The sequence below is a fragment of the Allobaileyella intestinalis genome, assembly GCF_009695865.1.
Taxonomy (GTDB): domain Bacteria; phylum Bacillota; class Clostridia; order Peptostreptococcales; family Anaerovoracaceae; genus Allobaileyella; species Allobaileyella intestinalis.
In genome coordinates, this window is the sequence record NZ_VUNB01000006.1 from 115074 (window position 1) to 172295 (window position 57222).

55 protein-coding genes, 2 pseudogenes and 1 riboswitch (2 of these 58 running past the window's edge) are annotated in these 57222 nt (G+C 47.5%); of the genes and pseudogenes, 42 read left to right on the top strand and 15 right to left on the bottom strand.

Annotated elements, in window-relative coordinates; all coding sequences use genetic code 11:
- Window positions 1-768, top strand: the 3' portion of a protein-coding gene (locus FYJ66_RS08065) for a GGDEF domain-containing protein (RefSeq protein WP_154573002.1). The gene continues 393 nt to the left of window position 1, outside the view; only the last 768 of its 1161 coding nucleotides appear in the window; the start codon falls outside the window, past its left edge; the stop codon is at window positions 766-768.
- 1 nt (window position 769) lies between these two features.
- On the opposite strand, the gene FYJ66_RS08070 is transcribed toward FYJ66_RS08065, so the two are convergent.
- On the bottom strand, window positions 770-1357 hold the full coding sequence (locus tag FYJ66_RS08070; protein ID WP_154573003.1) for an HAD family hydrolase: 588 nt from the start codon (window positions 1355-1357) through the stop codon (window positions 770-772).
- Window positions 1358-1368: 11 nt separating this feature from the next.
- Window positions 1369-2586: a peptidase T gene (gene pepT / locus FYJ66_RS08075; RefSeq protein ID WP_154573004.1), complete on the bottom strand. Its 1218-nt coding sequence runs from the start codon at window positions 2584-2586 to the stop codon at window positions 1369-1371.
- Window positions 2587-2976: 390 nt separating this feature from the next.
- Here pepT and FYJ66_RS08080 point away from each other — a divergent pair, with 390 nt between their 5' ends.
- Entirely contained in the window at window positions 2977-3897 is a 921-nt protein-coding gene (locus FYJ66_RS08080) for a YitT family protein (protein ID WP_154573005.1), read from the top strand.
- Between the two features lie 185 nt (window positions 3898-4082).
- The gene (locus tag FYJ66_RS08085; RefSeq protein WP_154573006.1) at window positions 4083-5750 is read left to right on the top strand and encodes a formate--tetrahydrofolate ligase; all 1668 of its coding nucleotides are present in this window, start codon (window positions 4083-4085) and stop codon (window positions 5748-5750) included.
- Window positions 5751-5890: 140 nt separating this feature from the next.
- Here the strand turns inward: FYJ66_RS08085 and FYJ66_RS08090 are convergent, their stop codons facing one another.
- Window positions 5891-7021, bottom strand: a complete 1131-nt coding sequence (locus FYJ66_RS08090) for an AI-2E family transporter (RefSeq protein ID WP_206157034.1) — start codon at window positions 7019-7021, stop codon at window positions 5891-5893.
- Between the two features lie 317 nt (window positions 7022-7338).
- On the opposite strand from FYJ66_RS08090, the gene FYJ66_RS08095 reads away from it, so the two are divergent.
- Window positions 7339-7989, top strand: a complete 651-nt coding sequence (locus tag FYJ66_RS08095) for a GntR family transcriptional regulator (protein WP_154573008.1) — start codon at window positions 7339-7341, stop codon at window positions 7987-7989.
- 136 nt (window positions 7990-8125) lie between these two features.
- Window positions 8126-8368: a hypothetical protein gene (locus FYJ66_RS08100; RefSeq protein ID WP_154573009.1), complete on the top strand. Its 243-nt coding sequence runs from the start codon at window positions 8126-8128 to the stop codon at window positions 8366-8368.
- A gap of 244 nt (window positions 8369-8612) precedes the next feature.
- Here the strand turns inward: FYJ66_RS08100 and FYJ66_RS08105 are convergent, their stop codons facing one another.
- On the bottom strand, window positions 8613-8846 hold the full coding sequence (locus tag FYJ66_RS08105; protein ID WP_154573010.1) for a hypothetical protein: 234 nt from the start codon (window positions 8844-8846) through the stop codon (window positions 8613-8615).
- 290 nt (window positions 8847-9136) lie between these two features.
- On the opposite strand from FYJ66_RS08105, the gene FYJ66_RS08110 reads away from it, so the two are divergent.
- The 3 genes from FYJ66_RS08110 to FYJ66_RS08120 all read left to right on the top strand — a co-directional run bounded on the left by FYJ66_RS08110 (window position 9137) and on the right by FYJ66_RS08120 (window position 11183).
- Complete coding sequence (locus FYJ66_RS08110; protein ID WP_206157035.1) at window positions 9137-10042, top strand: LysR family transcriptional regulator; 906 nt, start codon at window positions 9137-9139, stop codon at window positions 10040-10042.
- Window positions 10043-10162: 120 nt separating this feature from the next.
- Complete coding sequence (locus FYJ66_RS08115) at window positions 10163-10669, top strand: HD domain-containing protein (protein ID WP_154573012.1); 507 nt, start codon at window positions 10163-10165, stop codon at window positions 10667-10669.
- A gap of 31 nt (window positions 10670-10700) precedes the next feature.
- Window positions 10701-11183, top strand: coding sequence for an NUDIX hydrolase (locus FYJ66_RS08120; protein WP_154573013.1), 483 nt, complete (start codon window positions 10701-10703; stop codon window positions 11181-11183).
- Window positions 11184-11310: 127 nt separating this feature from the next.
- Here the strand turns inward: FYJ66_RS08120 and FYJ66_RS08125 are convergent, their stop codons facing one another.
- The 6 genes from FYJ66_RS08125 to FYJ66_RS08150 form a co-directional block, all read right to left on the bottom strand.
- Window positions 11311-12834 (bottom strand): glycine betaine ABC transporter substrate-binding protein, encoded by a 1524-nt coding sequence (locus tag FYJ66_RS08125; protein ID WP_154573014.1) that lies wholly within the window; start codon window positions 12832-12834, stop codon window positions 11311-11313.
- Window positions 12831-13472 carry an ABC transporter permease gene (locus FYJ66_RS08130; RefSeq protein ID WP_154573015.1) on the bottom strand — a complete coding sequence of 214 codons (642 nt, stop codon included), beginning with the start codon at window positions 13470-13472 and terminating at the stop codon, window positions 12831-12833. Before FYJ66_RS08130 ends, FYJ66_RS08125 begins: the two co-directional genes overlap by 4 nt.
- Window positions 13469-14584, bottom strand: a complete 1116-nt coding sequence (locus FYJ66_RS08135) for an ABC transporter ATP-binding protein (protein ID WP_154573016.1) — start codon at window positions 14582-14584, stop codon at window positions 13469-13471. The genes FYJ66_RS08130 and FYJ66_RS08135 overlap by 4 nt, the downstream gene beginning before the upstream one ends.
- Window positions 14585-14752: 168 nt before the next feature.
- On the bottom strand, window positions 14753-15109 hold the full coding sequence (locus tag FYJ66_RS08140) for a cupin domain-containing protein (protein WP_154573017.1): 357 nt from the start codon (window positions 15107-15109) through the stop codon (window positions 14753-14755).
- Window positions 15110-15214: 105 nt separating this feature from the next.
- Window positions 15215-16453, bottom strand: coding sequence for a class II aldolase/adducin family protein (locus tag FYJ66_RS08145; RefSeq protein ID WP_154573018.1), 1239 nt, complete (start codon window positions 16451-16453; stop codon window positions 15215-15217).
- Window positions 16454-16588: 135 nt separating this feature from the next.
- Entirely contained in the window at window positions 16589-17932 is a 1344-nt protein-coding gene (locus FYJ66_RS08150) for a glycosyltransferase family 4 protein (protein WP_154573019.1), read from the bottom strand.
- A gap of 270 nt (window positions 17933-18202) precedes the next feature.
- Here FYJ66_RS08150 and FYJ66_RS08155 point away from each other — a divergent pair, with 270 nt between their 5' ends.
- The 13 genes and pseudogenes from FYJ66_RS08155 to FYJ66_RS08215 all read left to right on the top strand — a co-directional run bounded on the left by FYJ66_RS08155 (window position 18203) and on the right by FYJ66_RS08215 (window position 28327).
- Window positions 18203-18955 carry an IclR family transcriptional regulator gene (locus FYJ66_RS08155; protein ID WP_206157036.1) on the top strand — a complete coding sequence of 251 codons (753 nt, stop codon included), beginning with the start codon at window positions 18203-18205 and terminating at the stop codon, window positions 18953-18955.
- Window positions 18952-19662 carry a nucleotide-binding protein gene (locus FYJ66_RS08160; protein ID WP_206157037.1) on the top strand — a complete coding sequence of 237 codons (711 nt, stop codon included), beginning with the start codon at window positions 18952-18954 and terminating at the stop codon, window positions 19660-19662. Before FYJ66_RS08155 ends, FYJ66_RS08160 begins: the two co-directional genes overlap by 4 nt.
- 30 nt (window positions 19663-19692) lie before the next feature.
- Entirely contained in the window at window positions 19693-19905 is a 213-nt protein-coding gene (locus FYJ66_RS08165; protein WP_320593316.1) for a 4Fe-4S dicluster domain-containing protein, read from the top strand.
- 21 nt (window positions 19906-19926) lie between these two features.
- Window positions 19927-21006 carry a 3-methyl-2-oxobutanoate dehydrogenase subunit VorB gene (gene vorB / locus FYJ66_RS08170; RefSeq protein WP_154573023.1) on the top strand — a complete coding sequence of 360 codons (1080 nt, stop codon included), beginning with the start codon at window positions 19927-19929 and terminating at the stop codon, window positions 21004-21006.
- Window positions 21006-21743: a thiamine pyrophosphate-dependent enzyme gene (locus FYJ66_RS08175; protein WP_154573024.1), complete on the top strand. Its 738-nt coding sequence runs from the start codon at window positions 21006-21008 to the stop codon at window positions 21741-21743. Before vorB ends, FYJ66_RS08175 begins: the two co-directional genes overlap by 1 nt.
- Before the next feature lie 10 nt (window positions 21744-21753).
- Complete coding sequence (locus FYJ66_RS08180) at window positions 21754-22302, top strand: 2-oxoacid:acceptor oxidoreductase family protein (protein WP_154573025.1); 549 nt, start codon at window positions 21754-21756, stop codon at window positions 22300-22302.
- Window positions 22303-22515: 213 nt separating this feature from the next.
- A complete protein-coding gene (locus FYJ66_RS08185) occupies window positions 22516-22743 on the top strand; it encodes a hypothetical protein (RefSeq protein ID WP_154573026.1) in 228 nt (75 codons plus the stop codon).
- 63 nt (window positions 22744-22806) lie between these two features.
- Window positions 22807-24405, top strand: a complete 1599-nt coding sequence (metG, locus tag FYJ66_RS08190) for a methionine--tRNA ligase (RefSeq protein ID WP_154573027.1) — start codon at window positions 22807-22809, stop codon at window positions 24403-24405.
- Between the two features lie 151 nt (window positions 24406-24556).
- Window positions 24557-25390 carry a TatD family hydrolase gene (locus FYJ66_RS08195; RefSeq protein ID WP_154573028.1) on the top strand — a complete coding sequence of 278 codons (834 nt, stop codon included), beginning with the start codon at window positions 24557-24559 and terminating at the stop codon, window positions 25388-25390.
- A 55-nt stretch (window positions 25391-25445) separates the two neighbouring features.
- Window positions 25446-26990, top strand: coding sequence for a tRNA lysidine(34) synthetase TilS (tilS, locus tag FYJ66_RS08200; RefSeq protein ID WP_154573029.1), 1545 nt, complete (start codon window positions 25446-25448; stop codon window positions 26988-26990).
- 259 nt (window positions 26991-27249) lie between these two features.
- Window positions 27250-27348 (top strand): annotated as a pseudogene (locus FYJ66_RS08205) (transposase); the annotation flags it as partial.
- 86 nt (window positions 27349-27434) lie between these two features.
- Entirely contained in the window at window positions 27435-27977 is a 543-nt protein-coding gene (locus tag FYJ66_RS08210) for a leucine-rich repeat domain-containing protein (RefSeq protein ID WP_206157038.1), read from the top strand.
- Between the two features lie 26 nt (window positions 27978-28003).
- A complete protein-coding gene (locus FYJ66_RS08215; RefSeq protein WP_154573031.1) occupies window positions 28004-28327 on the top strand; it encodes a hypothetical protein in 324 nt (107 codons plus the stop codon).
- Between the two features lie 296 nt (window positions 28328-28623).
- Here the strand turns inward: FYJ66_RS08215 and FYJ66_RS09330 are convergent.
- Both FYJ66_RS09330 and FYJ66_RS08225 read right to left on the bottom strand, forming a co-directional pair.
- Window positions 28624-28881, bottom strand: a pseudogene (locus FYJ66_RS09330) (nucleotidyl transferase AbiEii/AbiGii toxin family protein); the annotation flags it as partial.
- A 206-nt stretch (window positions 28882-29087) separates the two neighbouring features.
- Entirely contained in the window at window positions 29088-29669 is a 582-nt protein-coding gene (locus FYJ66_RS08225; protein WP_235897395.1) for a type IV toxin-antitoxin system AbiEi family antitoxin domain-containing protein, read from the bottom strand.
- A 515-nt stretch (window positions 29670-30184) separates the two neighbouring features.
- Between FYJ66_RS08225 and FYJ66_RS08230 the strand changes: the two genes are divergently transcribed.
- Genes FYJ66_RS08230 through FYJ66_RS08240 form a run of 3 tightly spaced genes read left to right on the top strand, consistent with a single transcriptional unit; the run spans window position 30185 to window position 33253 of the window.
- Window positions 30185-30889 (top strand): 4Fe-4S binding protein, encoded by a 705-nt coding sequence (locus FYJ66_RS08230; RefSeq protein WP_154573032.1) that lies wholly within the window; start codon window positions 30185-30187, stop codon window positions 30887-30889.
- Between the two features lie 4 nt (window positions 30890-30893).
- Complete coding sequence (locus FYJ66_RS08235; protein WP_154573033.1) at window positions 30894-32429, top strand: ABC transporter permease/substrate-binding protein; 1536 nt, start codon at window positions 30894-30896, stop codon at window positions 32427-32429.
- Between the two features lie 11 nt (window positions 32430-32440).
- The gene (locus tag FYJ66_RS08240) at window positions 32441-33253 is read left to right on the top strand and encodes an ABC transporter ATP-binding protein (RefSeq protein WP_154573034.1); all 813 of its coding nucleotides are present in this window, start codon (window positions 32441-32443) and stop codon (window positions 33251-33253) included.
- 198 nt (window positions 33254-33451) lie between these two features.
- On the opposite strand, the gene FYJ66_RS08245 is transcribed toward FYJ66_RS08240, so the two are convergent.
- Window positions 33452-34282 carry a phosphoenolpyruvate hydrolase family protein gene (locus FYJ66_RS08245; RefSeq protein WP_077390432.1) on the bottom strand — a complete coding sequence of 277 codons (831 nt, stop codon included), beginning with the start codon at window positions 34280-34282 and terminating at the stop codon, window positions 33452-33454.
- A 129-nt stretch (window positions 34283-34411) separates the two neighbouring features.
- Complete coding sequence (locus FYJ66_RS08250) at window positions 34412-35611, bottom strand: Tm-1-like ATP-binding domain-containing protein (RefSeq protein ID WP_154573035.1); 1200 nt, start codon at window positions 35609-35611, stop codon at window positions 34412-34414.
- 247 nt (window positions 35612-35858) lie between these two features.
- Between FYJ66_RS08250 and FYJ66_RS08255 the strand changes: the two genes are divergently transcribed.
- The 14 genes from FYJ66_RS08255 (at window position 35859) to FYJ66_RS08320 (ending at window position 52411) form a co-directional block, all read left to right on the top strand.
- Window positions 35859-37079: a phosphoenolpyruvate hydrolase family protein gene (locus tag FYJ66_RS08255; RefSeq protein WP_154573036.1), complete on the top strand. Its 1221-nt coding sequence runs from the start codon at window positions 35859-35861 to the stop codon at window positions 37077-37079.
- A 152-nt stretch (window positions 37080-37231) separates the two neighbouring features.
- Window positions 37232-39358 (top strand): ATP-dependent zinc metalloprotease FtsH, encoded by a 2127-nt coding sequence (gene ftsH / locus FYJ66_RS08260; protein WP_154573037.1) that lies wholly within the window; start codon window positions 37232-37234, stop codon window positions 39356-39358.
- Window positions 39359-39375: 17 nt separating this feature from the next.
- Window positions 39376-40947, top strand: a complete 1572-nt coding sequence (locus FYJ66_RS08265) for a PucR family transcriptional regulator (protein WP_154573038.1) — start codon at window positions 39376-39378, stop codon at window positions 40945-40947.
- Window positions 40947-41774, top strand: a complete 828-nt coding sequence (locus tag FYJ66_RS08270) for a type III pantothenate kinase (protein ID WP_154573039.1) — start codon at window positions 40947-40949, stop codon at window positions 41772-41774. The genes FYJ66_RS08265 and FYJ66_RS08270 overlap by 1 nt, the downstream gene beginning before the upstream one ends.
- Window positions 41771-42733, top strand: a complete 963-nt coding sequence (gene dusB, locus FYJ66_RS08275; protein WP_154573040.1) for a tRNA dihydrouridine synthase DusB — start codon at window positions 41771-41773, stop codon at window positions 42731-42733. Before FYJ66_RS08270 ends, dusB begins: the two co-directional genes overlap by 4 nt.
- Entirely contained in the window at window positions 42723-43991 is a 1269-nt protein-coding gene (locus FYJ66_RS08280; protein ID WP_154573041.1) for an ABC transporter substrate-binding protein, read from the top strand. The genes dusB and FYJ66_RS08280 overlap by 11 nt, the downstream gene beginning before the upstream one ends.
- A 133-nt stretch (window positions 43992-44124) precedes the next feature.
- Window positions 44125-45564, top strand: a complete 1440-nt coding sequence (gene pepV, locus FYJ66_RS08285) for a dipeptidase PepV (RefSeq protein ID WP_154573042.1) — start codon at window positions 44125-44127, stop codon at window positions 45562-45564.
- A gap of 75 nt (window positions 45565-45639) precedes the next feature.
- Window positions 45640-45781, top strand: a riboswitch (FMN riboswitch).
- Between the two features lie 152 nt (window positions 45782-45933).
- Complete coding sequence (locus FYJ66_RS08290) at window positions 45934-46515, top strand: ECF transporter S component (protein WP_154573043.1); 582 nt, start codon at window positions 45934-45936, stop codon at window positions 46513-46515.
- Window positions 46469-46909, top strand: coding sequence for a tRNA (adenosine(37)-N6)-threonylcarbamoyltransferase complex ATPase subunit type 1 TsaE (gene tsaE / locus FYJ66_RS08295; RefSeq protein ID WP_338071193.1), 441 nt, complete (start codon window positions 46469-46471; stop codon window positions 46907-46909). Before FYJ66_RS08290 ends, tsaE begins: the two co-directional genes overlap by 47 nt.
- A complete protein-coding gene (gene tsaB / locus FYJ66_RS08300) occupies window positions 46897-48129 on the top strand; it encodes a tRNA (adenosine(37)-N6)-threonylcarbamoyltransferase complex dimerization subunit type 1 TsaB (RefSeq protein ID WP_154573044.1) in 1233 nt (410 codons plus the stop codon). Before tsaE ends, tsaB begins: the two co-directional genes overlap by 13 nt.
- On the top strand, window positions 48122-49138 hold the full coding sequence (tsaD, locus tag FYJ66_RS08305) for a tRNA (adenosine(37)-N6)-threonylcarbamoyltransferase complex transferase subunit TsaD (RefSeq protein ID WP_154573045.1): 1017 nt from the start codon (window positions 48122-48124) through the stop codon (window positions 49136-49138). Before tsaB ends, tsaD begins: the two co-directional genes overlap by 8 nt.
- Window positions 49139-49224: 86 nt before the next feature.
- Window positions 49225-51201: an ABC-F family ATP-binding cassette domain-containing protein gene (locus FYJ66_RS08310; protein ID WP_154573046.1), complete on the top strand. Its 1977-nt coding sequence runs from the start codon at window positions 49225-49227 to the stop codon at window positions 51199-51201.
- 277 nt (window positions 51202-51478) lie between these two features.
- Window positions 51479-51706 (top strand): acyl carrier protein, encoded by a 228-nt coding sequence (acpP, locus tag FYJ66_RS08315; RefSeq protein WP_154573047.1) that lies wholly within the window; start codon window positions 51479-51481, stop codon window positions 51704-51706.
- 54 nt (window positions 51707-51760) lie between these two features.
- Entirely contained in the window at window positions 51761-52411 is a 651-nt protein-coding gene (locus FYJ66_RS08320) for a redox-sensing transcriptional repressor Rex (RefSeq protein WP_154573048.1), read from the top strand.
- 223 nt (window positions 52412-52634) lie between these two features.
- Here the strand turns inward: FYJ66_RS08320 and FYJ66_RS08325 are convergent, their stop codons facing one another.
- On the bottom strand, window positions 52635-52805 hold the full coding sequence (locus FYJ66_RS08325) for a DUF362 domain-containing protein (RefSeq protein ID WP_154573049.1): 171 nt from the start codon (window positions 52803-52805) through the stop codon (window positions 52635-52637).
- Window positions 52806-52949: 144 nt separating this feature from the next.
- On the opposite strand from FYJ66_RS08325, the gene FYJ66_RS08330 reads away from it, so the two are divergent.
- The 4 genes from FYJ66_RS08330 to FYJ66_RS08345 all read left to right on the top strand — a co-directional run.
- A complete protein-coding gene (locus FYJ66_RS08330) occupies window positions 52950-53882 on the top strand; it encodes a hypothetical protein (protein WP_154573050.1) in 933 nt (310 codons plus the stop codon).
- A gap of 4 nt (window positions 53883-53886) precedes the next feature.
- A complete protein-coding gene (locus FYJ66_RS08335; RefSeq protein ID WP_154573051.1) occupies window positions 53887-54756 on the top strand; it encodes a DNA-3-methyladenine glycosylase family protein in 870 nt (289 codons plus the stop codon).
- Window positions 54757-55250: 494 nt separating this feature from the next.
- Window positions 55251-56033: an acyl-CoA dehydratase activase gene (locus FYJ66_RS08340; RefSeq protein WP_154573052.1), complete on the top strand. Its 783-nt coding sequence runs from the start codon at window positions 55251-55253 to the stop codon at window positions 56031-56033.
- Between the two features lie 77 nt (window positions 56034-56110).
- Window positions 56111-57222: the 5' portion of a 2-hydroxyacyl-CoA dehydratase subunit D gene (locus tag FYJ66_RS08345; protein ID WP_154573053.1), read on the top strand. 148 nt of this gene lie beyond the right edge of the window; the window shows 1112 of its 1260 coding nt (coding positions 1-1112); its start codon is at window positions 56111-56113; its stop codon lies beyond the right edge, outside the window.

The window sequence follows — 57222 nt, forward strand, 5'->3', positions numbered from 1 at the left end:
AAGATTACTGAATTCAACCAGTATATGCCCGGAAAACAGATGGTGATGAAGTTCGTCATGGATTACTTTTACATAATCGCTGCAACAGCCTACGCCCTGATATGCGCTTTTACCACAAAGAGCAAAAACCGCAGGAAGCTGTGCATGACAATAGGAGCGTTTATTTTTGTGCCCATTGGAAGATTTATTTTGCGCCGTCTGTTGCCCCACGAACCTACCACAATGGCGCTGGCATTTTTCATTATTCTCTGGATTTTCCTGAACATGCAGGATCTGAGGATTTACAGCGATGCTCTGACGGGAATGAACAACAGAAGAAGGCTCAACGAATACCTGGGGGACAGGCTCAGCGAAATACAGACAAACGGAGCCTTTTATATTTTCATAGCAGATGTGAATAATTTCAAAGAAATAAACGATGAGTTCGGTCACATCAGCGGAGATCACGCCCTGGTGGTAGTTGCAAATGCTGTAAAAAAAGCAGTAAGCAGCGTCGGAGGGTTTGCGGCCCGGTACGGGGGCGACGAATTCGTCCTTGTGTGTGACGCAAATAAAGTTGACCCGGAAAGGGCGGTGGAATCTATAAACAGGTATCTGGAAGATGAGATAAAAAGAGATGGAAGGGCCGTCAATTGGAACCTTACGGTCAGTATCGGATATACATTAGTAAACGGCGGAGACAGGGACGGTGCGGAAGCCCTTTCAAGAGCTGATAGCATGATGTATAAAGGAAAGATGGACTTCCACAGCCGTAATCCCCAGCCGTAAACTAACGGTATCTGTCGTATTTTTTTACCATGCACCCGGCTTCCGCTGCAGCTTTCAGAGCGTATTCGGAATCGTCGTGGACAATAGTTTCTTCTGGCTTTGCACCCATGTGCCTGCAGACTCTCCGGAAAATATCCGGAGAGTCTTTTCTCATGCCAAGGGTTTCTGAAGTGAAAATCTCATCAATGTAGTCCAGAATCCCCAGACGGCCCATGGCTGCTACCACCTGGTGAGAGCTGCTGTTGGAAAGGATGACGCGGAAACACTTATCTTTTTCAGCCTCCCTGATAATATCCATGGCGTCGGGAAAAAGCTGAAGAACTTCTTCGTACTGATGATCGAGAAAACGGGCAATCTCACGGGATACGGTTTCAGGACTGCCCAGATTCCAGTTTACAGCCAGATAGCTGCAAACTTCCGGGAAGGTCATGGGATCAAGAATAGACGCAAGATTTTCCGGCGGCTCTATCCCCTTGGTCCTCAGGTAGTCGGATGATATGTTGTCCCACATCCTCATGGAATCCAGGAGGGTGCCATCCATGTCAAATATATGAAGCTTGATGGCAGTTTTTTCTGAAGTGTTTCTCATTTGTGTTCCTTTTATTTTGCGTATTCTTTTACAAGCTCAACGATTATTTCTGTTCCTTTGTCCATTGCCTCTGTGGTAATGTGCTCAAAAGGTCCGTGGAATGCGTGGCCACCGGTTCCCAGGTTAGGGCATGGAAGTCCCATAAAGCTCAGCATGGCGCCGTCCGTTCCTCCTCTTACAGGAATTACCTCAGGCTCAAGACCTGCGGCTTTAATGGCAGCCTTGGCTTTTTCTGTAGTTTCCGGATACTGGCAGATAATCTCGGCCATGTTCTTGTACTGTTCTTTTATAGTGAGTTTAACCCTGCCCTCACCATATTTTTCGTTAAGATATTTTGCAGCCTGCTCCATAACTCTGTGACGGTCTGCGAAAACAACGCTGTCGTGGTCTCTCAGAATATATGTGAGCTTTGCCTGACCAACTGTGCCGTTAAAGTGGGTCAGATGGTAGAAACCTTCATGACCTTCTGTTCTTTCAGGTCTCTCGGCAGCTGGCAGCAGGGAATCAAATTCTGCTGCTACAAGGGCGGCGTTGACCATTACATCCTTGGCAGAACCTGGGTGAACATTTTCTCCAGTTACTTCAACAGTGGCTAAAGCAGCGTTGAAGGTCTCGTACTGCAGCTCTCCCTCCGTATCTCCGTCAAGAGTGTAGCCGTATTTTGCACCAAACTTTTCTACATCAAAGCCCCATGTGCCGTTTCCAATCTCTTCATCAGGGGTGAAGGCAACGGAAACAGGACCGTGAGGAATGTTGCTGTTGATTATTTCCTCCAGGGCTGTGATGATCTCGGCAATTCCAGCTTTGTCGTCAGCGCCCAGTACCGTGGTTCCGTCAGATGTTATAAGTGTCTGGCCCTTGAGGGAAGGCAGATGAGGAAAGACTGCAGGGTCCAGCACTCTGCCGGAATCGGAAAGAGGAAGAACTCCGCCGTCATAGTTTTCGTGGATCACCGGCTTAATGTCGTGGTCACAGAAGTCAGAAACAGTATCCATATGGGCTATGAATCCGATGGCTGTCTTGTCCTCTAGACCAGGGGTGGCCGGAAGGTGACCGTAAACGTAGCAGTGCTCGTCTATGGACGCATCTTCGATGCCAATAGCTTTAAGCTCCTGAACCAGCTGGTTTCCCAGGTCGAACTGACACTTGCTGGATGGGTGGGTTTCACTGTTTTCGTCGCTTGGGGTGCGAACTGTTACATAATGCAATAATCTTTCATAAGCTTTCATTGTGCATCTCCTATGGTTAACTGGTTAATAAAAGAATCTTGATCTGCTCATGCCTTATAATAGTAACACAAGGAGGAGAGGGAAAGTACTGTCTTTATCAGACAAACAGAAAACATTTTCAGCAGGAAAAGTGACCGCCGGAGAGAGACTTTTGTTCTTGAAAAAATGCAATCTCCGGTGTGGACTGGAATTTTTAAAATGTTAGAATGATTAAGGAAAAGAATGTTTAAATACTGATAATAATGCGGAGGGGTGCATCTCCGCATAGTAATTGACGCACCGGATCCAGTTTTGGTTCGGTGCCTTTTTCTTGGTAAAAACGCCGGTTCTTCTGGCGGAATGAGACGAATGCAGCAGATACAGAAACAATTAAAGAAAGTGAGGTAAAGAATGAATTCCAATTTCAGAAAGTTCCTGGTTCAGGCCGGGCAGATTACTGTTGGAAATGCAATCAGTGCCTTTTCCATTGCCTGTTTTGCCCTTCCATATGGCATGGTAGTTTCGGGCATTTCCGGTTTTGGAAGAATAGCTAATTATTATTTCGGTTTTAATATTTCAACAACTGTACTCATAATAAACGTTGCTCTGTTCCTCCTGGGATGGGCTATGCTGGGCACAAAGTTTGCCATGTCCATTATAGTAGGATCATTAACATTTCCTGCTTTTCTGGAACTGTTCCAGAGCATTCCCCAGCTTCAGCACCTGGTAGACGATCCCCTGCTGGCAGCAATATGCGCAGGAATTATTGACGGCGTGGGACTGGGAATTGTTATAAGAAGCGGCGGATCCACTGGTGGAATTGACGTTCCGCCTATTATACTTAACAGAAAATTCGGAATGAAGGTGGCACCATTAATGTATGCTCTGGACATGGGGATTTTCCTTATCCAGCTGCCTATTACAAAGACCAACGGAATCATCCTGGGAATCCTTTACGCCTTTCTTTACAGCATTGTGATGAACAAGGTAATCGTAATGGACCAGGGTGGAATGCAGATGTTCATATTCAGCAGCCAGATCACCAAAATCAACGAAAGACTGCTGGAACTGGGCTTCGGTACTACACTGTTTAACGGTACGGGGGGATATCTCAGGGAGCCTCAGGAAATCTGCTACTGCGTAGTCAGCAGCCGTAACCTTAACAGAGTCAAGAGAGAGGTGCTGGCAATAGATAAGAAAGCCTTCATCAGCATCAGCAATGCCAGTGAGGTAAATGGAAACGGATTCACACTTCTCCTGCAGGACGAGGACTACAATCCGGATCCAAGCAGCAGGAGTGACGGCGGCGAAATCACAGAGACGAAGCTGTAGACCAGCGAAAAACTTCCTTTTCCCACAATCTCCGGGGAGAGGAAGTTGTTTTTTTGCAAAAAAATTAACGTAAAAAAGTGGTGCAATTGTACTTGAATTGGTGCATAATAACAAACAGGTGCTGAAATTATCAGCATCAAAGAATGTGAAGTAGCTTGAATGTACTGATAAGGAGAATCGCAGCTATGAAAACAGACGTTCAGATTGCACAGGAAGCAGTTATGAAACCAATCCAGGAGATTGCAGATCAGCTGGGTATCGTGCCTGAGGCAGTGGAGCCTTACGGCAGGTACAAGGCAAAGATCGATCTGAGGAAGCAGCCGGAATCGGGAAAGAAACCGGGCAAGATGGTGCTGGTTACTGCTATCAATCCTACCCCGGCAGGAGAGGGCAAGACAACGACAAACGTCGGACTTTCCATGGCGCTTAATAAAATGGGCAAAAAAGCCATTTGTACTCTCAGGGAGCCTTCTCTTGGACCGTGCTTCGGAATCAAGGGAGGAGCCGCTGGAGGCGGATATTCCCAGGTAGTTCCAATGGACGACATCAACCTGCATTTTACAGGGGATTTCCACGCAATCACCTCGGCTCACAACCTGCTGGCAGCACTGCTGGACAACCACATTCACCAGGGCAACCAGTTGAGGATCGTGACAAAGAGAATCGTGTGGAAGAGAGTCATGGACATGAACGACCGTTCCCTCAGGAACATCGTCATAGGCCTTGGAAAAAAGGGAGACGGCGTTACGAGAGAAAGCGGCTTCGACATAACCGTTGCGTCGGAGATCATGGCAATACTTTGCCTTGCCAATGACATGGATGACCTGAAAGACAGACTTTCGAGGATGGTGGTTGCTTATAATGAAGATGGACAGCCTGTAACTGCAGGAGATCTTCAGGCAACAGGAGCTATGGCCCTTCTTCTGAAAGATGCCATTAAGCCTAACCTGGTTCAGACCCTTGAGAATACTCCGGCAATGATTCACGGAGGACCTTTCGCCAACATCGCTCATGGATGCAACTCAGTTGTTGCAACTAAGACAGCCCTTGCCCTAGGTGACTACGTAGTTACAGAAGCAGGATTCGGCGCTGACCTGGGAGCAGAGAAATTCTTTGATATCAAGTGCAGATATGCGGGACTGAAGCCAGATGCAGTTGTAATCGTGGCAACAGTAAGAGCCCTGAAGATGAACGGAGGAGTTCCGAAGACTGATCTGGCAGAGGAGAACCTTGATGCGCTGAGAAAAGGAAGTGCCAACCTGGAGAGACATATTGAGAACGTGGCAAAGTTCGGTGTGCCTGCTGTTGTGGCAATCAACCAGTTCCCTACAGATACAGAGGCTGAGCTTCAGCTCCTTGAGGAGATTTGCAGAGAGAAGGGCGTTGACTTTGTTCTGTCCCAGGTATTTGCCAAGGGCAGCCAGGGCGGAATGGAGCTGGCTGAAAAGGTTGTGGACATTTGTGAGAACAAGGAGTCCCATTTCAAGCCTCTCTATGATTTGGATCTTTCAATTGAAGAGAAGCTGAACAAGATCGCCAGGGAGATTTACAGGGCAGATGGAGTGGTATTTGAAGGCTCCGCTGCAAAACAGCTTAAGACCCTTACGGATCTTGGTTATGGAAATCTTCCAATCTGCGTTGCAAAGACCCAGTATTCATTTACTGATGATCCAAAGGTCCTGGGTGCGCCAGAGGGCTTCAACATTACTGTCAGAGAGCTGAAGGTTAGTGCCGGTGCAGGATTTATCGTTGCGCTGACTGGAAGCATCATGACTATGCCTGGTCTGCCTAAGGTGCCGGCTGCAAACGGCATGGACATTACAGCCGACGGAACTATTACAGGACTTTCCTGATGGCATGAATGTGACACAACATCAAAACAAGTAAATAAGAGGCATCTGTACTCCCTGAATTTCAATTAACTGAATGAAATTCAGAGCACAGATGCCTCTTTCTTTTATTTCAAGTAAAAAACATACAGCGGGAATCAGAATCATTCCATAAGTTTATTTCCGCTGTTTTCCTGCTTTCTTTTTCTAATTAAAGGCATCAGTCCTTCTTTGATGACGATGTCCAGGATGGCTGCAAATGGAATGGCCAGAAGCATTCCCCACATTCCGAAGATCCGGCCTCCTAGAATGACTGCAATCAGCACCCATATGCCCGGAATACCCAGGGAATTTCCGTAGAGTTTCGGCTTGATGACGTAACCGTCCAGTCCCTGAAGGAGCCCGGTAAACAGCAGGAAGAGCACTGCGTGCATTGGATTTACCATCATTAGGATAAACACACCGGCAGCTGCGCCGATCAGGGGTCCGAAGGTAGGGATAAGGTTAGTTACTCCCACAACGGCAGAAACCAGAGGCACGTATTCCATGCGGAAAATAAGCATGAACACTGCGTTGGCAGCACCTACGATCAATGCGTCAAGAACCTCGCATATCAGGTATTTTATGAAAATTCCATCGCACCTCTTGAGGAAGGCGGAGAATTTTTCGTACATGGTTTCACTCATCAGATCCTGGAAAAGCCTTTTGCCGCCGCCGACGATCTTCTTTTTATAAAGAAGAAAGTATACGGCCAGGACGAAATCAACTGCAAAGGCACCCAGGTGTTTTCCTGTAGAGGCTGATTTTTTCACGATGTTTTCGTGAACGGAGTCGTTGAGCTTCTCCATCATTTTATCAGTTAACTGGAAAGTGCTGTCCATATTTACGTGGTGGCCTGCAATTGAATCAACTGAGTTCTGCAGTGACTGGTGATATGCGCCCGTGTCATTGCTGAATTTTATAATGCTTGTGGTGAACTGTGGAATGACAGCTGCCGCAAGGAGCAGAAGTGAAAATACGATTATCAGAACCACGATGGTTATTGCTTTGCCTCTGGCATGCTTCCGGCCTTTTGCTTTCATGCGCCGTTCCAGGCTTCTCACTGGAGGATCGATTACATAAGCCAGAATGAGTCCCAGTATCAGGGGCAGAATAACTGAAACAATTGCTGTAATAACATTGCCCAGAACATAAAGATGCTTTACGAGAAGGTAAAAAAGTATGGCTACGCAGTAAGGGGCAGAGTCTCTGAGAATTCCCCGGCTTTTTTTGATATTGGGCTTTTTTATTTTCATCATTTTCTCCTGAAAATCCGTTATATGTTTGTTATCAGATGAGGCAGCTCCTATGGCCTGCGACCGCAATTTTACAACTTTTCACTGTGTTTGCCAATTGCTGCAGGGAAAATGTAAGAAACGAAAAAAATTTTTGCATATTGAATGACATGGATTGTGCACGATACATTGATTATTTTCCGTTCTGTTTGTATAATAAAAAACGATAATTGCGGCTGACGGATTTTTCCGGGACTCCCGTGAGAACAGCAAGGAGGCGGGAATCTTTTTTCCGTAAAAGCAGCTGCATATACAGACATTTCAGGAGAAGACATAATATGATTGTTAAACCCGATACCCTAAGAGACCAGGCATACAAGCTGATCAGAAACCAGATAGTGACCAGGGAGCTGCCCCTGGGATCCCATCTCAGTGTTGCCGATCTGTCCAGAGACCTGGGAATAAGCAACAGCCCTATTCGAGAGGCTATTTCAAAGCTTGAGAATGAAGGACTTGTTGTCAGTCATCCTAATTCCGGTTTTCACGTGGTGACCTTTGATGACAAGCTGGTCCAGGAGCTGAACGAAACACTGATCGCATTTATGAGCGGATGCTACGAGCTTTGCTGCATCAGCGGAAGAGAGGTGGAGCTGGCAGAACTCCTTAAGGAAAGACTGGACATTCAGTCACAGCAATATACGGGAGAGCTTACTTTTGAGTATGTTCAGAAAACCATTGAGTTTGACAAGGCTTTTGTTGACGCCTGCCACAACGATATGCTTTCATCCATGCTGGAATCCAGGTTCTATCTCCTGGCACTTTCCACTTTCTACCTTTATCAGGACGAGAAAGAGTCTTATATCCAGAACTACCATGAACATCAGGATCTTCTCGAGAAAGTGAAGAGCGGCAACCATGAGCAGGTGTTCAATGCAATACGTCACCATCTGACGAAGGAGAATCACTATTCCGGCAACAGAGGAAAATAACTGGGTGGTCCGTGGAATCTTAATAGATTTTTAGGCTTTCAATCCCTGGCAATTATGATAGAATATACATCCGGCGAGAACAAAGAGTTACTGCCGAGGTTATGTTTGCTTTAAAGTCAGAAAGGAAGATTCAGTTATGGGCTCAGAGCTGATGGCATTTTTTGAAAGTCGCATTCTGCCATTCGTTTCATATGCTGTTAGCATTTATGTGGCAATTATTGTGGTGCTGTTTTATTTTGTAATAAGAGAGACGAAGGCAGGCAGGCCTGTGGAGAAACAGCTCAGAAGGGTCTTTTCTGTATGGGGCATAGGAATTGCAGTGCTTCTGGTTCTCCACTTGTTTACAGAATTCGGTACCAGCAGTCTCTTCATGTACTAGAGAGGTTGATTTGGCCAAAGCATTTATAATTGGCAGGACTATTTAGTTGTTAATATGTTTGTTCAGAGCTGATCCGGGGTGGGTCAGTTCTTTTTGTGTTTTTTTGAAGCAGTTACCGGATGGAATCTGTGGTGATCAGAACTGAATCAGAATTGAATTAGAGTTGAACTGAAATTGAAAAGGAGATGCCGCAACGACATCTCCTTTTCGAACCTTGGTTAATAATGGTGGTAAGCTGTGATGATTATGCAGCTTTGTTCATGCGAGCCTTTGAAGATCCCGATACGGTTTCACGGTGCTCTTCACTGACTTCTGCGTCGTATCCTCTGCCCACAGTTGCTACGAAAACTGCTCCGAGAACAAGGGAAGCAATCATGAATCCCGTAAACAGAGCCGATGAATTATCGAATACACAAGCAATTACAGCTGAAACAATACCCAGTACAAAAGATGCAATAGACATTCTTAAACTTCTCATGACGAATCCTCCCTTTCTTAAATTGCCTCTATCTGTAAGGAAATTATCTATGAGTAATGGGATACGGAAGTTACCGTAGCCCTTGAGGCCTCTTTCCTTGTTGCAACTATAATATAACAGGGTATAATTGATTTGTTAAACTAATTGATCCAATCGAAGCCATCAGAAATTCTGATTGCTGACTAGATTCGTCTCCCATCTTAAGGTGACAATTATCTCTAAAGATTCAGATGGCAGGGGGTCAGGAGCCATGGAACCGTGGAGAGGGGAACATATCAGAGGGCAGAAAAATGGAAATACGCAACGTCAGAACTTTCATGATGGCAGCGGAGCTTAAGAATTTTACCAAGACTGGAGAAGCTCTGGGTTACTCGCAGGCATCGGTAACAGCTCAGATAAAGCAGCTGGAAAACCAGCTGGGAGTCAGGCTTTTTGACCGCCTCAAAAACGGGGTTATCCTCACTCAGGAAGGCAGGAATTTCATTCCCTACGCCGTGTCTCTAATTAATGCAGTTGAAGAAGCAGAGCACTTCGGTTCAGGGGATCTGGAGCCAGAGGGAACCCTGGTTATAGATACAGGAACTTCCATTTCAGACAACCTGCTTCCAGAGATTATCGCTGATATTTCCAATGATTGGCCAAAGCTTCGCTTCCGGGTTAAGGTCATGGATGATGCGGAGATGTACAACACAGAGCTTGACGACGGCACTGCAGATTTTGCAGTGTCAATTAAGGCATCCACAGAACTTGTACGCCATCAGGTTTTCGGTGAGTTTTCCTGCAAAACAGTGTTTATCTGCCGCAGTGATGATGAGCTGGCATCCAGAAAAAAAGTTCCTCTTAAAGAGATTATCAGCCATCCGTTTGTTACCACTGACCGAGTTGAAAACTACGGCCATGATTTTGAACGGATCCTTCAGTCAAAAGGCCTGTTCATCGATCCGGTGGCGGAATTCAGCTCCACAACTGCAGTCATGAATATCATTTCCCAGCGGGGAGGAGTAACGTTCTTGCCCGAATATGTGGTACGAACAGGGGTGAACAACGGCACCTTTGCCGTAATCGATGCAGAGGAAGACATAGGACTGAATCTGCTCATCAGATTTTACAGAAACAGCGCCCGATGGGTGTCACCTGCCATGAAGGCATTTATGGATCACATTAAATCCATGGCGGACAATGATGTTCAGCTATAGCCCTGTCACGGACAGCCGCAGCCTGTGAGCTGTGAAAAAATTTGTCCATAAATCGAAGGAAAGGGCAATGACTGACTAGCTTGAAAGCCGTCAATATTACGAAAAAATGAAGGAGAGACAATGTCTGATAAAGTGGCAAAAGCCGTAAGTAAAATGGTGACTTTTTATGAGAGGGAGAGCCAGGTGGTGGTTCACGATGTAAATCACTTCATGAAGGTGTGGGGCTTCGCCAGAACTATTGGAATCCTGGAAGGCCTGGATCCAGTTACACAGGAGACTCTGGAGCTGGCTGCCGTGGCCCACGACATTGCGTGTCCACTGTGCCGCAGAAAATACGGCCAGGCTGATGGCCGGCACCAGGAGCTGGAAGGAGAGGGGCTGACCCGGCAGTTTTATGAGGAATTTCATCTTCCGGAGGAGCAGCTGGAACGGATCTGTTATATCGTGGCTCATCACCATAGTTTTTCCGGGGTTCAGGGGATGGACTACCAGATAATGCTGGAAGCGGACTTCCTTGTAAATGCCGGTGAATCGGAGGTGAGCCTGGACGGAATCCTGAATTTTCGTGAGAAGGTTTTCCGGACGGGAACAGGGATTCGCCTGCTGAACCAGATGTACGGCCTGTAACTGTGAGGCTTCAGGGTAAGGAGAGAATGAGATGACAAAAATGAGCACTCTGTGCTACATCAGCCGGGATGATGAAGTCCTGATGCTGCACAGAACAGTAAAGAAAAACGACATCAACCACGACAAATGGATCGGAGTAGGGGGCCACTTTGAGCATGGGGAAAGTCCTGAGGACTGTGTGCTGCGGGAAGTCAGGGAAGAGACGGGCTACACCCTCACTTCTTACAAATTCCGGGGCATCGTGACCTTCGTATACGGCGAAGACACTGTGGAGTACATGCACCTTTACACAGCAGATGGATTCCAGGGCGAACCGGTAGAGTGTGATGAGGGAGTTCTTGAATGGGTGCCACGGAATAAGATAATGGATCTTGAGCTCTGGGAAGGAGACAGGATATTCCTTAAGCTGCTGGAAGATGGGGAAGATTTCTTTTCTTTGAAGTTGGTGTACAACACTGATGATGGACTGGAGCAGGCAGTGCTCAACGGCAGAGACCTTGAACTGCAGCATTAACTGTGCAGCATAAATTGAAAACATTGGGGCCGGGTATTGAGGGGCCTGCGGCTCCTTATCAATCCAGGAGCCGCCAGCCGTTTTTTCATTACCATATTAAGACTATATTAAGCACGAAACTCCAGCATTACGCCCATGCCTCTCCGCTGATCAGACCCTTTTTAATCAGGAAATTCCTTGCCACTGTATCCACAGATTTTCCTTCCACATCCACCTGATACGTCATGTTCACCATGTCCTCGTTGCTGATCTGTCCGTTCAGCTGTCTGAGGACTTTTTTCAATTTCGGGAACCGCCTCAGGGCGTCGTTCCTTACGAAGAAGGTTCCATAGTAATCAGGGAAGAAGTGCCTGTCATCTTCCAGGGTTACCAGGCCTGCTTTTTTGTTCAGACCATCTGTGGCGTAGACTTCTGTGACCTGGAAACTGCCGTTTTCAATGGCATTGTATTTCAGGCTGGTATCTACAGATACGGTGTTCTTGAAGTGCAGTCCGTAGAATTCCACGAATGGCTGGTACTTCATGCTGCCTTCACGGCTGAAAAACTCGGATTCAGCACCGAAGGTGAGCTGAGGAGCCGCCTTTTTCAGGTCGCTGACCTTTTTCAGATTGTATTTGTCAGCAACTTCTCTGGTTACGGCAATAGCATAGGTGTTGTCGAAGCCCAGCTTTCCGATTAGCTGGGAGTCGTAGTGCTTCCTGGAATAATTGTCCACGTACTTCCACATGGTGGTTCCTGATGGCACATCCGAAGTATCCTTGTGCATGAAGGTTGTGAGAACAGTTCCGTCGTAGCTGATCATCATGTCACAAGAAGGATTATTGCCCACCATGCACTTGAAGTTGTTGACCTGTGTCATCTGGTCTTTGATGGTTACATCGTAGTCTGTCTGATCTTCCACCAGATACTTGACCATTCGGTGCATTATCTGGGTTTCGCTGTAGTTGCCGTCGTACAGAGCAATCTGGTTGCTGCTGGAATTCCCCTTAAAGCCCACAGGGATCATGATCAGCACCGCTGCTCCCAGGACGATGGCAGCAGTCATCATCTGCCTGGTGTTTCCGTGAGATTTCTTTACGTGTTTTTCGAAAAATCCCATGGACAGGTCCAGGATGACGGCTATTATCATCAGAGAGGCAGTTCCCTTCATGAGGGTACTCATGTCCTTGTTCCTGATGGCCTGGTTCAGAAGGCCTCCGATGCCACCTCCACCTACATAGGCTGCAAACACTGCAGTTCCAATGGCGTTGACTATGGCTATCCTGATGCCTGTGAACATGGTAGGAAATGCCAGGGGCAGTTCCACCTTGAAAAGCCTTCCTGAAGGACTCATGCCCATGCCCCGGGCAGCGTCCTTAACTCCAGAGTCCACCTGCTGCAAGCCGATGCAGGTGTTCTGCACTATAGGGAGCAGGGAGTAAAGAGTTATGCCCACTATTACGGTGGTCTTTCCTGCTCCGGCAAAAACCATGATGATTCCCAGCAATGCCAGGGCCGGTATTGTCTGGAGAACATCCACAATTTTCAAAATGACTTTTCCAGGGCCAGGCCGCTGATAGGAGATGATTCCCAGGGGAACACCTATCAGAATGGAAAAGAAGCCGGCTACCAGCACCATGAACAGATGCTCAAGAATGATTTGTGCATTCATGACCGTCCTCCTTTCTTAAGCCCCTCAGGGGTGACTTTTTTCTGGAGGAAATCAATCAGACCGGTGAGTACCACGGCAAGAATGGCCGAAGGAACTGCTCCGATCAGAATGAGCAGGTTGTTGTTGGTATAGGTGCCCTGATAGATGAAGTCACCAAGACCGCCGAGACCGATCATAGCTGCAAGAACGGCCCAGGATACAGTGTATACGGTAGCCATGCGGAGACCGGCAATGATTGTAGGCATGGCCAGGGGCAGTTCCACCTGGAAAAGCCTCTGGAAAGGTGTCATGCCACATCCGTTGGCTGTGTCGATGTACTTCGGATCTATTTCCAATATTCCGGTGTAGGTGTTTTTCATAACCGGGAACATGGCATAAATCGAAAGGGCTATTATTACGGTGGCAGGTTTCATCCCTATCCAGATGAAGAGCACACCGATGAACACCAGACCTGGAATGGTCTGGAAAATTGATACTACCGGCAGGACTATGACAGACCAGGCCGGCTTCCGGGAAAGCAGTATTCCCAGCAGAAGTCCGATGGCGAAGCCTATGGCAACAGAAACCAATACATACACCGTATGGATCCCCAGTGCCTTCAGCAGCGCCAGTCCATATGTGTTTATCAGTTCTCTCATTGCTCATCACCCCACAGATTCTCAGCTACACTGCGGGCAACGCTGGTCTTGGTGACGATGCCGGCTATTCTGTCTTTTTCGTCCAGGACTACCACATAGCCTGCGCCGGAGTCTATCAGGTAATCGAAGCTCTCTTTTGCCTCGTCACCGACTCTGGCCGTCCGCTGGGTATCACGGACAATAGGCTCAATAGTCTTCAGGGTTCTGCCATACTTACGCAGATCTCCGATGGAGACGATTCCCATGTATTTTCCGCCCCGGCTTTCTTCAACCAGCAGGGTGTCTACACTGTAGCGGGCCATCATCTCAGCGCATTCGTGTACACCTCTGTTCTGAGTGATTTTCCGTACATTGCGGAGCATGTAATCCTCTACCTTGGTAGGGGCGGCCTGGTCACGAATGTGTTTGCCCAGGAAAGAGCGGACCAGATCGGTGGCCGGATGGTCCAGCATCTCCTCTGGAGATGCAATCTGTACAACTTTTCCGTCAACCATGAAAATAATGGTGTCGGCCAGCTTCAGGGCTTCGTCCATATCGTGGGTCACAAAGACGATGGTCTTGTTCAGCTTCTGCTGGAGATTTTTGAATTCTTCCTGGAGAGATGCCCTGGTCATAGGGTCAAGGGCGGAAAAAGGCTCGTCCATCAGAATGATTTCCGGTGAAGCGGCCAGGGCCCGGAGAACGCCGATGCGCTGCTGCTGTCCGCCGGACATTTCAGATGGGTACTTGTCCCGGAATTCCTCCATGTGGACCATAGCCAGCATGTCATCAACAATCTTCTCGCAGCGGGCCTTGTCGTATTTCAGCAGTCTGGGGACGACGCTGATGTTCTCAGCAACGGTCATATTAGGAAAAAGTCCGATTTGCTGTATGACATAGCCGATGGAGCGGCGAAGTTCCACCTTGTCCCTGTCCATGATGTTCACACCATCGATGCGTACCGAACCCTGGTCAATATCGGTCAGGCGGTTTATTGTCCTGAGAGTGGTGGTTTTTCCGCAGCCGGAGGGACCAATAACTGTGACGAATTTTCCGTCAGGAATGGTGAAATTCAGATCCTTCAAGACCTGCTTTTTGCCGTAATACTTGGAAACGTGATCAAATTCTATCATTTTATCAACTCCTTCCTACCAGTAAAAAAATAAAAGCAGTTTTATGTGTCACATGGACAGTCCGGGCTTTAACGCCAGGAGGAATTTTTAAAAGAGAATTTGCATACAAAGCAGATAGCAAGAATTGCGGGAAACAGATCCCCGGGGCCCAAGGGAGCCTGATGGAGCTTACACGTAAAGAATCAAAGCTATGAATTCAACAGGCTCATCTTTTCTGTTGGTGATTGAGTGGCCTTCGCCATTGCCTGTAAAAGTAACGTCTCCGGGATGAAGAGTGGTAACGGTGCCATTGTCGTTGTATTCCGCTTCGCCCTTGAGCATGATGTAGATTTCTGTATCACCTTCGTGGATGTGCCAGCCTACACCACAGTCTTTTTCCAGGGTATTCCTTGCAAGAAGTCGGCCTTTGTGGTTCAGCTCGCCGTCAGATTCAATCAGACTTCTGGCAATCATGTGGCCAGGGCCGTCCTGAACGGCAATTCTGTCTTTTGTTGTTAAATTTTCACTTCTTCTGATCCAGCTCATGGGAGACCTCCTTTTAGTTCTAATTACATTTTACTCATTAGTTTAGTTATATTTGGTTCTTTGTATTCACCTGCTCAGGCATTACAGTTTTTGCCTTAAGATTTCTCACGCTCCGGTGCTCTCCACATCCAGGGATGGCGCCAGCTTGTCAGAAGCATTGAGCCCCAGGAGATTGCAGGCCTTTGATTCGATGGCGTCTGCCACCTTCAGCACTATATCCAGTTCAGGTCCGCAGAAAATAGCACCGTGGTTTGAAATTATGCATGCGGAGTTTTCCGCCAGCCCTTCGTTGACGGCCTTGCTCAGTTCTCTGGTTCCCGGAAGCTCCGGCCTGGTAGCAATCATGTCACCGATGATGCTGTGAATCAGCGGATTGTCGATTCTGAATCCTGCCCGGGCCGCAGCAAAAACGCTGCATCCGTTAGAGTGGGTATGAATAATGGCGTTGCATCCAGGGTGGCTCTTGTAAATATCGGCGTGGAGCCTTACTTCGCTGGATGGCCGGCGGCTGTCAGAGCTGTACTCGAGGGTGCTTATATTTACTTTTACAATGTCTTCGGTTCTTATTTCAAAATAGTCCATGCCTGATGGGGTGATGAGCATCTCCTGGCTGTTCAGCCTTACGGAAATATTCCCCCAGCTCCCCTGGACAAGATCCTTGTGGCACAGTTCCTTGCCGCATTCAATTATCTTGTTCCTCACGTCAAATTCTTCGCCGCTTATGTTTACGAAGGGAACGTGATTGTTGGTGAGGTTGGTGCTCCTGTATTTCTGGATGTAAAAATTTCTCATTTTCTGCGCATTCTCCGGGGTAAGATACTTCAGTCCCCCTACCTTGGAGGAGAGAATTTCCCCTTCGGCGCATTTCTCCAGAATAAGAGCTCCGGCTACGGCTTCGTCCAGATTGGCGCCTATAGAAAAAATGCCTTTGTTTCTGATAAAGCAGCCGTTTCTGTCTTTCAGTGCTTTGGCAAGGTCTTTGACCTGATCACTTTCGGATATTCTTACATCCGGACCGATGATCTGGGCCAGGTCGTCAAGGGCCGGCCGCATAATGTCTGCCTTTGATGAAAATTTTACTGAAGCTTCTGTACATGCAACCACAATGGCGTTTACATTATTCATGGCTTTGAATATTGCACCGATTTCGCCGCTGTTTATGTCATACAGGTTGACATCGCTTTCCCTGATGCCTGAAAGGGGAAGGGTGTGACGGGTCATCATGTAGGAGCTGTCGCTGATCCTGATGGCCATGGAGCCATAAGCCTTGAAATACCTGTCTCTAAAGGCTTTTGATCTTGTGTGCAGCAGCCTTGCGCCCTCTTTTATGTCAATTGTCTTCATATGCTTAGACCTCTTTTTCTTAGTTTGCAGATCCGGAGTCTCCCTGCTGTTTCACGGCAGGAATAAATTTCCGGAACTTATTAAAAATATACCATTAAAGCCAGCCCTTATGGTGTGAGTTTTCTGATGAAATCTTCAATTTTCTTCATCTGTTTCAGAGATGACAGATGAATGGGCAAGGGAAAGGATTCTGTCTGCAACTCCTTGCCACGTTACCCTTCCGGTATTCGGAACAGGACGGTATCCCAGAGAATAGTTTTTTTCCACATTCATAACAGCCTTGCGGATACCCTGAGCCAGTGCACTGGTGTAATGGCAAAGCTGACTGCTCACAGGAACTCCTGGAGAGACCATGTCAGGGAGTTTTACGAAAATCACCTGATGATCTGGTACTGAATGGTCCAGCCAGTCTCGGAGGCCGGGGAGGTCTGAAGAGACGGGAACCAGACCGCAGGCCATTGCCTCTGTGAGAACAAGAGGAATGCCTTCATAGTAAGATGGCAGGACGAAAATGTGGGAATTTCTGAAGGCCTCTGCCAGTTCCTGATGGCTCAGCACTCCCAGATAATTTATCTGGTAAGGTTCTGTCTGCAGGATTCCGGGCTTCAGGGAAGGACAGCTGTTTCTCCCAAGACGCTCTGCAATAAGCGGATCTTTGCAGCCACCTGCCAGGCTGAGGGAAAGGGATGGCAGGTCCTGGTCTTCAGACAGGTCATTCAGGCACTGTAATAGAGGAAGGAGACCTTTCTCTCTGCTTAGCTTTCCGGCATAGATTATTCTCACTGGATCAGGAACCGGGGATTTTGTCATATGACAGTCCTCACCAGATGGTTGGCAGTTGAAAATCTCCGGGTTGTACCCGCTTCCCACGACGGTGATTTTTTCCTCAGAGGCTCCGTAATAGTCCAGCAGAACCTGGCGCTGGGCTGACTGTAGAACGAGAATCCGGTTGAGATCACAAATTGCTGATTTTATCCATTCACGGCGGAAGCTGCAGTTCCTGATCTGGCGGAGATCAGATCCGTGGCTGAGACCCCAGACCTGCCTGTCCGGAAAGGCGCGGCGGACCATTGCTGTGAGAAGATAAAGATGGTGACACAGGATGATGTCAGGATCCAGCCGGGAAACTGCTTCTTGAATAACTGGAATGAAGTGGCTTTCCAATTCTGAGGTCATTTTCTCATCCAGTTCTGAGTACCTGGTTGAGGGATAGGGCATGATGTCAGACATTCCAAGTACAGGAAAAGAAATATCTTCTCCAGATGGAACTTTTCCGGGCTCCGTGTAATACACTGGATAGTATTCTGTGCCTTCGGGAAAATTAACCCGGTCGCTGTGATACACTCCTGCAACTACTGCCTGGGAACAGCCGGAATTGTGGAAGGCCTTGACCAGCTCAGTCAGATAGGTGCCGCTTCCGGTAGAGTGAGGCTTCTGGGTCGTTATGCTTAAAATGGAAAAATTTTTCTTATTTCTCATATAGCCCTTTTATACATTTGAATCAAAACTATAAAATTTCATAAAAAAAGATGATGAGGGAAGGGAATATTTATCCCGTAAATCAAGATTGATGCATGGCCTTGAACATCGTGCATGATGTTCAATATTCCGGAATACGAAAACGTGTTTCGGATTCCGGAAAAAATCTTTGACTTATTCCTCGTTCAAGTCTATATTATACATGAGAGAAAAAATGAAGGAAAGGCGCGGGAGGACCATACTGAACGTGACGGGAAAGAGGATCTGAGAATGGCTGAAAAGAACAATTCCCTTGAGAAAGCATTGACTGTTCTGGACCTTTTTCAGTTGCAGAGACGTATAACCCTGACCTCAGCTGCACAGGAAACAGGTTATTCCACGGCGGCTGTCAGCCGTATATTCAATTCTCTCGAGAGCACCGGCTATGTCTACAGAGACAAGCTGGACGGGGGGTATTACCTGGCCGATAAAGTCTATCTGCTGGGAAGAAGTACAAACCTGAAACAGCAGCTGGTCAATGTTATTGATGAACCAATTGCCAGGCTTTGTATGCGGACAGGGCTCAGTGTTACAGTTTCCATCCGTGACCGGGTAAACAGCGTTACGGCAATGAGGAAGGATCCGAAAAGAGGACTTTTTCTTACCTCTAATGTGGCGGATTCCATCAGCCTGAACTGTTCTGCGTCAGGGAAGGTGCTTACAGCTTTTTCCACAGATCCGGACAAGCTGATCGAGTCCATCAATTACGTGGCTCTCACAAGAAAGACAATAACTGATAAAGAAGAATTCAGAAAGCACATATCACTGGTGAAATCAGAAGGTATAGCCTTTGATATGGAAGAGATAACAGAAGGTCTGGTGTGCACCTCGGTTCCGGTTCTCAGCATGGACGGGACGGCCATATGCAGCATAAGCGTCAGCGGATACAAGGAGAGGATGCTCCGGGAGCTGTATGCTACGATTTCCAAGGTAAAGGATACAGCCAGAGAGTGCAGCCGGATATTAGCAGGAGAAAAACAATGAGCGATATTTTTTATGAACCTGATAAGAAGTTCAGTGACATATTGAACGAGAAAAAGAATTTCCTGTTCATCGGAGAGGCCGGCAGCGGAAAGACGGAAATCGTCCTGAACGTTGCTGCGTGGCTGGCAGAACATGGGGACGGATCCAAGGTAGATGTATTCGACATGGATCAGACAAAGCCTCTGTTCCGCTCCAGAGACATGGAAGAGCAGTTTGCAGAAAAGGGTGTGGAGATTCACTACCAGGTACAGTATCTTGATGCACCTACCAGAGTGGGAGGCATCGAGGTTTCGCTGATGAGCGACAACTACACCATTATGGATATTGGAGGAGGAGAGCAGGCAGCAAGGGCCGCAGGAACTGTGGCTCATATCCTTAAGAGGACTAATTCAGTGCCTGTATATATAATCAATCCTTACAGACCGTGGACCAAGAACATCGAATCTCTGGATCTTACCATGGGAACCATACTGAGGGCTGTAAGGCTTGACCGCATCTATCTTCTCGGTAACCCTAACGTGGGTTACACAACTGAAGCCAGTGAATTCATGGAAGGTCTTGACAGAATTGACGATCTCCTGAAGGACTTCACCAAGGTGAGCAGTGCCTGCGTGCGCAGAGAACTGTACGACCAGGTGAAGGACAAGACGGACAAGGATGTATTCCCGTTAGATCTGTACATGACTTATTCATGGGTTGACCGTTAATACACTTTATTCTTTAAGGAGGTAATGTTGATGGCTAAAGGTAAAGTCGAAATCGCCATTGAGTCCTGCAAATCGTGTCAGTACTGCGTTGTCAGCTGCCCGAAAAGCGTACTTGAGGTTGGCGAGAATGTAAACTCTAAGGGCTATCCTTACGTAGTTGCAGCAAGACCTGATGACTGCATCGGTTGCGCAATGTGTGCTCAGATATGTCCTGATTCGGCAATCGAAGTTTGGAGAGATTAACTTTAGGAGAGGAGAACACTAATGAGTGATCGTGTATTTATGAAGGGCTGCGAGGCTATTGCTGAGGCAGCTACTAGAGCGGGATGTCGTTTCTTCGCCGGTTACCCAATCACACCGCAGAACGAGATTCCTGAGTATTTTGCAAGAAGAATGCCTGAAGTAGGCGGAACATTCGTACAGGGTGAGTCCGAGGTTGCTTCCGTAAACATGCTTTACGGTGCTGCATCTACAGGAATCAGAGCAATGAGCTCATCTTCATCAACAGGTATTTCCCTTTATTCTGAGGGAGTTTCCTACAGTGCATCAGCACGTCTTCCAATCGTGTATGTAAACGTTGTAAGAGGAGGCCCTGGAATCGGAGCTATCCAGCCTGCACAGCAGGACTACTTCCAGGCTACAAAGGCTTCCGGCAACGGTGGTTTTGAGATGATCGTCCTGGCTCCAGATTCAGTTCAGGAGTGCGTGGACATGGTATATGAGGCCTTCGACCTGGCTGAAAGAGACGAGAACCCTGTTCTGGTCCTGACAGACGGTGTAGTAGGTACAATGATGGAGCCTGTAGTTCTGCCTCCTATGAAGACAGACGAAGAGCTGGCTGAGCACAGAGCTAAGTTCGCTCACAGAGCTATCGTTGGTCACCCTCTTGGACAGCAGGCTTACTGCAGACCAGGATCTGTAGGAACAGGTCAGGAAGCTGTAAACATCGAGGCCGCAAAGCTGTACAAGACATGGGACAAGGATGTTAGAGTTGAAGAGTTCATGACAGATGATGCAGAGATCATCGTTGCCAGCTATGGTATCTCCGCTCGTATCTCCAGAGTCGTTGTAAGAGAGCTGCGTAAGGAAGGTTACAAGATCGGAATGATCAGACCTATCACAGTTCACCCATTCCCTTACAGCACATTCGAGAACCTGGACTTCAACAGAGTAAAGGGCATTCTGGACGTAGAGATGTCCATCCCTGCACAGATGAAGTTCGATGTTGAGCATGCTGTTCACGGAAGAGCTCCAATCAAAGAGTGCCTGAGATCCGGCGGTCAGCTTCTGACAAATGATCAGGTTATGGCAGCTGCTCGTGAACTGATTAAGGAGGTACTGTAATGAAGAAAGTATATGAGAGAACCAAGGGCATCATTCCTGGTGCCGTATCCGGCTTCTGCCCTGGCTGCATGCACAGTACAATACACAAGCTGATCGGTGAGGTTGCAGAGGATCTGGGTAAACTGGACAAGCTGGTTCGTGTTGAAGGTGTAGGATGCTGCGGACTGGGACAGTTCTATGTAACTCACGACGAGACTATCGCTGCTCACGGAAGAGCTTGCGCAGTTGCTACAGGAATCAAGAGATCATCCCCTGACTCACTGGTATACACATATCAGGGAGATGGAGACCTGGCTTCCATCGGACTGGCTGAGACAATGTCTGCAGCTAACAGAGGTGAGAACATCACTGTTATCTTCGTAAACAACGGTATTTACGGAATGACAGGTGGACAGATGGCTCCTACAACTCTGATTGGAATGAAGGCTACAACTGCTCCTAACGGACGTGACCCAAAGGAGCACGGATATCCTATGCACATGTGTGAGATCCTGAACCAGCTGAAGGCTCCTGTATATCTGACAAGAGTTTCCTGCGATACTCCACAGCACGTTATTCAGACAAGAAAGGCCATCAAGAAGGGCTTCCAGAACCAGCTGGACGGAAAGGGCTTCTCCATGATCGAGATTATGACTTCATGTCCTACAAACTGGGGAATGAGCACACTGGATGCTGTTAAGTTCCTGCAGAATGACATGATGGCTGAGTTCCCTCTGGGTACGATCAGAGATAATTAGGAGGTAAAGCATGGAAAGAAATCTGATGGTAGCTGGCTTCGGCGGCCAGGGTGTAATGACCATGGGAAAACTGCTGTCTCAGGCAACTTGTGATGCTACAGACCTGAACGTAACATTCTTCCCATCATATGGTGCTGCTATGAGAGGCGGCACAGCAAACTGCTACGTAGTTATTTCTGATGAGCAGATCGGAGCTCCTGTAAGCAATTCCGTAGATGATCTGGTTGTAATGAACGGACCATCACTGCATAAGTTCCTTCCTAACCTGAAACCAGGCGGAACACTGTTCATCAACAGCTCAATCGTTAAGGATCCTATTGACAGAGACGACATTACAGTTGTTTCCGTTCCTGTTACAGAGATGGCTCTGGAGATGGGTAACGCAAGGATCCTCAACATCATCATGCTGGGTGCATACGTTGGATATACAAAGGCTGTTGAGCCTGAAGTTATCACTAAGGGCATCCACCACAAGTTCGAGAACAAGCCAAAGGTAATTCCAATTAACGACAAGGCTTTCGAGACAGGTCTTGAGATTGGAAGAAACTGGGGCAAGTAGTTCCGGGACTATGGCGCAGAACCGGTATCTTCCTGGTCCTGATGCCGCAAAAGATGACTTCAGCAGCGTCCTCTCAGGAGGGCGCTGCTTTTGCATATCGAGCAAATTGGTTCAATCTTGAAAGAAAAGAACCAATCTCTTATAATAAAACATAACTGGATACAGCATGTCCTCCGGGACATCCCATATCAATTGACCTTAAGGAGGTTCGATATGACAAGAAGAGAAAAGAAGGCCCTGGAAGAGGCCAGAATTGAAGAGAAGAGAAGATGCAACGCCGCTAAGACCACACTGAGAGTTCTGGGAATTGGCCTTCTGGCCGGTGCTGTAATAGCAGTTGCAACAAAGAAGGTATTCGATGATATTTTCGTCGGCGAGGACTGGTCTGATGTGGACTGGGGCGAGGATGAAGACGAAGACGAAGATTACAGCATCGACTAGCTGCCCGCAAAGCCGGGATCCTGCACTGCAGGAATAAATATTTTTTTGGAAGGGATTCATCAAATGACGGAAAGAAGAGCAAAAGGGACTTATTATATTACAACACCTATCTATTATCCCAGTGATAAGCTTCACATCGGACATACATACTGTACGGTAATGGCAGATGCCATGGCCAGGTTCAAGCGCCTCCAGGGATACGATGTAAGATTCCAGACAGGCACCGATGAGCATGGACAGAAGATTCAGCAGAAGGCTGAAGCTGCTGGAATCACACCTCAGGAATATGTTGACAGGGTTGTGGCTACTATTAAGAGACTGTGGGCCACAATGGAGATCAGCTACGATGATTTCGTAAGAACTACTGAGCCTAGACATGCCAACCGTGTTCAGAAGATGTTCATGAAGATGTACGAGGCAGGAGACATATACAAGGGAACCTATGAAGGCTGGTACTGCACTCCTTGCGAATCTTTCTGGACAGAGGCACAGCTGGTTGACGGCAAGTGCCCTGACTGCGGAAGACCGGTTAAGAAGATGTCTGAAGAGGCTTATTTCTTCCGCCTTTCCAAATATGCAGACAGAGTAATGGAGCTTTTGAAGAACGGAGTATTTCTGCAGCCGGAATCAAGGGCTAACGAGATGATTTCCTTCATCGAGCAGGGCCTTGAAGATCTGTGTATTTCCAGATCTTCTTTCGACTGGGGTATTCCGGTACCTATCGATACAGATCACGTTATCTACGTATGGCTGGACGCCCTGTCAAACTACATAACCACTCTCGGCTATCCTGACGAATGCGGTGAAGAGTACAAGAAGTACTGGCCAGCAGACGTGCACCTGGTAGGCAAGGAGATTGTCAGATTCCATTCCATCATCTGGCCGGCAATGCTCATGTCCTGCAATGCGCCTCTTCCTAAGCAGGTGCTGGGACACGGATGGCTTCTCATTGACGGTGGCAAGATGTCCAAATCCAAGGGCAATGTAGTAGATCCGGAGATCCTCATAGACAGATACGGAATAGATGCATTGAAGTACTTCCTCCTGAGAGAGTACACCTTCGGACAGGACGGCATTTACACCAACGAAGTGATGCTGAAGAGAATCAACTTCGATCTGGCCAATGACCTGGGCAACCTGCTCTCCAGAACAGTTTCCATGATTGAGAAATACTGCGGTGGAGTAGTTCCTGAGGCAACCTTTGAGGACGAATTCAGCAAGGAGCTGAAGGAAATCGCAACAGGAGCTGCCGACAAGGTAGACGACTACATGGATCAGTTCCAGTTCAACATAGCCCTGGATTCCATCTGGGAGATCGTCAGAAGAGCTAACAAGTATATAGACGAAGAGACACCGTGGGTTCTGGCCAAGGATCCTGAACAGAAGGATCACCTTGACAGCGTTATGAGAAACCTGGCAGAGTCTCTGAGAATCATCAGCATTCTCATCGTTCCGTTCATGCACACCACTTCCGAGAGAATGAGAGATCAGCTGGGAATCTCAGATGTAGATGTAGTCTGGGAAGATGCATTCCAGTTCTACATGCTTCCTGAGAACACAAAGGTTCACAAGGGAGATCAGCTTTTCCCAAGGCTGGACATTGAGAAGGAACTGGCAGCACTGGACGAGATCCACAAGAAGAAGCTGGAAGAAAACAAATAGTCATTGATTTGATCATCCGGGATCCATGGCCGTCATGGCCGGGGTCCCTTTTTTAGATATTAGGTGACAGTACGGGGCTTAACATCAGTTCCGGGCTTAGTCAAATGGAAAAAAAACAGTGGCCATTGTCGTACACTTTCGAGGATAGAAAATGCTTTTTGACGCACATACACATCTGAATTTTTACGAATACACTCCGGAGGAAAGGGAGAAACTGGCGGAAGAGATAGAAGCTTCAGACCTTTCATACATAATTGATTCAGGGGATTCTGTGGAATCTTCCAGACAGGCACTGGAAGACAGCCACCGGTACTCCTGGTGTTACGCATCTGTAGGGCTCCATCCAGATCAGGCTCCCGGGTACACAGATGAAATGATAGAGGAGATAGAGACCATGGCCGCTGATCCAATGGCCAGGGCTATAGGGGAGATCGGCATGGACCTCCACTATGGAAAGGAATACAAAGAACGGCAGATTGAGCTTTTCCGCAAGGAGATAAGGCTGGCTAACAAGCTGAAAATGCCTGTTCAGATTCACACCCGTGATGCTGACAAGCTGACTATGGATATTCTGGTGGAAGAAGGAGCCTTCAGCCCTGAGAGAAAAAGCTGGTTTCCGCCCAAACGTTTAATGGACGGCACAGAGGTGGCCGATCCCCGGGTGCAGCTCCACTGTTTCTCCGGATCAGCCCAGTTTGCAATGGAATATGTGAGGATGGGAGCCATGATTTCTGTAGGAGGGCCGGTTACCTTCAAGAACGGCAGGAAGACCGTGGAGGTGGTCCAGACCGTTCCGGCAGAATATCTTCTGTCTGAAACCGATTCTCCATATCTTACTCCAGTGCCATTCAGGGGCAGGCCTAACAAGCCTTTTTATGTAGAACATGTGGTTAGGCGGATAGCTCTGCTGAAAGACATGGAGTTTGAAGAGATGGCCCATGTACTTACGGCCAATGGAAAGAATTTTTTCAATATTGAAGACTGAAGAAAAGGGCTGAATCCCTGGAGCTGGCCGGCGGGACAGCCGAACTGGAGACATAATGGCAGAAGGAAGAAATAAAGTTCTTGAACAGATAATGAAGTCCGGAACGGTGAAGAAGGGACAGACTGTAATAGTGGGTTTTTCGGGGGGACCTGATTCCCTCACCCTTCTCCACGGACTTAACAAGCTTTCTAATGACAAAGGCCTGGACCTCAGGCTGGTGCCCGTCCACGTAAATCACCTGCTTAGAGGCAGGGATGCAGAAAGAGATCAGGAGAGGGCGGTAGAAATGGCGGAATCCATGGGCCTCCAGTGTCTGGTGTTCCGCAGGGACTGCCGTGGCTTTGCTGCTGAAAATTCAATGACTGAAGAAGAGGCAGGAAGAAAGCTGAGATATGATATTTTCCTTGAGACGGCCAGAAGGCTGGAGAAGGAAGATGGGAAAAGGCCGGTCATCGCAGTGGCTCATAACGCTGACGACCAGAGTGAGACCATTTTTTTCCGGATAATAAGAGGAACGGGAATCCGGGGCCTTGCCGGAATGAACGCAGTGCGAAAACTGGAAGATTATCAGGTTGTAAGGCCTCTCCTTAACGTAACAAGAGCTGAGATCGAAGATTATATTGAATCTGAAGGCCTTCAGCCCTCTATTGACAAGACGAATATGGATGATGATTATTCCAGAAACCGCATTCGGCTCAGACTGATTCCAGAGATAGAGAGTTCCATGAACCAGGGATTCAGGGAAAATCTCAGGCGTTTAGGGGAAAATGCCCGGGAAGATGAGGAGCTTCTGGATTCATTGGCGGAGAAGGCCTTTGATGAAATGAGATTTCCAGAGGAGGATTCAGAGTTTCTCAGGTCCGTAACCGTGGATTCAGAAAAATTCGCCTCCTGTCACAATGCCCTGTGCAGCCGCATCACCCGTTCTGTTTTCCAGGAGCTGGGCATCGCAGAAGGTTTTTCCAGAAATATAATGGAAGAAGTTAAAGACGTGGCTTCATCAGACAATCCTTCAGCCAGACTGGAACTGCCAGGGGGAGCCTCTGTCCGCAGGATTTATGGAAAACTGGTGTTCTCAAGGGCAGAGCCATTAGTGCCTTCAGGGAAGGAAACAGAAGGGCATGACGGGTCTGATGGATCGGTGAAGATCTTCTCCGGAACCGTTTCCGGAATTCGTGAAGCAGAGGTCAGAGAAGAGAATGTATTATCTGATGGAACCAGGGTGATGGCAGTTTTTGATCTGGACCAGCTGAAGAAAAACTACCCTGGAATAGAAATTGATCCGGAAAAAGCGGATGGTTGTGGCTCGACAGGCCAGGGGATAGTGATCCGGACACGGAGACCCGGGGATTTTATTCAGACAGGAGTTGGAAGGAAAAAGATCCAGAACATGCTGGTAGACATGAAGATCCCCAAGGAACTGCGTGACAGCCTGAAGATGGCCGCTGTTGGTGGAGAAATCCTCTGGATCCTTCCGGACAGCAGGATCAAATCCGGACCTCTGGCAGAAAAAGGAAGATTTTCCCAGGACTACAGAACGGGGAAAGATGATGCCGGAGATAAGAAAGTCCTTGCAATAGAATACAGAATACAGAAATGAATCTGAGAAAAAACAGCAAAAAAAGGCCTGAGGTCGGCGGATAAATGCCGGCTTCAGACCTTCTTTTACATTTGTGGGGCTATGAGCCCCGTCGAGGACTCGAAGAGTCCGAGGCAAATAAACCACACCCGCTATGCGGGTGCGCATCGAAGGTTAAACCAATAGACTCCCCTTTTGCTACAATGAGAGTGTTCAAGCCTCAGAGTAGAAAGGAGAATCTATGGCTAAGAAAAGTTATAGCCTTGCACATACGAAATGAATGTGCAAATACCATATAGTCTTTACGCCGAAGTACAGACGAAAGATTATATACAACAAGTACAGAGAGGACTTGATCGAGATCATGTCCCGAATATGTCTCATATGAATTTCTATAATATGATAAGAAATCAGAAATCAATGGTGAGATGCGGTAGGAGCGTCGCGTGGCAGAGGGAGGTCTGCATGGAAAACCAGAAAACAGCAGTTGATGAAAGCATTACAGAAAGCGATGTTATCTGCGGGCCGTCATGCGGCATTGGGAGCAGGATCGCATATGGTGTTTACGGCGTGAGGGACAAAAAGGCCGAGCGCATCCGAATCCCTCAGAAATACAACGGGCATTTCGTTATCAACATCCGCCCCGGGGCGTTTAGGAGCAACAACAGGATAATGGAGGTGATCCTGAACAAAAACATCAGCGAGATTCCGGAGGAATGCTTTGCGGGATGCACTCACCTCGAGAGGGTCGTCATCCCCAGAAAGCTTTATGAAATAGAGGAGGGGGCCTTCAGGGGATGCGTATCTCTTAAAGAGATATATTTCGGAGGTACATACGATGAGTGGAAGGCCATAAAGATAAAGGAGTTCATTCGCTGCGTTGAGACCAGCGGCAGATGTCAGCCGGGAAGGCCTGTGGAGGATGTCACGAAGGACGTGCTGATACCGGTCACTGGTAACGAGGCATTGCGCAGGGCGACCATATATTTCAGGTACAACATGGAATAATTGAAACACCGGAATTCTTATCAATAATGGAAAAGAACACCGAATGGGCGTCGGGGATACGGCTCGACGAGTGTGATGGCGAAATATACGCCGCGTATACATTTGTGAATGGCAGCCAGGTGTATTTCAGGTTTCCGGCCTGCGATGACGAGATGGAAGATGCGCTGGGCAACTTTACATTCTTCCTGGGCCTTTACAGGGGAGGTATAACTTTAGCTGACCTGAGCGTCGCCGTCCTGATGTATAGAGCACTGCCTTTTTACTACCTGGAGTTCGGAGCTCTTTCCCGTGAGATGGCGGAGGAACCGGCGGTCAGGAAGTGGAGCAGCTTCAATGTCTCAACGGATTGATTCTGACGGGAGAAGAGCGGCAGAAGCGAATCGTGAGATGCACAGAAAAGGCTTATAGGACAAAAAACGTGTTTTGTTAATCCCAGTAAGAAGGATAATTGTCCTCTCTATGGAGTTCACTCCAGACAATAGCATCACCCCACATAGGGATAGTCGAGGTACGTTTTTCACTATCCGAAATTCTTTCGTAGATATCTGGGGAGTATCCCAAAGATTGTGTAAACCTCCGTACTAACGTAAGATTGACTTACGAGTATGGAGGTTTTTTATGGCCAGACGAAAATCAGATTCACCAATTACTGCATGATTGCGTCCATGATCCTACCACTGCCCCGTTTTTGCGTTGTCCGTTCCAACGCATGGCGCAACGTGGTTTTGTCACATTCTGCGCCCCGCAGCGCATACAAAATATGTACATCGTAATAATCTCTTGGGCGGGTATTGGCAATGTTGCGGGACAGCACCGTTTCAATTTTCTCTGCAAACACCGTTTCAAGGTTGTAGGCAAGAATACTGATACTGCGGTTATCGAACAGTAGGGAGAATGTGTATTCTACTTCACGGGGGTTATCATATCGCCCGTGGTAACATCCACCGTAAGTGGTACGCTGATCGGCGGGTAATTAGCTTTCATCGCAACGCGAATGCCAGGATAATCGTCACCCTCGCGGATATCGGAAACTCCAGCAATCTCAAACTGCACGTCGTCCTCAATCTCAATGGCACAAATCTCTTGAAAGATAGAGTGGATTCTTTGTAATTATAACAATACCTTCATGTAATGCAGCACTTTTGGCTTTACCCGAAGCTGCTCAGCGTACTGCATCAGTTTGTGAATGTCTTTTGTTTTCGACGCTGCATAGCGTTTCATTACTTCTCCAACAATTTGAATATCGCTTCCACTGCCGCGCAGAATATCGCAAAGTGTCCGTTCCAAATCATAGACACGGATCGGATTGCCGGATGGGGATTGAATTTCAATAATGCCAAATTCGTAGTTCTTCGGCACAACTCGCTTGACGGTTATATTTTCCTGCTTCAGGGACGGTGTGTTATATCCCTTGGGAAAGGTCATCGTATATTTGGCAGGAGTACGGTCAGAATACCCCAGAAGGTACAGGGCGGTATCGTGAGAATAGATTCCACGCTCATATTTTCGCTGTAACAGATAGAAGTCATCCTCCCATGCGCCGCTTTTTACATACAGCCCGCGTCCGTAACGATAAAGCTCTCCGCAGTCCACAAGTTTTTGCAGCACGCTGCGGTGCAAGCCCGCTTTTGTGACCTGCGCTGTGGTGATCGTTCCGTCCGTTGACGCTTGCAGCAGTTCATTGATTTCCATGTTGCTCACCTCACTTTGACATACACACATTAAATTATAAGTAAATAATGTGTGTATGCCGACAGCAGAGCGACAATAACACATTAAATAAATTAAAAAGAATGTGTAACTGTTACAAGGCTTATAGGGATTACAAAGCGGACCATGAAAGACGAATCGCATGAGTTTTCTCCACCATTTTTGGGGTTCAGAGGCAAAACTCTGAATATTTTACATTGCAACTAATTCCGCTGATTTCAATGGTCAGCGGATTTTTTTTGTGCCTTTTTTCAGACGCACACAAACCCTCTCAGACCCACCTGAAGCCATATGATCTGGGAAAACCGTTACACAGATGCCATCGACGATCTACTGGTAAAATTTCAGGCATATCAGCCGTGGAGTTGGACATTCATAAGGCCCCGATAACAGGACAAACAAAATAAATACAGAAAAACAGTTGACAGTTTAGATGTAATAATATATATTACATCTAAACAAAGAGAGTGGCAGCCGAAAGGAAATGGTGAGTGGAGATGGCGAAGGAAATAACTGCTCAGAGATGTCTTGATATTCTGAGAGAGATCAAGGATGTGGCTTTTGCAACTGTGGATGAAAAGGGCAAGCCCCAGGTGAGGATCATAGACGTGATGATCGTCGAAGATGAGAAACTGTACTTCTGTACGGGAAGAGGCAAGGACTTCTACAGCCAGCTCATCGGCAATGGAGAGGTGGCTGTCACCGGACTGAACAAGGATTTCCAGATGGTTCGCCTTTCGGGAAAGGCCGAGAAGCTGCCAGATCAGAAATACTGGATCGACAGGATCTTCGACGAGAATCCAGTCATGAATGGTGTATATCCTGGAGAGAGTCGCTACGTTCTGGAACCTTTCTGCATCAGCAACGGCGAACTGGAATTCTTTGATCTGGGAGTGAGTCCGATCTTCCGGAAGAATTTTGTTATCGGTGGAGAGGCCGGCGAGACATCCTCGGCTTCTGCCGATGAGCCCGCAGAGACCGCAGAAACTGGCGGAGCCGGGAACACAGGCGCAGAAGGGGCTTTTTCAAAAAAAGGCTTCTTCATCACCGACGTCTGCATAGGCTGCGGCAAGTGCCGGAGAAACTGCCCTCAGCAGTGCATCGACGAGGGAAAACCGTTTTTCATAAACCAGGATCACTGCCTTCACTGCGGCCTTTGCTTTGAGAACTGCCCGGTGCAGGCCATCGTAAAGAGAGGATAGAGAAATGCTGAGAGAAGTCTGGACGCTCCTGACCACGAAATGGGACTTTTTCGGAGGACTGCTGCTGGAGCACATCGAGATATCCATGGCGGCAATCGTGATAGCCATCGTGTTCGGGGGCCTGGCAGGTATCCTCATCAGCGAGTATCAGAAGAGCGCGAAGCCGACGCTGAGCGTCATTAACTTCCTGTATACGATACCTTCCATATCGATGCTGGGATTCCTGATCCCCTTTTCCGGGATAGGAAACGCCACTGCCATCATCGCCCTGACGATCTACGCCCTCCTCCCTATGGTCCGCAACACATACACCGGTATGACCAATGTGGATCCGGCTATCCTGGAAGCCGCAAAGGGCATGGGCAGCACCATAAGGCAGATCATGACCCGGGTACAGATCCCCCTCGCAATGCCGGTGATCCTGTCCGGCATCAGAAACATGGTGACCATGACCATAGCTCTCGCAGGTATAGCCTCATTCATCGGAGCCGGCGGCCTGGGCGTGGCGATCTACAGGGGCATCACCACCAATAACAGCGCCATGACAGTGGCGGGAAGCCTTCTTATCGCAGTGCTTGCTCTGGCGGTGGACTTTTTGCTGGGAATCATTGAGAAGGGATTGCAGAAGAAGGATAAGAAGTCAAAAAAAAGGAACCGGATCGTCGCGGGTGTGGCGGCGGCTCTGGTGCTGTGCCTACTGGTCGGGGTCATCATTCCCAGACGGGACAGCAAGGTGATCCACATAGGGACAAAACCTATGACCGAGCAGTACATCCTGGGAGAAATGCTGAAGCAGGTCATTGAGAAGGACACGGATCTCAAGGTGGACCTGACTCAGGGCGTTGGAGGCGGCACATCGAACATAGAACCTGCTATTGAAAAAGGTGATTTCGACATGTATCCGGAGTACACCGGGACGGGATGGAACATGGTCCTAAAACATGACAGCCTGTACTCTGAAGACCAGTTCCCGCAGCTCCAGAAAGAATACGAAAACAAGCTGGGCCTCACCTGGAACGTGATGCTGGGCTTCAACGACACCTTCGGCATCGCTGTCAGGAAGGAGATCGCGGATCAGTACGGTCTGAAGACCTATTCAGATCTCCAGAAGGTGAACGGGCAGCTGAATTTTGGAGCGGAATACGATTTCTTCCAGCGCCGGGACGGTTATGACAAGCTGTGCAACACCTATGGACTCTCCTTTAAGTCGACTAAGGACATGGAGATGGGCCTCAAGTATCAGGCCATCAACAGCGGCAAGATAGACATCATGCCCATAAATACGACAGACGGCCAGCTGGCGGATTCGAATCTCACTGTCCTGAAGGACGACAAGCACATGTACCCTTCCTATCAGTGTGGCTTGGTGATCCGCCAGGATACGCTGAAAAAATACCCGGAGCTTGGTGAAACGCTGCAGAAATTCAGCCAGATCATCACCGAAAAAGACATGCAGAAGATGAATTACCAGGTAGAAACGGAGAAGAAAGAGCCTGCTGATGTGGCTAAGGCATTTCTGAAGGAAAAAGGACTGATTTAGGGAGAAATAAAATGGAAACAGCAATCGAATTCCGCCACGTGCGGAAGGCATACGGTGATAACGTGATCATCCCGGACCTCAGCTTGAAAATAGAAAAAGGCGAGTTCGTCACCATCATAGGTTCCTCCGGATGCGGGAAGACCACAACTCTCAAGATGATCAACGGCCTCTACGAGCCCACATCGGGTGACGTGCTGGTGAACGGTGAAAACATCAGGGAGAAGGACATGATCCAGCTGCGCCGCAGCATCGGATACGCCATACAGGGCAGTGTGCTTTTTCCAAATATGACGGTTGAAGGAAATATTTCATATGTTCCTTCCCTGTGGAACAAGAAGGACAAAAGAAGAACAGAGGCGGCCGTTGATAAGTGGATGGAGATCACAGGACTGGATCCCGGTCTGAAGGACCGCTATCCCTCTGAGCTGTCCGGCGGGCAGCAGCAGAGGGTGGGGATCGCCAGGGCACTGGCCGCATCCCCGGACATCCTCCTGATGGATGAGCCTTTCGGTGCTGTGGACGCAATAACCAGGGGCCAGCTCCAGGAAGAGATCAGAAGAATTCACCAGAGGACGGGCATTACCATTCTTTTCGTGACTCATGACATCGAGGAAGCTCTGAAGATCAGCACAAAGGTCCTGGTGATGGACAAGGGCGAGATCCAGCAGTACGCAGAGCCACAGGAGCTGCTGAGGCACCCTGCCACGGACTACGTGAAGAAGCTGGTGGAAAAGGAGAGGCGGCGGTGCTCACTCCCCGAGGGAAAGCTGGGAGACTGCCAGTACAGTGGTGTTGGAGATCCCAAAGCTGTTGTGTTGAGTTAAAAGGTTCCAGGGAGGTGCTTTGTAATATTCCTACGGACCCAACTGGAAGGGCAACGGAGTGGTAAACAGCACCTGCGTCCTTGGCATCCGCCCTTAGAATCAGGATTTTACATAAAAAAACAGGCCTCCTCCTTCGCAGAGGAGGGGGAAGCCTGTGAGCCAGAATATTAACCCAAACCTAACCTTTAACCACAAAACCTACCTTGTGATGGACTTGAAATCAGCAGTCTGCTGCTTGATTGACCTTTCAGCAGCAAGCCTCTCGATGGAGGAAGCTCCGAAGAAGCCGTTTATCTCAGGAATCTTCTCAATAATATAAGCAGCATCAGCAGGCTCTGCAATAGGACCACCGTGGCAGATGACCAGAACATCCGGATTTACCTTCCTTGCTGCAGCAATAATGTCCTTAATAATTGGAACACAGTCGTCCAGAGTCTTGGTCGTCTTTGCGCCGATAGTTCCCTTTGCTGTCAGACCCATGTGGGCAACGATAATGTCTGCACCAGCCTCAGCCATGGCAGCAGCCTGATCAGGATCGAAAACATAAGGGCATGTGAGCATGTCCAGCTCATGAGCCTTTCTGATCATTTCAACTTCAAGACCATATCCCATGCCAGTCTCTTCCAGATTCTGACGGAATGTTCCGTCGATCAGGCCAACAGTAGGGAAGTTCTGAACACCGCTGAATCCCTGATCTTTCAGCTGCTTCAGATAAATATCCATGACCCTGAATGGGTCGGTTCCGCAAACGCCGGCCAGAACAGGAGTGTCCTTAACTACAGGAAGGACCTCTGCACCCATTTCAACAACGATCTGGTTAGCGTCACCGTAAGAAAGAAGTCCTGCCAGAGAGCCACGGCCGGCCATTCTGTAACGGCCGGAGTTGTAGATAATCAGAATGTCAGCGCCACCTGCCTCTGAGCTTTTTGCGGTAATTCCTGTGCCGGCGCCTACTCCAACCAGAATGTGGCCCTTAGCCAGCTGTTCCTTGAATCTTGCAATGTTTTCAGCTCTTGTCAATGTGTTCATCCTATGCCTCCATTTATATTTCAATAGTTATTGTTTTCTGTACAAGTGTTTCATTATTGGAATTTCCCGGGGCTTCCCGCCATGAAACTAGTCCGTGAATCCTTTGATTTTGCCCCTGTTCCGGAAAGATTACAGCATGGAGATAAGCTTCTTTGCTGCAGCAACAGCAAACTCCGGATCATTGATGTCTGTATCCATCTCAATTATTTCCACATTATCTCCAGTTTCGGATTTCAGTGTGTTGAAGAGGGCCTGGTCCGCTTCAGGATCATAGAAAGGTCCGCCTTCAACATCGATGGCAGAAACTCCTTTCAGAGGAAGCATGAGAGCAGTTTTTCCCTTGGCCTGGTTCATGCGTACTGCCATTTCGTGGCCAATCTGACGGAGCTCTTCAGAGGTGGTTCTCATGAGAGTGACCGTAGGATTGTGCTTATAGAGGTTACGGTCTTTAAACCTGGAAGGAACTGTGTCCATGGGACCGAAGTTCACCATATCCAGTGCCCCTGTAGATACTACCTGAGGGATTCCCTTTCTGCCGGCGGCAGTGAGCCTGTCAGGTCCTGCGTTAAGCACTCCGCCAACCACCTGGTCGCACCATTCCGTGGTAGTCAGATCCAGAACGCCTTTTATAAAGCCCTGATCAATAAGAGATTCCATGCATTTTCCGCCTGTACCTGTGGCGTGGAAAACAAGGACCTCATAGCCCTGTTCTTCAAGGTAAGCCTTTGCAGCCTTTATGCACGGTGTGGTTACACCGAACATGGTTGCGGCCAGAAGAGGCTTTCCGTCATTTTCAATTTCCTTGCGGTTTTCCACCATTCCGGCGATGGCATTTGCAGCGTTGCTGAAAATAACCTTGGAAACATCGTTCAGTCCTTCTACATCTACCACGGAAGGCATCATGACTATGTCGCTGGTTCCCACATATGGAGAAGTGTCTCCAGAAGCCATGGTAGAAACCATCACCTTTGGCACTCCCAGAGGAAGAGCCTGCATAGCAGGTGTAGCAAGAGAAGTGCCTCCTGATCCGCCGATGGAAATGATTCCGTCAAATTTTCCCTGGGCATAAAGCTGAGGAATGAGAACCTTTGCACCTCTGGAGAGGACGTCAGTTGCAGTTGCCCGGTCTCTCCTGGCAACTATGGCCTTCATATCTTCTCCAACGGCAGATGCAATCTGATCGCTGCTGATATCAGGCTTTACTACAGGATCGAAAACGCCGGTGTTAATGCAAAGGGTGGACAGCCCCCGTTCCTCAATGCACTCTCTGATAAATTGCAGCTCACGGCCTTTTGTATCAAAGGTGCCCACAATAGCAACAGTTTTCAAAGAATACCACCTCCTTGAATTGATATATGTAATCATCAGCATATCTGCTCAAAGTTCCCTGCCGGAACATTATGAGCAGATATAATAATCTCCAGTCCCGCTACTCTTCGCGGAACGTTTCGCAACTGCATTGTATCCCGTGAAGTACATAATAAAAAGGTAATTTGAATATTAAAACTTGTGCTTATGCAATATTTTTGTTTTATAATTCCTTTCAGGAATACATTGAAGATACAGGTGCTGATCGATGAGCAAACAAAATAAATCAAATACAAGAAATAATATTGTCAACAGACTCCAGATGGAAATTGAGATCAACGGCCACATTATCGGGGTTGCTGCGGGAAGCGGAATGACCACGCGATACAGCGTAAAAGGAGGAGCAGACTTTATCCTGGCTCTCAGTGCAGGCAAATTCAGGCAGACCGGAAGGCCTTCAATGGCCAGCTACCTGGCATATGCCAACAGCAACGACATGGTTATGGACTTTGCCACAAGAGAGCTGCTTACCCTTATGGAATCTACTCCAATACTCTTTGGGATAAACGCAACAGATCCAATGATAGAACTTCCTGAATATATAGAAGAAATCAGGAAATCAGGTCTGTCAGGGGTGGTGAATTTTCCCACCGTTGGTCTGATAGACGGCCGGTTCAGGCAGGCTCTGGAAGCAGAGGGAATCAGTTACGATGGAGAAGTGGAGGCCATAAGAATCGCCAGTGAAAAAGGAATGTTCACTCTGGCCTTCGTTTTCGACGAGGAGCAGGCAGAGAAGATGATAGATGCAGGGGCGGATATTATATGCGCCCACCTGGGATGGACAACAGGAGGAGCACTGGGTGCAAAAAAAGCCAGCTCTATTAAGGCAGCCTGTAGATCAGCAGACAGGATCTTCCAAATCTGTCTGGAGAAAGCTCCGGACAAGATACGGATGATCTACGGAGGTCCCGTAAAAACTCCGGCAGACGCAGAATATTTTTACAAGAACACATCATGCCAGGGATTCATCGGCGGATCTTCCTTCGAGAGAATCCCCTCTGAAAAGGCCATTCTTCAGACTACCAGGTCCTTCAAGCATCCTGATGACGTGGAAAACGCCAATTCCCTTAAGAGCGTCCTTGAGGGCAAGCCGGCAGAAAGCGAGTATGCAGAATACATTCAAGAATACATTTCCCTCCATTATCACCAGACCATCACCCTTAACGGCATGGCCGGAATACTTCACGTTTCACCTCCATATCTGGGAAGCGTGTTCAAGAAAAAGACGGGATGCAGTTTCACAGAGTATCTGATTACATTCAGGATGAACAAAGCCTGCTCAATGCTGGCGAACGAGAGGCTGTCCATCAGCGAAATAGCCAGGGATACGGGATACAGCGACCCGGCACATTTCAGCAGAATTTTTAAAAAATACAAGGGCATGTCGCCCCGGGTCTACCGAGGGGCTCTGGCAGCCAAAAAAGTGTGAAAATCCGTGGGGATTATTTCACAGAAACATCATGGGACAGGGCCTGCCGGATTCCTTGAAAGTAATTGTGGCCTATGCTAGAATTACCCGAGAGTTTGTGAAAATGGACAAATTTTAACTAGATATAATAATTAAGAAAGGTAACAGCAGATTTGAAGAAGTTTGGCAAGAATTTTGGAATCTATATAATTATTTTTGCCCTTGTTCTGGGGACCGCCTATTTCTACAAGGGGATGGATAGTTCCAGCAGCACAAAGGAAATCAAATTTTCGACTTTCTCCAGTCATCTTTCAGACGGAGATTATAAGAAACTGAATATTACTGACAGAAAACTTACAGGAACCAAGGCCAACGGAGATAAGGAAGTGGCCTACGCTCCTTCAGTAGTAGAGATAAGCTGGATGGAGGATACTTACGTTTATCCGATGCTCAAAGACGGCAAGATCGCAATGGACAGCGACAAGCCTCAGAGCGATTTCAACCTGCTTTCGATGCTGCCGACTATCATAATGATAGTTGCCCTTATTTTCCTCTTCTACTTTATGATGAGTCAGGGAGGAAACAACAAGGCTTTCCAGTTCGGCAAGAACAGGGCCAGGCTGTATAAGGACAATGGAAAGAGCACTACCTTCAAGGACGTAGCAGGACTTGATGAAGAGAAGGAAGAACTTCAGGAGATTGTAGACTTCCTGAAGAATCCGGCCAAATATACAAAGCTGGGAGCAAGGATTCCAAAGGGAGTTCTCCTTGTGGGAAATCCTGGAACAGGTAAGACATACATTTCCAAAGCCACTGCAGGAGAGGCAGGAGTTCCCTTCTTTACCATCTCAGGATCAGACTTTGTAGAGATGTTTGTTGGTGTTGGTGCATCAAGAGTAAGAGACCTTTTTGACCAGGCCAAGAAGAACGCTCCATGTATTATCTTCATCGACGAAATCGATGCAGTGGGCCGTAAGAGAGGTGCAGGCCTGGGCGGCGGAAACGACGAGAGAGAGCAGACACTGAACCAGCTGCTGGTTGAAATGGACGGTTTTGACGGAAATACCGGAATCATCATTCTGGCAGCAACTAACAGACCTGACGTTCTGGATCCGGCTCTTCTGAGACCAGGCAGATTCGACAGGCAGATCGTTATCGGAATGCCTGACGTGAAGGCCAGAGAAGAGATCTTCAAGATCCACACGAGAAACAAGCCTCTGGCAGACGATGTTTCACCTGAGATCCTGGCCAAGAGAACCCCTGGCTTCTCACCGGCAGACATTGAGAACCTGGTAAACGAAGCAGCACTGCTTACAGCCAGAAGAAACGGCACAAAGATCCGGATGGACGAAATTGAGGAAGCCACCACAAAGGTTATGGCAGGACCTCAGAAGAAATCCAGAGTCATCTCCGAGAAGGAGAGAAAGCTTACTGCTTATCACGAGGCAGGTCATGCCATCGTAATGAGATCCCTGCCAGGATCGGATCCGGTGCACCAGATTACCATTATCCCGAGAGGAATGGCCGGCGGATTTACGATGTCACTGCCTGAAGAGGACAAGTTCTTCGAGACAAGAGGCAACATGCTTAACACCATCAGACACCTTCTTGGAGGAAGAGTGGCTGAGGAGCTTAAATTGGATGATATCAGTACTGGTGCCAGCAACGACCTGGAAAGAGCAACTGCTATTGCCAGAGCTATGATCACCAAGTACGGTTTCAGCACGAAACTGGGACCTGTAAGCTTCAGTTCCAACGATGAGGTGTTCCTTGGAAAAGATTTTTCCACAAGGCAGAACTATTCCGAGGAAATCGCTTCTGAAATCGACATTGAAATCAGGCACATTCTGGAAGAGTGCTATGCGGATACCAAGGATATTCTTACCAAGCACAATGACAGCTTCGAAAGGGTTGCCCAGGCACTGCTCCTCATCGAAACTCTGGACGGCGATCAGTTCGAAGCCCTGTATAAGGGTGATATAACACCTGAAGAACTTCAGGAAAAGGTTCACAGAGAGCAGGAAGAGATCAAGGCCAGAAATGCCAGAGAGGCAGCTGAAAGCAAGAGAGCTGAGGAAGAAGAAAGGGCAAGAGCAGAGGCCAGAATGAGGGAACTGGAGGAAGCTATGCTGGGTCAGGCCGCAGATCAGGAAGGCCCGGTGGAGTACAAGGAGTTCCACAGATACGGCAAGATAAAGAAACTGAACGACAACACCGGGGCGGAGAATGCTGATACTGAGACCCGGGAGAACAATAACACTGAAGATGGAGAAACTTCCGATCATAAAGACGAACAGTAAGGGAGCAGTGATAAGGAATGAGAATTACCGTAGATGATTGTCTTAAGCTTGATTGCTTTAATGGAGGAACAGTAGTTTCCTGCGGAAGGAAAAGCGACAGAAGAGTAAGAACCATATCTGTCCTGGACGAGGACAATCTGGATATGGGCATTGAAAGAAATGGACTTAAGGAACAGATGGTTCTCACCCATTTCTGGACATGCAAAGATGATGTGGATGCTCAGTGCAGAGCGGTAACAGGACTGGGAAAGAAATCTGTTGCGGCACTGGTGGTGTTCCTCAATGAGCTGGGTGTAAAGAGTCTGGACGAAAGAGTAATCAGGGCAGCTGAATCAGCAGGACTTCTGATGATAGTTATTCCGGACAACAACACCAACACATATTCTGCAATGATGGAACAGGTTCTGGATAAAATCCTGTATGGTCATAATTACAGCGACAACATCCTGAACAACACGATTTATCACCTGCTGAACTTCGAGAAGCACAGCAATTTCCAGAGTGCACTGAAGGAAGCGGCCATTAACAACGACTACCAGATTGTTCTGATGACTACAGAATTCAATCCTATTCTGACTATCGAGACAAGGCACAAGCAGACTATCGACGATGCCATCAAGGTAGCCAGAAAACAGGATATTTCTCACTCCTCAATGTTCACACAGGTGGTGATCCAGGATGTCATTACATACTGGGGAACTATTGAAATCAAGGGCGAGAAGCACCTGCTCATGATCGTTGACAACGAGGATAACTACACTGCAATGGAAATGAAGAAGCTGGCAGAGATAATCGAGCTGGCTATGGGCATGTGGAAATACACGCCGGAAAGAGATTCCAGAGCAGAGTTCATTAAATCTGCTATCAGAGGTGACCTGGCATTCTGCTACACCCTGGCAGATGAGGCCGGACTGAAGAACAAGCAGTTCATAAGCGTTTTCTATGCAACAGGCATAAGCAATCCGGATTCTCAGGATATTATCGAGAACTTCAAGGATCAGTATAAATTCGGCCTTCTGCCGTTCATTGAAGAAAATGAGTTCTACGGCATGATTTACACCGACAACTCCATAGAAAAGGGTGTAGAGTTGAAATCCGCTTGTCTGAAGATGTTCGAGAAACTGAAGGACGGCAGGAAGGATGTTAGAATTTTCCACTCCACCGGCCTGGAGGACCTGGACAATGCAGTAGAAGGCTTCAGAATCATAAGCGAAACCTATGAACAGGTTGAGATTGTGTTCCCATTCAAGAGAGTGTTCACTAAGTACGAGATGTCTATGGTAAGCAACTGCATAGGACTTCAGGTGCAGAATTCAGCATTGAAGAAAGTATACCTGGATCTGCTGGAGCCATTCGAGAGAGAAGTATCTGTAAACAAAGGAAGACTTCTTCTGGATACTCTTGAGACCTTCGTTCTGGATGCCAGCATGAACAGCAATAAGACAGCGGAGTTCATGAACATTCACAACAATACTGTACAGTACAGGTTAAAGAGAATTAATGAGCTCCTTGGAGCAGAGATGACCGGGAACAGAATTATTCCGGGACTTACAATGGCTCTGGCACTGCGTCGCCTGGAGGATAAGTAATGCTGCTGGCAATTGACATCGGCAATACAAACGTGGTTCTGGGTCTGTTCCAGGGAAACCGGCTGCTTACAAACCTGAGGCTGGCAACAGATATGAGGCGGAGTGCCGATGAATACGGCATTACCATAGATCAGATGTTCCGGTATGAGGGCATTGATCCCGCAGATGTGGATGATGTTATTATCTCCACTGTAGTTCCGTCTCTTCTGTTTACCATGCAGCACATGTGCTTGAAATATTTTAAATGCACTCCGCTGATAGTGGAAACAGGCATCAAGACAGGACTGAGGATCAAGACCGATGATCCGAGACAGATAGGATCAGACAGGATAGTCAACGCTGTAGCAGCATATACCAAATATCAGTGCCCGCTGATTATCATCGACTTTGGAACTGCCACAACCTTCTGCGCAGTGACTGGAGAAGGTGATTATCTTGGAGGAACAATAGCCCCCGGAATCAAGATTTCAGCTTCTGCTCTGTTCGAGAAGACGGCAAAACTTCCTAATGTAGATCTTGAACGGCCTGGAAAGACTATCTGCAAGAACACAATCCAGAGCATTCAGTCCGGCTTGATATATGGTCACATGGGACTGACAGAATACATAGTCCAGAACATGAAGAAAGAGATGGTCTCCGATTATGGAGTAGATGGCAGCCAGATAAAGGTTGTTGCAACAGGAGGCCTTGCATCCATGGTGAAGAGCGATATCGACTGCATTGACGTTATCGAGAAGCGCCTTACCCTGGACGGTCTTGTTGTTCTTTACAACAAGAACCGGAAGAACAGAAAAAATACTAAACAAAAAGAAAGCAACAGAATATGAAAGAGCTGTACCTGTATGGTAAGAAGCTCTCCGGCCCTTTTTTGCTGGCACCTCTGGCGGGAGTAACCGATGCAGTCATGCGGAGGATCTGCTTCCGGGAGGGAGCGTCTCTGGCGTATACGGAGATGGTCAGTGCAAAGGGCTTATATTATGGTGACAGGAAAACAGAATCCCTTCTGTACATTCCTGAGGACGCAGGTCCTACGTCAATCCAGATATTCGGCAGCGACCCGGAGATTATGGGGTATGCCGCGGAGAAGCTTGCAGAACGAAATAATTTTTCCCTGAATATTAACATGGGATGTCCCGTGCCAAAGGTGGTCAGAAATGGAGACGGATCGGCCCTGATGAAGGATCCGGATCTGGTATATGATGTGGTGCGGTCAGTGGCTGATAAGGCCGGAAAGCCCGTTTCCGTAAAATTCCGGAAGGGATTTGATGATGACCACATAAACGCAGTGGAGATTGCAAAGGCCTGCGAGGCTGCAGGAGCCGCAGCTGTAATTGTTCATGGACGAACAAGAGAACAGTACTACAGCGGAAAGGCGGACTGGAGTATAATAAGACAGGTTAAAGAGGCAGTAGATATTCCTGTTATCGGGAATGGAGATGTTTTCACCGGTGCCGATGGCGTCAGAATGATGAAGGAGACCGGATGCGACCTGGTCATGGTGGCCAGAGGAGCCCAGGGTAATCCATGGATATTCAGAGAGCTGATGGCAGCCTGGAGAGGAGAACCTGAACCGGAGAAGCCTTCAGCCTCAGAGGTCAGAGATATGATGTACCAGCACCTTGACCAGCTTGTGGAGCTGAAGGGTGAGTACGCTGCAGTTCGGGAGATGCGGAAGCATATTGCCTGGTACACTAAAGGACGAAAGAACGGTGCCTCCATAAGAAAGGCAGTGAATCAGATAGAAAGTGCCCGGCAGATGAAAGAGGCTATAAGATTTGAAGAATAGCAGAAGAAATAAACAACTGAAAATGATCCTGCTGGTTGTGCTGGCACTGGTAATGTCAGTATCCATGGCGGGATGCACGTCGTTTGATAATTTCAAAATGACATTTATCGACAAGAGCGCCGACAAGGACAGCGAGACCATCTATATCGGCGTTTTTGAGCCTCAGACAGGAGATCTGGAGGATAAAGGAAAGGATATTATCAAAGGAATTGAGCTGGCCCACAGCATGTACGACAATGTGGCCGGAGCAGATGTGAAGCTGGTGTATGTGGATACACAATCAAGCACAGATACGGCCAGGACAGCAATCAAGAGCCTTATCAAGCTTAAGCCATCTGTTATTATCGGAGGAGCTGGCGAGGCAAATTCCATGATCGCAGGTCCGTATATCAAGGAAGCACGGATTCCTACAATTACTCCTTCGGCTACAAATCCTCTGATCACAGAGGGAAATCCTTATTACTTCAGGGTCTGCATGACAAGTTACCAGACCGGTGCAGGTATGGCCGACTACGCTGTAAACCAGAACGGACTGGGCTCTAAGTCCATAGGCCTTGTGAGCGTGGAGAACGACAGCTCCGTGGCAGCGGCGGTAAAGGGCTTTACAGAGAAGACCGACCAGCTGGACGGGGATGATCACTACATTGTAATGAACACCACCATTTCAGCTGCTAAACCGAAGCTGAACAAGCTGATGGAGAAGATTAAGAAGTCAGGTGTGGATGCTGTTTACCTTCCAGTAGGAACTGAGATGGCAGACCGGGTCTTCAGCAAAGCAGAGAAGATGGGAATGACAAATATTACATTCCTTGGAACCAGAGGGTGGACATCTTCTGACTTTGTGGATATGATGAAGAAGCATCCGGATATTAAGGTTGCTTTTCCATCTGATACTGTAGTCCAGGCAAATGGTTCAACCACGGGAACAGTAACTGCTGAGACACAGAAATTTCTCATTGAATATGCGAACAAATACGGAGACAAGGATATTCCTACAGAGGAAGCGGCAGAGGGATATGACGCTTATCTTCTGGCAATGAATGCCATCAACAGCTCCAGAAGTCTGAAGACTACAGATATTAGGGATTCACTGGCATCAATAGATAATGTAAGATGTGCCACAGGAGTGTTTACCTTCGATGAGAATGGAAACCCTGTTAGAAGCGTTAACGTAAGCAAGATAAAGAATGGACAGATAGTATCAGCTTATGTAACAGATACAACTACAAAGGCAAAGAATATTAAGAAGCTTGGGTAATGGTTTTAACATCCGTTTGAAACACCGGGGTTTATAAAGCCGGTGATTCAATATACGTAGGTTATTTCAAGGTTGGGAAGGCCCCGGTAAGGCCTTCAGGGATATAATATATCCCATAGTTCTAGGAGGATGTATGGATTACTTGGAAGTGCTTGACGGTATGAAGGAAGACATGCTGCATACTCTGCAGGATGCAATCAAGATCGACAGTGTGCTGGCACCTGCTGTCAAGGGCGAAGACGGACAGACTTATCCATTTGGAGCCGGCATTCAGAAGGCCTATGAGCACATGCTGAGTGTTGGAGAAGAGATGGGCTTTGAGACTGCAAATTATGATAACTACGGCGGTCACATTGAGTTCAAGGCACCGGACAGTGAAAAGGTTGAGACCTTTGGCATCACAACTCACCTGGACGTAGTTCCAGTTGGTGAAGGATGGGAGACCGATCCTTTCGATCCTATCGTTAAGGACGGATGGATTTACGGCAGAGGAACTTCTGACGACAAGGGCCCTGCTGTTGCAGCTCTTTACGCAATGAAGGCCATCAAGGAAGCTGGAATCACCCCGAAGAAGAATATCAGAATGATTCTTGGCCTTGATGAAGAGACAGATAAAGAAGGAATGATCTACTACAGAGATCATGTTGAGAAAATGCCTGAGCTGGGAATTACCCCTGATGCGGACTTCCCTGTTGTTCAGGGAGAGATGGGAATTCTCGTCTTTGATATAGCCAGAAAGCTTTCAGGAGGCAAAGCCGGTGATGGACTGAAGTTCAGAAGCATGGAATCCGGCGTTGCATATAACATCGTATCTCCTCAGGCTAAAGTCGTAGTATTCTCTGAAGACCAGAAGAATTACGATGATATAGCTTCAAAGGCAGAGGCATTTTCCGGAAAAACAGGATACAAAGTAACGACAAAGAAGCAGGGCAAGTCCCTTGTAATCGAAAGTTTCGGAGTTCAGGCTCACGGAGCCAGACCTCAGGAGGGCCTGAATGCAATCAGCATCATGATGGCATTCCTGGGAGAACTGGACTTTGCAGATCCTGGAGTAAACGAATTTACAGAATACTACAATAAGTACATCGGATTCGACCTTGAAGGCGGAAAGATGGGACCTGTTATCCATGACGAACCTTCAGGAAACCTGATTTTCAACGTAGGCCTGGCATCAGGAGACGAGGATGTAATCTCAGTAACTGTTAACATCCGCTATCCTGTAACATACACTGACGAACAGGTGTATGAGGTATTTGAGAAGACCCTGGAGGGCACAGAAGTAGGATTCGTAAAGAAGATGCTGGAGAAACCTGTTTATCTTCCTGATGACGACCCTATGGTGCAGAACCTCATAGGCGCATATGTAGATGAAACCGGCGATGACAAGACAAAGCCTCTGGTAATGGGCGGCGGCACTTATGCAAAGCTGATTCCTGGAACACTGGCCTACGGCGGAATGTTCCCTGGAGACGAGGACAGGATGCACCAGGCTAACGAGAGACTGCTTCTTGATCACTTCTACAAATCAGCAAGGATCTATGCAAGAGCCATCTACAAAATCTGCTGCCAGTAATAACGGGGAAATGAATGTATGTTCCTCTGTGCTTGACGAACATATTAGAATGTAGTAGTATCTACATAACAAGTAAATCTGTTTCAGGGCGTGGTGAAAGTCCACACCGGCGGTGATAGGAGCGATGTATTATGAGATTCTCCTTAAGTCCGCGAGCATTTGCAGAACCAGTGAGAATCTGGTACCGACGGTATAGTCCGGATGAAAGAAACATTTACAAATTAAGTTAGTTAATTAGTTTGTAGAGACGGCCTTGTATCTTATACGAGGCCGTTTATAATGCCTGACAGATTCCAACTGTAGCAGCTGTTCCTGCAGACATCCCACGGGATTAAAGGAACGATTTTATCTATTCAGGAGGAATATGTTATGAAAAGAGAAAACACTTTCAACACCAGCACTCTGGTTAAACTGGGACTTATGACCGCTCTCTCTCTGGTCATGCTCCTCATCAGGATTCCATATCCACCGGCACCATTCCTTGTATATGATCCGGCAGATATTCCAATCTACATCACTGCATTCGCCTTCGGCCCTGCAGCTGGCCTGGTGGTTACCTTCATGGTAAGCTTTATTCAGGCATTCCTGATGGGAGGAGACGGAATCTACGGTTTCCTCATGCACTTTATTGCAACTGGCGCATTCGCAGTAATGGTTGGCCTGCTCTACAAGAGGAACAAGACAAGAAAGACAGCGATCATTTCCATAGTTCTTGGAGTCATTGTAATGACAGCAATTATGTGTGCAATGAACCTCATTGTAACACCGCTCTACATGGGAGCTCCTAGATCTGCTGTTATGGCTATGATTGTACCTATCATCATTCCGTTCAACCTTCTCAAGGGCGGACTGAACGGTGCAGTTACCTTCGTGCTGTACAAGAGAATTTCAGGAATATTACACAGTGAAGGAAGATCAAAGGGAACAGAGAGTTCTGAGAGCTCAAGATGAAAATGATACAAAGAGCATAGCATTTGATATCGCCGGCAGACTTAAGGCCGGCGATGTTATTGCGCTTACAGGAGATCTCGGAACGGGAAAAACTACATTTACTAAGTATTTAGCGCAGGGCCTTGGTATTGACCACAATATCAACAGCCCTACTTTTAATATTGTGAAAGAACACTATGGCGGCCGTCTGCCTCTCTATCACTTTGATGTATACAGACTAGGCAGCGGTGAGGAACTGATAGACGCCGGAGCTGAAGACTACTTTTACGGAGACGGAGTTTCCGTAGTGGAATGGGCAGACCTTGTCATGGACTATCTTCCTGAAGATGCCATAGTCATTCATATATCATACGGAGAGAAAGAAGGAGAGCGAGTATACAGATGCATATTCTGACCTACGAAACAACAGGAAGCAAAGGATCTGCCGCAGTGATTTCATCAGATGGTACCATTGCCCTCAGCGCTTCTTCCAGCAAAATGGATCATCTGAAGGACATAAGCACTCTTGCGTCAGAGGCACTGGAAAAAAAGAAGCTTTCCATCCATGACATTTCATACGTTGCGGCGGCCATAGGGCCGGGTTCCTTTACGGGCATACGCATAGGCGTTACTACAGCCAGAACAGTTGCCCAGATGATGAACATTCCATGTATTCCGGTTCAGACCCTGAGAGCAATGGCAAGGATGGGTCAGTTCTGCCTGGACAGCTGTTCAGATGAACTGAAAACCGGGGGCAGCCAGCTACCTCCGAAATGGATCCTTACCATTATAAACGCCAGAAGAAGGCAGGCCTATGGGGCATTGTGGCGCATTGACGGTAGCAGACTTGAAGAGGTTATGCCTCAGAAGCAGTATATCATCGACGAAATGCTTCCGCAGGTGCTGGATCACATGAAGGAAAATGAATCCGTCCTGGTGACAGGTGACGGATTTGACGCTTATGGAGATACAGTGTCGGAGGTGCTGGGGAATAACAGATTCATTGCCGCTCCGGAAGAATTCAGATATCAGAGAGCGGATGCAGTGGCATCTGTAGCTTTAGAAATGGCACAAAATGGTGAGTTTACAGACTACAGCCATATGCTTCCCGATTACATGAGAAAAAGCGAAGCGGAGATGCGCCTGGAGAACGGTACCCTCAGCAAGAGGATTACATCGCCAGATAACATTGACGTAAGAAGAGCTCTTCCTGCAGACCTGGATAAAATAATGAAGCTGGAGAAAATTGCATTCCCTGATCCATGGAGCCGGCAGGCTATGGCAAAGGACATTGACTCCCCGGATGCAGTGGTGCTTACCGCCACCTGGGGAACTGTTTTTGCAGGATATCTGGATATGTGGAGAGTTGCAGGTGAAGGACAGCTTAATAACATTGCTGTAATGCCTGAATACAGAGGACGAGGCATTGGGCAGAGGCTTATGAAAGAGGCTCTTGCCATATTAAAAGGATACGGAGATTCGGAAATGAACCTGGAAGTTCGGAAGAGCAACAGGGCCGCCCGGTCTATGTATACAAAACTTGGATTTTCAGAACTTGGCATCAGACCCGGATACTACGAAAACAACGGGGAAGATGGGGTTATCATGAAGAAGGAACTGAAATCAGATGATTAATGGACATCACATTACTCTGGGGATAGAAAGCAGCTGCGATGAAACGGCAGTTGGCATCGTTCAGGACGGAAGGAAGATTCTGGCCAACATTATTTCATCCCAGATAGACATACACACTAAATTCGGCGGAGTAGTGCCGGAAATCGCATCAAGAAAGCACCTGGAGTGCATCAATAACGTTATCAGCCTGGCTCTGGATGAGGCTGGAATAACCATGGACCAGGTGGATCTTATAGGAGTAACCTACGGGCCTGGCCTGGTAGGTTCTCTTCTGGTGGGAGTTGCAGCAGCAAAAGCCATAGCTTTTTCATGCGGGAAACCACTGGTTGCGGTGAACCACATGCAGGGACACATTGCCTCCAATTATCTCCAGTATCCGGACCTTGAACCGCCTTTCATGGCCCTGGTGGTGTCAGGAGGCCATACCAATATTGTAAACGTCAGCGATTACAATATTTGCGAAACCCTGGGAAGTACCAGAGACGATGCAGCAGGAGAGGCCTTTGACAAGATAGCAAGAGTCATCGGTCTGGGATATCCTGGAGGCCCGAAGGTAGATAAGGTTGCCAGGTCGGGAAATAAAGATGCGGTTCATTTCAAGAGAGTTTACCTGGAGCCAGGCAGCTATGACTTTAGTTTCAGCGGTCTTAAGACCCAGGCTCTCAACTACCTGAACACTCAGAAGCAGGCAGGAAAGCAGATTTCCGTGGCAGATGTGGCTGCCAGTTTCCAGGAAGCCGTAGTGGATGTAATCAGCGACAAGGCTGTCAGTGCAGCTGTCCAGTTCGGAAGGGACAAGATAGTGATGGCCGGAGGAGTTGCATCTAATTCAAGGCTTAGACAGGTCCTCGAAGAGAAGGCGGGAGCCAGGGGAATAAGCATATTGAAACCTGATCCCATTCTGTGCACTGACAACGGAGTTATGATAGCGTGCAGCGCATACTATGAGGGATTGAAGGGGAATTACGCAGGACCGGACCTGGACGCAGTGCCGGGACTTGAGTTCTAGTAAAAAAATTTTTTTCATGAGAGAGAACTGCGGGAAACCGGGGAAAACCGGGAATAGCGAATTTATTAACAGGAGAACGAAAAACTATGCTGGTAATGTCAGCAAAGGATATAAATAAATCATATGGTACAGATGTAATACTGGAAGATGTGAGCTTTTCCGTCAACAAAGGGGACCGGATCGGAATCGTAGGACCTAACGGGGCGGGTAAGACCACCTTGCTCAGGATTGTTTCAGGAGAACTGGAGCCTACGTCGGGAGAGCTTTTCATAAAGCCAGGATTCCATCTGGGATACCTGAAACAGAGGAACAACTTCGACAGCCAGGGAACATTGCTTGAAGAAGTAAAGAAGAGTTTTACCCGTTTCTATCGGATGGAAAGGGAAATGGCCAGGCTTCAGGAGCTGATCAAAGACCACAAGAGCAGTGATTTCCAGAAAAATCTGGCTGCATACACCGATCTGCTGGAGAAGTACAAGGATGCAGGCGGATACACTTATGAGAGCGAGATGGAATCGGTTCTGGCCAACATGGGCTTCGGGCCGGAGACTTACAGCAAAAAAACAGGATCCCTTTCCGGAGGGGAGAGGACCAGGCTGGCTCTGGCGGCTCTGCTTCTGAAAGCACCTGAAATCCTCCTTCTGGATGAGCCCACCAACCATCTGGACCTTCAGATGCTGGAGTGGCTGGAGAAATACCTGAACGGATACAAGGGAACGGTTATAGTGGTTTCCCACGACCGTTTTTTCCTGGACAAGATGGTTACCAGGGTCTTCGATGTGAGAAATACTCATCTGTATTGTTATACAGGAAATTACACGGAATTCACTGTTAAGAGGCAGGAGCGGCTGGAGTCTGAAAGGCGGGCCTGGGAGAACCAGCAGAGAGAAATCAAGCGCCAGGAAGAGATGATCCGCCGCATGAAAGAGCGGGGCACAGAGCACCTGGCAAAGAGAGCCCAGTCCAGAGAAAAACAGCTGGCCCAGATGGACGTTCTTGACAGGCCTGAATCAGAATCAGGGGACATGAAGCTTCAGTTCCATGTGGAATATAAAAGCGGAAATGAGGTTGTCACTGCAGAAGGACTGGAAAAAAGCTTCGGCGAGAGGAAGCTTTTCAGAAATGTGGATTTCAAGATCAGAAAAGGCGAGAAGGTCTGCATTATCGGAAACAACGGAACGGGAAAAACCACCCTTCTCCGCATAATCCTGGGCCAGATTCAGCAGGACAGAGGCTATCTGAAAATCGGCCACAACGTGAACTTCGGATACTACGACCAGGGCCAGCTTATGCTGGATGAAAATGAAACCATTCTGGGAGAGATGAAGAACGCCTACCACCTTTACACCGATACTCAAATGAGATCCCTTCTGGGCAGGTTCCTGTTCAGTGGAGATGAAGTTTTTCTCCGGGTGGGAGATATTTCCGGAGGTGAAAAGGCCAGGCTGGCACTGCTGAAACTGATGCTGTCAGGTTCCAACACTCTGGTGCTGGACGAGCCTACCAACCACCTGGATATCCAGTCCAAGGAGGTGGTGGAGGAGGCCATATCCGGCTTTGACGGCACGGTAATAATGGTTTCCCACGACAGATACCTTCTGAGCCGGGTTCCGGACAGAATCCTGGAACTAACCCCCGATGGAATCATCGAGTATCAGGGCAAATACGATTATTATCTTGAGAAATCCCAAGAGAGGCACCAGCTCATTGAAAGCCAGCAGGCTTCTTCAGGCGCCAGCAGAGGAGGATCGTCAGCAGCCGGTGGCCCGGAGGGCGGCACCGAAGGTGATTCAGGAAAAAATGAAAGTTCTCTGTCTGCGGAGGATGAGCGGCGTCTCAGAAAAGAACGGGAGGCTGAAGAGCGGCGTCAGGCCAGGAAACTCCAGAGCCTTGAAGAGGAAATCCACGATCTTGAAGGAAGAATTGAAGATCTTGAAAAGGCCCTGTGCAGCCCTGAACATATGAGGGATATCGAGTTCCTTCAGGAGCAGGGACAGATAATGGACCAGCTGAAACAGGAACTGGATGAAAAATATGACCAGTGGATGGAGCTGCAGGCTTGAATTTTTTCATAAAACATGGTAAATTGTCTCAGTCTTTTTTTTGAGAATCACTAAATTTGCACATAATAAATCCTTCTTTTACAAAAGAAGGTTTGGCTGCCGCGGAATTTACGGCACAGGAATAAACTTGAAAAAAAGAAAACAGTTAAGAATCTTTTCGTATCCCAGGGCAGGTTATCTCCATGATATCCGATGAGATATAGAAAGATTGTTAAAAAACTTGCAAAGAATTATTGCGTAATTTATAATCAGGTTGAAGAAAATACTGGAGGAAAATATGGTTTTTGAGAAGGTTAAGAGTTTTGTAGTTGAGCAGCTTGGTGTAGATCCTGATCAGGTTGAGATGGACACAAATCTTATGAAAGATCTGGAAGCAGATTCACTGGATGCAGTTGAGATTATTCTTGCTGTTGAGGACGAGTACGGTCTGGACATCCCAGATGAGACAGCAGAGAAGTTTGAGACAGTTAGAGATCTGGTTGAATACGTAGAAGCAAACAAGTAAGATCCGCAGGTTATTTGGGCTGAATCACTACTTGGGAAACGGGCAGAGGAAAAGATGAAAAATAACGGCACAAAAATCTCCAATGCGATTGTACGCAGGCTTCCAAGATACAGAAGATATCTTGGGGAGCTTAAGAGACAGGGAGTAGAAAAAATATCTTCTAATGAGCTCAGCAGTTTAATAGGATATACTGCTTCACAGATAAGGCAGGATCTGAATACATTTGGAGGATTCGGACAGCAGGGGTACGGATACAGCGTTGATTATCTGTATGAGGAAATCAATAAGATTCTTGGACTGGACAGGGAGTATAAGACGGTAGTAGTTGGTGTGGGAAATCTCGGACAGGCTATTACAAATTATACTTACTATTACAAGATCGGATTTAACATCGTAGGACTGTTTGACGTAAATCCAAGGCTTATCGGACTTCAGATAAACGGAGTACAGGTAAGGGATTCAGCTGAATTGGCTGAATATGTGAAAGACAACGACATAGATATCGGTATTATCTGTGTAAACAGGGAGCATGCCCAGGACGTAGCTGACACCCTGATAGAAGGCGGAGTAGAGGGAATCTGGAACTTCGCACCTGTAGATCTGAAGATACCTGAAGATGTGGCAATTGAGAACGTTCACCTCAGCGAGAGCCTTCATACTCTTGCGTTCAAGATCAAGAACAACGAGAAGAACATGGAATACTAATTTAGTATCAATGGAATATTGACGGAGTCTTTCTCAATAACCCCGTCGTTCCGGAATTAATATTGCAACCCTTGGGCGGGAGTCGCACTTGATGCGGCTCCTGTTTTTGTTGATCTGGGGCCAGATATCAGGCCTTTGATGTGACTAATAAAAAACTGCCGCACCTTCAGGTGCAGCAGTTCTCTTAAAGCGATTTTGCAAAATGCTGATATATCAATATCGATTATTCAACCTCTGCAGGAGCGCCTACTGGGCAAACGCCAGCGCAAGCTCCGCAATCGATGCATGTATCCTCATCGATAACGTAAGGTGTACCCTCGGTAATAGCCTCAACTGGGCAACCCTCAGCACAAGCTCCGCAACCGATGCAGTCATCACTGATTCTGTAAGCCATTGGTTTCTACCTCCTTGATTAAAATTCAGACAACTGGATTATAACAGTGGGGTTTGATTTTGTAAAGTAATATTACAGTTACATATTTTATTCATTTTTCTTCAAAGCAGCACTTTCCCCCAGGCTTGCCTCCAGGAACAAAAAATGTGGTATCATCTGACTATGGAAATAATATCATTTACAGGAAAAAGCGGCACCGGCAAAAGCTACCAGGCAGTGGGCCTCAGCAGAAGGCTCCGGGCCGATGCCATCATAGATGACGGACTTCTGATATACAAAGGACGGATAGTTGCCGGAAGATCGGCGAAGGCCTGCGCTTCTAAAGCTGCCGCCATGAGAACGGCACTTTTTAACTACGAGGACCAGCGCAATGAAGTTAAAGAGGCGCTGGAGCGTTACAAGCCGGCCAGGCTGATGATACTGGGAACATCAGACAGAATGGTGGACTGGATAACCAAGGCCCTTGACCTCCATACAGCAGACCGGAGGGTTTACATAGAAGAGGTTTCCACTGCAGAAGACCGGGAGAAAGCTTCCTATTCAAGAAATCAGAGAGGGGAGCACGTTATTCCTGTGCCTTACATGCAGATAAGGAAAGACTTTGCAGGATATTTTCTGGATCCCATTAGGCGTTTCCGAAATCCTTCCATGCCTGAAGGACCAGCCCAGTCCGTAAGCACCATCGTGCGGCCGGCATACAGTTATGCAGGAAAATTCCAGATTGCACCGTCTGTTTTATCTGACATTGTGTACATAACTGCAGAAAGATATCACAAACATTTCCGGGTCGCAGACACCTATTCAAACAGGAACCCGGGAGAGCTGGATGTAGTCGTGGTTTTACATATTTTCTGGAAAAAAAGAATAATGAATCAGGTCGGGGACTTCCAGGAGAAGCTGAAAGACCAGATACAGTCTATGACAGCCTTTTCCGTAAGAAACATCAATGTGCAGATAAGGACAGTAACGGTGAAAAGAGAAGTGGCAATGGCCAGGAAGCGCAGGGAGGCAGTGAAACCTCTGACTGATTTAATGGGCAACGGTCACGGGTACTGGCAGGAGCAGGAGAGGAAGTAATCAATTGAACAGAATAATTTTTGAGAACGTAAGAGATATAGATCTTGATCACATTTTTCAGTGCGGCCAGTGTTTCCGGTGGATTCCTGAGGACAATAATGACAGCAGCTCCACAGGCCGCTACAGAGGCGTGGCCGGATCTTATTTTTGCCAGGCAGAGCTGGAAAAAAATGATGAGTTTGCCGGAACTCTTACGCTGAATGTGACAGGAGGAGATGAAAAGTTCTGGAGAGACTACTTTGACCTTGACAGGGATTACGGCCAGATCAAGGAAAAACTTGTTGAACAGGAACCCAGGATTTCGGCAGCCACAAGAGAAGGCGGAGGAATAAGAATACTTAACCAGGATTTCTGGGAAGTGCTCATATCCTTTATCGTTTCTCAGAACAACAATATTCCAAGGATAATGAAATGCATTGAAGGCCTTTGTTCTGCCTTCGGAGAACCGGTTTACCGTGATTTGGACGGGAAAACCTGGTACAGTTTTCCAAAGCCGGAAGCCCTTCTTGGAAAAACTGAAGAAGACCTGAAGGAAATCAAGCTGGGGTACAGAGACTCATATATAGTAAGAGCAGCGGACAAGTTCCTCAAAAACGGCATACCGGCGGGAACCATGGAGGAAAAAAGAAAACAGCTCCTTGAGTACCACGGAATCGGCCCGAAGGTGGCGGACTGTATTATGCTTTTCGGATGCAGGGAGTTTACGGCATTTCCTGTAGACACCTGGGTCAAGACAATAATGAATGACATGTACGGCTTTGAGAAAAAAGATATAAAGGGAATGCAGGCTTTCGCCAGAGAACGGTTCGGCGATTTGAGAGGATTCGCCCAGCAATATCTTTTCTATCTGTACAGGGATAAAGGAATTAAATAGAGTTTTGAGAAACACCCCCATTGATTGATATGTGTCCGGGATTCTGGGTACATATCAATCCATGGGGGCTTTTATATTGTCAATATCAGAGATTGTTAAAATTGATAATCATTATAACTTCAAAAATGATATAAGAGTAACAAATATGTATATATATGCATATAAAATGAATATATATAGGCCGATTCTGTATATAGCTTTGAAACAATATTAAGAAGAGCCTGGAGCCTATATGGAAAAAATATATCGTGCACGATGCGAAATGCATTGCACTATGTGCACTGAAACCCTTGAAATTACAAGGATGAAAAAATTTTTTAAAAAATTGCAAAGCCCTTCTTACAAGCGGAGTTTAGCGGAATAATGTCCGCAATTGGCGGAATGGGTATTTGACAATTGTATAACAAAATGTATAATCAAAACGTAAGATATTTGTTAAAAAAATCCCAATACTTAACCTTACAGGTGAATTCGGAAGGTTCGATGGAGGAAACATGTACACTCTGGGCGTCGATATAGGTTCTACAACTTCAAAATGCGTAATCATGAATGATGGCAGTGATATTGTAGCTACCAGCCTTGAAATAGGAGGGATGGGCACATCCGGACCTGAGGATTCAGTAAGAGAAGTTCTTGACTCTGCCGGACTCAACAGAGATGACATAGCCAGGACAATTGCCACCGGTTACGGCAGGATGAAATATGAGGATGCCGACGGAGAGGTCAGTGAGCTTACATGCCACGCCCTGGGTGCCAGCCATATTTTCCAGGGCCTGAGAACTGTAATAGATATTGGCGGTCAGGACGCGAAGATCATTTCTCTTTCTAGTGACGGGCGAATGACAAACTTCGTTATGAATGACAAATGTGCTGCTGGTACAGGCCGTTTCCTGGATGTTATGGCAAACATACTCCGCATTGATGTGAATGATATGGGTAAGCTTGCAGAACAGGCTGGCCAGCCTGCATCTATATCCAGCACCTGTACGGTATTTGCAGAATCTGAAGTAATCAGCCAGCTTGCCAACGGCGTGAAACTGCCGGAGCTGGTTGCAGGCATCTGTGACAGCGTTGCATCAAGAGTCAGTGCTCTTGCCAGAAGAGCAGGGGTCAGGGAGAAGGTGTGCATGTCCGGAGGGGTTGCTCACAACGATGCAGTTAGAAAGGCCCTTGAGAAGAAACTGGAAGTCAGCATAGAGACGAGCCCCTTGTCCCAGCACTTCGGAGCTGCGGGAGCTGCCATATACGCTTACAGACAGGAGCTGAGAAATAAATAAACCTGGTAAATAACAGCCTTACAGGCTGATGAACAATCAACATATCTGAAGTACTTAACCATCAGGAGGAATTTGAAATGGCTGAAGAAAAGAAAGAAGTCAAGAAATCCCGTCCACCGCTGGATCCTAACTCAGCTAAATACAAGCTGGGAAAGATCGCAGGAGATGCATTCAAGGATGCAATTGCCGCAAAGGCGGCAGGAAAACCAGTGGCATGGGTCTCCAGTAATTTCCCTGTGGAGATTCCTGAAACCCTGGGACTGGCTACAGCATACCCTGAGAACCAGGCTGCAGGTATTGCGGCAAGAGGAGCCGGCGAGAGAATGTGCACAGTGGCAGAGGAAGAAGGTTATTCCAACGATATCTGCGCATACGCCAGAGTAAGCCTTGCCTATGCAAAACTGAAAGAGTGTCCTGAGCAGGATGTGGCAATGCCGGACGTGCTTCTTTGCTGCAACAACATCTGCAACTGCATGATCAAGTGGTACGAGAACCTTTCCAAGGAACTTAACATACCGATGATAATGCTGGACATTCCGTTCAATCCTGATTATGAAGTGTCAGATGCTGAAGTTCAGTACGTAACAGCGCAGTTCTGGGATGCAGTCCATCAGCTTGAGAAACTGTTCGATCTTAAGTGGGATGACAAAAGATTTGAAGAAGTTACAGGCTTCAGCTGCAGGTCCAGCAGAGCATGGCTGGCAGCTACAGAGTGTGCAAGATATGTTCCTTCACCGTTTAACGGATTTGACCTGCTGAATCACATGGCAGTAATGGTAACAGCCAGAGGCAAGAAGGAAGCCGGCGAAGCCATGGAAACTCTTCTCAAAGAATATGAGGACAACCACAAGAACGGCAAGAGCACCTTCCGCACAGAAGAGAAATACAGAATCATGTTCGAAGGAATTGCATGCTGGCCATATCTGAGAGTCACATCTCACGGCCTTAAGGACAGAGGCATAAACATGGTCACAACCATCTACGCAGATGCCTTCGGATTCGACTATCACAGTTTCGATGAAATGATCAGAGCTTACTGCTCTGTACCGAATGCAATAAATCTTGAGAAATCCAGAGACAAACGTATCAAGCTTTGCAAGGACAATCACGTTGAAGGACTTCTGGTTCACACAAACAGATCCTGTAAGCTCTGGAGCGGATTTATGTACGAGATGAGCCGCCAGATCGG

Excerpts from the sequence above, each read along its gene's own strand:
- FYJ66_RS08240 (WP_154573034.1), top strand. The coding sequence starts at position 32,441 with ATGGAAACAGCAATCGAATTCCGCCACGTGCGGAAGGCATACGGTGAT.
- vorB (WP_154573023.1), top strand. The coding sequence starts at position 19,927 with ATGAGTGATCGTGTATTTATGAAGGGCTGCGAGGCTATTGCTGAGGCA.
- FYJ66_RS08245 (WP_077390432.1), bottom strand. The coding sequence starts at position 34,282 with ATGAACACATTGACAAGAGCTGAAAACATTGCAAGATTCAAGGAACAG.
- FYJ66_RS08320 (WP_154573048.1), top strand. The coding sequence starts at position 51,761 with ATGAAAAATAACGGCACAAAAATCTCCAATGCGATTGTACGCAGGCTT.
- tsaD (WP_154573045.1), top strand. The coding sequence starts at position 48,122 with ATGATTAATGGACATCACATTACTCTGGGGATAGAAAGCAGCTGCGAT.
- FYJ66_RS08180 (WP_154573025.1), top strand. The coding sequence starts at position 21,754 with ATGGAAAGAAATCTGATGGTAGCTGGCTTCGGCGGCCAGGGTGTAATG.
- FYJ66_RS08175 (WP_154573024.1), top strand. The coding sequence starts at position 21,006 with ATGAAGAAAGTATATGAGAGAACCAAGGGCATCATTCCTGGTGCCGTA.
- FYJ66_RS08080 (WP_154573005.1), top strand. The coding sequence starts at position 2,977 with ATGAATTCCAATTTCAGAAAGTTCCTGGTTCAGGCCGGGCAGATTACT.
- FYJ66_RS08070 (WP_154573003.1), bottom strand. The coding sequence starts at position 1,357 with ATGAGAAACACTTCAGAAAAAACTGCCATCAAGCTTCATATATTTGAC.
- FYJ66_RS08095 (WP_154573008.1), top strand. The coding sequence starts at position 7,339 with ATGATTGTTAAACCCGATACCCTAAGAGACCAGGCATACAAGCTGATC.
- FYJ66_RS08115 (WP_154573012.1), top strand. The coding sequence starts at position 10,163 with ATGTCTGATAAAGTGGCAAAAGCCGTAAGTAAAATGGTGACTTTTTAT.
- FYJ66_RS08140 (WP_154573017.1), bottom strand. The coding sequence starts at position 15,109 with ATGAGCTGGATCAGAAGAAGTGAAAATTTAACAACAAAAGACAGAATT.
- dusB (WP_154573040.1), top strand. The coding sequence starts at position 41,771 with ATGAAAGAGCTGTACCTGTATGGTAAGAAGCTCTCCGGCCCTTTTTTG.
- FYJ66_RS08225 (WP_235897395.1), bottom strand. The coding sequence starts at position 29,669 with ATGGAAATCAATGAACTGCTGCAAGCGTCAACGGACGGAACGATCACC.
- FYJ66_RS08155 (WP_206157036.1), top strand. The coding sequence starts at position 18,203 with ATGGCTGAAAAGAACAATTCCCTTGAGAAAGCATTGACTGTTCTGGAC.
- FYJ66_RS08325 (WP_154573049.1), bottom strand. The coding sequence starts at position 52,805 with ATGGCTTACAGAATCAGTGATGACTGCATCGGTTGCGGAGCTTGTGCT.
- metG (WP_154573027.1), top strand. The coding sequence starts at position 22,807 with ATGACGGAAAGAAGAGCAAAAGGGACTTATTATATTACAACACCTATC.
- FYJ66_RS08185 (WP_154573026.1), top strand. The coding sequence starts at position 22,516 with ATGACAAGAAGAGAAAAGAAGGCCCTGGAAGAGGCCAGAATTGAAGAG.
- FYJ66_RS08105 (WP_154573010.1), bottom strand. The coding sequence starts at position 8,846 with ATGAGAAGTTTAAGAATGTCTATTGCATCTTTTGTACTGGGTATTGTT.
- FYJ66_RS08195 (WP_154573028.1), top strand. The coding sequence starts at position 24,557 with ATGCTTTTTGACGCACATACACATCTGAATTTTTACGAATACACTCCG.
- FYJ66_RS08100 (WP_154573009.1), top strand. The coding sequence starts at position 8,126 with ATGGGCTCAGAGCTGATGGCATTTTTTGAAAGTCGCATTCTGCCATTC.
- FYJ66_RS08215 (WP_154573031.1), top strand. The coding sequence starts at position 28,004 with ATGGAAAAGAACACCGAATGGGCGTCGGGGATACGGCTCGACGAGTGT.
- FYJ66_RS08290 (WP_154573043.1), top strand. The coding sequence starts at position 45,934 with ATGAAAAGAGAAAACACTTTCAACACCAGCACTCTGGTTAAACTGGGA.
- FYJ66_RS08120 (WP_154573013.1), top strand. The coding sequence starts at position 10,701 with ATGACAAAAATGAGCACTCTGTGCTACATCAGCCGGGATGATGAAGTC.
- pepV (WP_154573042.1), top strand. The coding sequence starts at position 44,125 with ATGGATTACTTGGAAGTGCTTGACGGTATGAAGGAAGACATGCTGCAT.
- FYJ66_RS08310 (WP_154573046.1), top strand. The coding sequence starts at position 49,225 with ATGCTGGTAATGTCAGCAAAGGATATAAATAAATCATATGGTACAGAT.
- FYJ66_RS08340 (WP_154573052.1), top strand. The coding sequence starts at position 55,251 with ATGTACACTCTGGGCGTCGATATAGGTTCTACAACTTCAAAATGCGTA.
- tilS (WP_154573029.1), top strand. The coding sequence starts at position 25,446 with ATGGCAGAAGGAAGAAATAAAGTTCTTGAACAGATAATGAAGTCCGGA.
- FYJ66_RS08130 (WP_154573015.1), bottom strand. The coding sequence starts at position 13,472 with ATGAGAGAACTGATAAACACATATGGACTGGCGCTGCTGAAGGCACTG.
- FYJ66_RS08235 (WP_154573033.1), top strand. The coding sequence starts at position 30,894 with ATGCTGAGAGAAGTCTGGACGCTCCTGACCACGAAATGGGACTTTTTC.
- FYJ66_RS08330 (WP_154573050.1), top strand. The coding sequence starts at position 52,950 with ATGTGGTATCATCTGACTATGGAAATAATATCATTTACAGGAAAAAGC.
- acpP (WP_154573047.1), top strand. The coding sequence starts at position 51,479 with ATGGTTTTTGAGAAGGTTAAGAGTTTTGTAGTTGAGCAGCTTGGTGTA.
- pepT (WP_154573004.1), bottom strand. The coding sequence starts at position 2,586 with ATGAAAGCTTATGAAAGATTATTGCATTATGTAACAGTTCGCACCCCA.
- FYJ66_RS08145 (WP_154573018.1), bottom strand. The coding sequence starts at position 16,453 with ATGAAGACAATTGACATAAAAGAGGGCGCAAGGCTGCTGCACACAAGA.
- FYJ66_RS08255 (WP_154573036.1), top strand. The coding sequence starts at position 35,859 with ATGAGCAAACAAAATAAATCAAATACAAGAAATAATATTGTCAACAGA.
- FYJ66_RS08265 (WP_154573038.1), top strand. The coding sequence starts at position 39,376 with ATGAGAATTACCGTAGATGATTGTCTTAAGCTTGATTGCTTTAATGGA.
- FYJ66_RS08110 (WP_206157035.1), top strand. The coding sequence starts at position 9,137 with ATGGAAATACGCAACGTCAGAACTTTCATGATGGCAGCGGAGCTTAAG.
- FYJ66_RS08230 (WP_154573032.1), top strand. The coding sequence starts at position 30,185 with ATGGCGAAGGAAATAACTGCTCAGAGATGTCTTGATATTCTGAGAGAG.
- FYJ66_RS08210 (WP_206157038.1), top strand. The coding sequence starts at position 27,435 with ATGGAAAACCAGAAAACAGCAGTTGATGAAAGCATTACAGAAAGCGAT.
- FYJ66_RS08160 (WP_206157037.1), top strand. The coding sequence starts at position 18,952 with ATGAGCGATATTTTTTATGAACCTGATAAGAAGTTCAGTGACATATTG.
- FYJ66_RS08125 (WP_154573014.1), bottom strand. The coding sequence starts at position 12,834 with ATGAATGCACAAATCATTCTTGAGCATCTGTTCATGGTGCTGGTAGCC.
- FYJ66_RS08165 (WP_320593316.1), top strand. The coding sequence starts at position 19,693 with ATGGCTAAAGGTAAAGTCGAAATCGCCATTGAGTCCTGCAAATCGTGT.
- FYJ66_RS08085 (WP_154573006.1), top strand. The coding sequence starts at position 4,083 with ATGAAAACAGACGTTCAGATTGCACAGGAAGCAGTTATGAAACCAATC.
- FYJ66_RS08270 (WP_154573039.1), top strand. The coding sequence starts at position 40,947 with ATGCTGCTGGCAATTGACATCGGCAATACAAACGTGGTTCTGGGTCTG.
- FYJ66_RS08135 (WP_154573016.1), bottom strand. The coding sequence starts at position 14,584 with ATGATAGAATTTGATCACGTTTCCAAGTATTACGGCAAAAAGCAGGTC.
- FYJ66_RS08090 (WP_206157034.1), bottom strand. The coding sequence starts at position 7,021 with ATGAAAATAAAAAAGCCCAATATCAAAAAAAGCCGGGGAATTCTCAGA.
- FYJ66_RS08150 (WP_154573019.1), bottom strand. The coding sequence starts at position 17,932 with ATGAGAAATAAGAAAAATTTTTCCATTTTAAGCATAACGACCCAGAAG.
- tsaB (WP_154573044.1), top strand. The coding sequence starts at position 46,897 with ATGCATATTCTGACCTACGAAACAACAGGAAGCAAAGGATCTGCCGCA.